This is a genomic window from Formosa algae, assembly GCF_001439665.1.
Taxonomy (GTDB): domain Bacteria; phylum Bacteroidota; class Bacteroidia; order Flavobacteriales; family Flavobacteriaceae; genus Formosa; species Formosa algae.
Map to the genome: position 1 here is coordinate 1 of NZ_LMAK01000073.1, position 57,671 is coordinate 57,671.

General features: G+C 33.1%; 53 protein-coding genes and 1 other RNA gene (1 of these 54 running past the window's edge). 20 read left to right on the forward strand and 34 right to left on the reverse strand.

Annotation, left to right across the window (positions count from 1 at the left end):
- The coding region (locus AST99_RS15250) for a histidine--tRNA ligase (RefSeq protein ID WP_057783181.1) at positions 1 to 965 on the reverse strand (965 nt) is incomplete at its 3' end.
- Positions 966 to 1,094: 129 nt separating this feature from the next.
- On the opposite strand from AST99_RS15250, the gene AST99_RS15255 reads away from it, so the two are divergent.
- Positions 1,095 to 2,333, forward strand: a complete 1,239-nt coding sequence (locus AST99_RS15255) for an ABC transporter permease (protein WP_057783184.1) — start codon at positions 1,095 to 1,097, stop codon at positions 2,331 to 2,333.
- Between the two features lie 8 nt (positions 2,334 to 2,341).
- Here AST99_RS15255 and AST99_RS15260 read toward each other — a convergent pair whose 3' ends face one another.
- From AST99_RS15260 to rpsF, 5 genes are all read right to left on the reverse strand, one after another.
- Positions 2,342 to 2,815, reverse strand: coding sequence for a DUF6495 family protein (locus tag AST99_RS15260; RefSeq protein WP_057783187.1), 474 nt, complete (start codon positions 2,813 to 2,815; stop codon positions 2,342 to 2,344).
- A gap of 6 nt (positions 2,816 to 2,821) precedes the next feature.
- Positions 2,822 to 3,670 carry a glycerophosphodiester phosphodiesterase family protein gene (locus AST99_RS15265; RefSeq protein WP_057783189.1) on the reverse strand — a complete coding sequence of 283 codons (849 nt, stop codon included), beginning with the start codon at positions 3,668 to 3,670 and terminating at the stop codon, positions 2,822 to 2,824.
- A 68-nt stretch (positions 3,671 to 3,738) separates the two neighbouring features.
- The gene (rplI, locus tag AST99_RS15270) at positions 3,739 to 4,191 is read right to left on the reverse strand and encodes a 50S ribosomal protein L9 (RefSeq protein WP_057783190.1); all 453 of its coding nucleotides are present in this window, start codon (positions 4,189 to 4,191) and stop codon (positions 3,739 to 3,741) included.
- Between the two features lie 13 nt (positions 4,192 to 4,204).
- Positions 4,205 to 4,501 carry a 30S ribosomal protein S18 gene (gene rpsR, locus AST99_RS15275; RefSeq protein WP_038528424.1) on the reverse strand — a complete coding sequence of 99 codons (297 nt, stop codon included), beginning with the start codon at positions 4,499 to 4,501 and terminating at the stop codon, positions 4,205 to 4,207.
- Between the two features lie 2 nt (positions 4,502 to 4,503).
- Positions 4,504 to 4,842 (reverse strand): 30S ribosomal protein S6, encoded by a 339-nt coding sequence (gene rpsF, locus AST99_RS15280; protein WP_057783192.1) that lies wholly within the window; start codon positions 4,840 to 4,842, stop codon positions 4,504 to 4,506.
- Positions 4,843 to 5,049: 207 nt separating this feature from the next.
- On the opposite strand from rpsF, the gene AST99_RS15285 reads away from it, so the two are divergent.
- Positions 5,050 to 5,745 carry a LytR/AlgR family response regulator transcription factor gene (locus tag AST99_RS15285; protein ID WP_057783379.1) on the forward strand — a complete coding sequence of 232 codons (696 nt, stop codon included), beginning with the start codon at positions 5,050 to 5,052 and terminating at the stop codon, positions 5,743 to 5,745.
- On the opposite strand, the gene priA is transcribed toward AST99_RS15285, so the two are convergent.
- The 4 genes from priA to AST99_RS15305 are packed head-to-tail and all read right to left on the reverse strand — an operon-like array spanning position 5,742 to position 10,678.
- On the reverse strand, positions 5,742 to 8,195 hold the full coding sequence (priA, locus tag AST99_RS15290; RefSeq protein ID WP_057783193.1) for a replication restart helicase PriA: 2,454 nt from the start codon (positions 8,193 to 8,195) through the stop codon (positions 5,742 to 5,744). The genes AST99_RS15285 and priA overlap by 4 nt on opposite strands.
- Before the next feature lie 3 nt (positions 8,196 to 8,198).
- Positions 8,199 to 9,140 (reverse strand): YihY/virulence factor BrkB family protein, encoded by a 942-nt coding sequence (locus AST99_RS15295; RefSeq protein WP_057783195.1) that lies wholly within the window; start codon positions 9,138 to 9,140, stop codon positions 8,199 to 8,201.
- A gap of 2 nt (positions 9,141 to 9,142) precedes the next feature.
- Positions 9,143 to 10,000, reverse strand: a complete 858-nt coding sequence (gene nadC, locus AST99_RS15300) for a carboxylating nicotinate-nucleotide diphosphorylase (protein WP_057783198.1) — start codon at positions 9,998 to 10,000, stop codon at positions 9,143 to 9,145.
- Positions 10,001 to 10,057: 57 nt separating this feature from the next.
- A complete protein-coding gene (locus tag AST99_RS15305) occupies positions 10,058 to 10,678 on the reverse strand; it encodes an L-threonylcarbamoyladenylate synthase (protein WP_057783200.1) in 621 nt (206 codons plus the stop codon).
- 46 nt (positions 10,679 to 10,724) lie between these two features.
- On the opposite strand from AST99_RS15305, the gene AST99_RS15310 reads away from it, so the two are divergent.
- Positions 10,725 to 11,588 carry an alpha/beta hydrolase gene (locus AST99_RS15310; protein ID WP_057783201.1) on the forward strand — a complete coding sequence of 288 codons (864 nt, stop codon included), beginning with the start codon at positions 10,725 to 10,727 and terminating at the stop codon, positions 11,586 to 11,588.
- Positions 11,589 to 11,720: 132 nt separating this feature from the next.
- Here the strand turns inward: AST99_RS15310 and AST99_RS15315 are convergent, their stop codons facing one another.
- Together AST99_RS15315 and AST99_RS15320 are read right to left on the reverse strand one after the other, a co-directional pair.
- Positions 11,721 to 14,069: an ATP-dependent helicase gene (locus tag AST99_RS15315; protein ID WP_057783203.1), complete on the reverse strand. Its 2,349-nt coding sequence runs from the start codon at positions 14,067 to 14,069 to the stop codon at positions 11,721 to 11,723.
- A 112-nt stretch (positions 14,070 to 14,181) separates the two neighbouring features.
- The gene (locus tag AST99_RS15320) at positions 14,182 to 15,768 is read right to left on the reverse strand and encodes a hypothetical protein (RefSeq protein ID WP_057783205.1); all 1,587 of its coding nucleotides are present in this window, start codon (positions 15,766 to 15,768) and stop codon (positions 14,182 to 14,184) included.
- Positions 15,769 to 15,888: 120 nt separating this feature from the next.
- Between AST99_RS15320 and AST99_RS15325 the strand changes: the two genes are divergently transcribed.
- From AST99_RS15325 to AST99_RS15335, 3 genes are all read left to right on the forward strand, one after another.
- Positions 15,889 to 17,439 carry an FMN-binding glutamate synthase family protein gene (locus tag AST99_RS15325; protein ID WP_057783207.1) on the forward strand — a complete coding sequence of 517 codons (1,551 nt, stop codon included), beginning with the start codon at positions 15,889 to 15,891 and terminating at the stop codon, positions 17,437 to 17,439.
- A gap of 84 nt (positions 17,440 to 17,523) precedes the next feature.
- Positions 17,524 to 18,045: a DUF7935 family protein gene (locus AST99_RS15330; protein ID WP_057783210.1), complete on the forward strand. Its 522-nt coding sequence runs from the start codon at positions 17,524 to 17,526 to the stop codon at positions 18,043 to 18,045.
- A gap of 332 nt (positions 18,046 to 18,377) precedes the next feature.
- The gene (locus tag AST99_RS15335) at positions 18,378 to 18,836 is read left to right on the forward strand and encodes a lipocalin-like domain-containing protein (protein ID WP_057783212.1); all 459 of its coding nucleotides are present in this window, start codon (positions 18,378 to 18,380) and stop codon (positions 18,834 to 18,836) included.
- Positions 18,837 to 18,856: 20 nt separating this feature from the next.
- On the opposite strand, the gene AST99_RS15340 is transcribed toward AST99_RS15335, so the two are convergent.
- On the reverse strand, positions 18,857 to 19,774 hold the full coding sequence (locus tag AST99_RS15340) for a patatin-like phospholipase family protein (protein ID WP_057783214.1): 918 nt from the start codon (positions 19,772 to 19,774) through the stop codon (positions 18,857 to 18,859).
- Positions 19,775 to 19,778: 4 nt separating this feature from the next.
- The gene (locus AST99_RS15345; protein ID WP_057783216.1) at positions 19,779 to 21,788 is read right to left on the reverse strand and encodes a M1 family metallopeptidase; all 2,010 of its coding nucleotides are present in this window, start codon (positions 21,786 to 21,788) and stop codon (positions 19,779 to 19,781) included.
- An 82-nt stretch (positions 21,789 to 21,870) separates the two neighbouring features.
- Between AST99_RS15345 and recG the strand changes: the two genes are divergently transcribed.
- A complete protein-coding gene (gene recG, locus AST99_RS15350) occupies positions 21,871 to 23,973 on the forward strand; it encodes an ATP-dependent DNA helicase RecG (protein ID WP_057783218.1) in 2,103 nt (700 codons plus the stop codon).
- 1 nt (position 23,974) lies between these two features.
- Here recG and AST99_RS15355 read toward each other — a convergent pair whose 3' ends face one another.
- The gene (locus AST99_RS15355; RefSeq protein WP_057783220.1) at positions 23,975 to 25,189 is read right to left on the reverse strand and encodes a TlpA family protein disulfide reductase; all 1,215 of its coding nucleotides are present in this window, start codon (positions 25,187 to 25,189) and stop codon (positions 23,975 to 23,977) included.
- 235 nt (positions 25,190 to 25,424) lie between these two features.
- On the opposite strand from AST99_RS15355, the gene AST99_RS15360 reads away from it, so the two are divergent.
- Both AST99_RS15360 and pheT read left to right on the forward strand, forming a co-directional pair.
- A complete protein-coding gene (locus tag AST99_RS15360; protein ID WP_057783381.1) occupies positions 25,425 to 27,806 on the forward strand; it encodes an alpha/beta fold hydrolase in 2,382 nt (793 codons plus the stop codon).
- A 179-nt stretch (positions 27,807 to 27,985) separates the two neighbouring features.
- Positions 27,986 to 30,412, forward strand: coding sequence for a phenylalanine--tRNA ligase subunit beta (gene pheT, locus AST99_RS15365; RefSeq protein ID WP_057783222.1), 2,427 nt, complete (start codon positions 27,986 to 27,988; stop codon positions 30,410 to 30,412).
- Between the two features lie 73 nt (positions 30,413 to 30,485).
- Here pheT and AST99_RS15370 read toward each other — a convergent pair whose 3' ends face one another.
- Together AST99_RS15370 and AST99_RS15375 are read right to left on the reverse strand one after the other, a co-directional pair.
- Positions 30,486 to 30,677 (reverse strand): cold-shock protein, encoded by a 192-nt coding sequence (locus AST99_RS15370; protein ID WP_057783224.1) that lies wholly within the window; start codon positions 30,675 to 30,677, stop codon positions 30,486 to 30,488.
- 192 nt (positions 30,678 to 30,869) lie between these two features.
- Positions 30,870 to 31,061 carry a cold-shock protein gene (locus AST99_RS15375; RefSeq protein WP_038528380.1) on the reverse strand — a complete coding sequence of 64 codons (192 nt, stop codon included), beginning with the start codon at positions 31,059 to 31,061 and terminating at the stop codon, positions 30,870 to 30,872.
- A 177-nt stretch (positions 31,062 to 31,238) separates the two neighbouring features.
- Between AST99_RS15375 and AST99_RS15380 the strand changes: the two genes are divergently transcribed.
- Complete coding sequence (locus AST99_RS15380; protein WP_057783226.1) at positions 31,239 to 31,475, forward strand: putative signal transducing protein; 237 nt, start codon at positions 31,239 to 31,241, stop codon at positions 31,473 to 31,475.
- Between the two features lie 49 nt (positions 31,476 to 31,524).
- Here AST99_RS15380 and AST99_RS15385 read toward each other — a convergent pair whose 3' ends face one another.
- Positions 31,525 to 33,144: an ABC-F family ATP-binding cassette domain-containing protein gene (locus AST99_RS15385; protein ID WP_057783228.1), complete on the reverse strand. Its 1,620-nt coding sequence runs from the start codon at positions 33,142 to 33,144 to the stop codon at positions 31,525 to 31,527.
- 164 nt (positions 33,145 to 33,308) lie between these two features.
- On the opposite strand from AST99_RS15385, the gene AST99_RS15390 reads away from it, so the two are divergent.
- Positions 33,309 to 34,727: a TlpA family protein disulfide reductase gene (locus AST99_RS15390; protein WP_057783229.1), complete on the forward strand. Its 1,419-nt coding sequence runs from the start codon at positions 33,309 to 33,311 to the stop codon at positions 34,725 to 34,727.
- A gap of 81 nt (positions 34,728 to 34,808) precedes the next feature.
- Here AST99_RS15390 and AST99_RS15395 read toward each other — a convergent pair whose 3' ends face one another.
- The 9 genes from AST99_RS15395 to ffs form a co-directional block, all read right to left on the reverse strand.
- Positions 34,809 to 36,116: an alginate export family protein gene (locus AST99_RS15395; RefSeq protein ID WP_057783231.1), complete on the reverse strand. Its 1,308-nt coding sequence runs from the start codon at positions 36,114 to 36,116 to the stop codon at positions 34,809 to 34,811.
- A gap of 46 nt (positions 36,117 to 36,162) precedes the next feature.
- The gene (locus AST99_RS15400; protein ID WP_057783233.1) at positions 36,163 to 36,999 is read right to left on the reverse strand and encodes an ABC transporter ATP-binding protein; all 837 of its coding nucleotides are present in this window, start codon (positions 36,997 to 36,999) and stop codon (positions 36,163 to 36,165) included.
- A 10-nt stretch (positions 37,000 to 37,009) separates the two neighbouring features.
- Positions 37,010 to 37,855, reverse strand: a complete 846-nt coding sequence (locus AST99_RS15405; RefSeq protein WP_057783235.1) for an ABC transporter ATP-binding protein — start codon at positions 37,853 to 37,855, stop codon at positions 37,010 to 37,012.
- 18 nt (positions 37,856 to 37,873) lie between these two features.
- Entirely contained in the window at positions 37,874 to 38,980 is a 1,107-nt protein-coding gene (locus AST99_RS15410; protein WP_057783237.1) for an ABC transporter permease, read from the reverse strand.
- Between the two features lie 25 nt (positions 38,981 to 39,005).
- The gene (locus tag AST99_RS15415; protein ID WP_057783239.1) at positions 39,006 to 40,400 is read right to left on the reverse strand and encodes a CmpA/NrtA family ABC transporter substrate-binding protein; all 1,395 of its coding nucleotides are present in this window, start codon (positions 40,398 to 40,400) and stop codon (positions 39,006 to 39,008) included.
- Between the two features lie 322 nt (positions 40,401 to 40,722).
- Entirely contained in the window at positions 40,723 to 41,472 is a 750-nt protein-coding gene (locus AST99_RS15420; RefSeq protein ID WP_057783241.1) for a Crp/Fnr family transcriptional regulator, read from the reverse strand.
- A 274-nt stretch (positions 41,473 to 41,746) separates the two neighbouring features.
- Positions 41,747 to 42,400 (reverse strand): fructose-6-phosphate aldolase, encoded by a 654-nt coding sequence (fsa, locus tag AST99_RS15425; protein ID WP_057783243.1) that lies wholly within the window; start codon positions 42,398 to 42,400, stop codon positions 41,747 to 41,749.
- Between the two features lie 115 nt (positions 42,401 to 42,515).
- Positions 42,516 to 43,319, reverse strand: coding sequence for an SDR family oxidoreductase (locus AST99_RS15430; protein WP_057783245.1), 804 nt, complete (start codon positions 43,317 to 43,319; stop codon positions 42,516 to 42,518).
- Positions 43,320 to 43,405: 86 nt separating this feature from the next.
- Positions 43,406 to 43,504, reverse strand: an RNA gene (gene ffs, locus AST99_RS18375) — signal recognition particle sRNA small type.
- A gap of 87 nt (positions 43,505 to 43,591) precedes the next feature.
- Here ffs and AST99_RS15435 point away from each other — a divergent pair.
- From AST99_RS15435 to AST99_RS15445, 3 genes are all read left to right on the forward strand, one after another.
- Positions 43,592 to 44,629 (forward strand): glutaminyl-peptide cyclotransferase, encoded by a 1,038-nt coding sequence (locus AST99_RS15435; RefSeq protein ID WP_057783247.1) that lies wholly within the window; start codon positions 43,592 to 43,594, stop codon positions 44,627 to 44,629.
- A 3-nt stretch (positions 44,630 to 44,632) separates the two neighbouring features.
- Positions 44,633 to 45,022 carry an acyl-CoA thioesterase gene (locus tag AST99_RS15440; RefSeq protein WP_057783249.1) on the forward strand — a complete coding sequence of 130 codons (390 nt, stop codon included), beginning with the start codon at positions 44,633 to 44,635 and terminating at the stop codon, positions 45,020 to 45,022.
- 95 nt (positions 45,023 to 45,117) lie between these two features.
- A complete protein-coding gene (locus AST99_RS15445) occupies positions 45,118 to 46,674 on the forward strand; it encodes a hypothetical protein (protein ID WP_057783251.1) in 1,557 nt (518 codons plus the stop codon).
- A gap of 7 nt (positions 46,675 to 46,681) precedes the next feature.
- Here the strand turns inward: AST99_RS15445 and AST99_RS15450 are convergent, their stop codons facing one another.
- Entirely contained in the window at positions 46,682 to 47,380 is a 699-nt protein-coding gene (locus AST99_RS15450) for a Dph6-related ATP pyrophosphatase (RefSeq protein ID WP_057783253.1), read from the reverse strand.
- Positions 47,381 to 47,389: 9 nt separating this feature from the next.
- Positions 47,390 to 48,871: a S41 family peptidase gene (locus tag AST99_RS15455; protein ID WP_057783255.1), complete on the reverse strand. Its 1,482-nt coding sequence runs from the start codon at positions 48,869 to 48,871 to the stop codon at positions 47,390 to 47,392.
- A 128-nt stretch (positions 48,872 to 48,999) separates the two neighbouring features.
- On the opposite strand from AST99_RS15455, the gene AST99_RS15460 reads away from it, so the two are divergent.
- The 4 genes from AST99_RS15460 to AST99_RS15475 are packed head-to-tail and all read left to right on the forward strand — an operon-like array spanning position 49,000 to position 51,188.
- Entirely contained in the window at positions 49,000 to 49,509 is a 510-nt protein-coding gene (locus AST99_RS15460) for an RNA polymerase sigma factor (protein ID WP_057783257.1), read from the forward strand.
- Positions 49,496 to 49,987, forward strand: coding sequence for a hypothetical protein (locus AST99_RS15465; RefSeq protein ID WP_057783258.1), 492 nt, complete (start codon positions 49,496 to 49,498; stop codon positions 49,985 to 49,987). Before AST99_RS15460 ends, AST99_RS15465 begins: the two co-directional genes overlap by 14 nt.
- Positions 49,988 to 49,993: 6 nt before the next feature.
- Positions 49,994 to 50,584 (forward strand): DUF4252 domain-containing protein, encoded by a 591-nt coding sequence (locus AST99_RS15470; protein ID WP_232301634.1) that lies wholly within the window; start codon positions 49,994 to 49,996, stop codon positions 50,582 to 50,584.
- Between the two features lie 58 nt (positions 50,585 to 50,642).
- Positions 50,643 to 51,188: a DUF4252 domain-containing protein gene (locus AST99_RS15475; RefSeq protein ID WP_057783260.1), complete on the forward strand. Its 546-nt coding sequence runs from the start codon at positions 50,643 to 50,645 to the stop codon at positions 51,186 to 51,188.
- 91 nt (positions 51,189 to 51,279) lie between these two features.
- Here AST99_RS15475 and yajC read toward each other — a convergent pair whose 3' ends face one another.
- The 4 genes from yajC to AST99_RS15495 form a co-directional block, all read right to left on the reverse strand.
- A complete protein-coding gene (gene yajC, locus AST99_RS15480) occupies positions 51,280 to 51,573 on the reverse strand; it encodes a preprotein translocase subunit YajC (RefSeq protein WP_057783262.1) in 294 nt (97 codons plus the stop codon).
- A 4-nt stretch (positions 51,574 to 51,577) separates the two neighbouring features.
- Positions 51,578 to 52,072: a DUF1573 domain-containing protein gene (locus AST99_RS15485; protein WP_057783264.1), complete on the reverse strand. Its 495-nt coding sequence runs from the start codon at positions 52,070 to 52,072 to the stop codon at positions 51,578 to 51,580.
- A 46-nt stretch (positions 52,073 to 52,118) separates the two neighbouring features.
- Positions 52,119 to 53,063 carry a transcription antitermination factor NusB gene (gene nusB, locus AST99_RS15490; protein WP_232301635.1) on the reverse strand — a complete coding sequence of 315 codons (945 nt, stop codon included), beginning with the start codon at positions 53,061 to 53,063 and terminating at the stop codon, positions 52,119 to 52,121.
- Positions 53,064 to 53,190: 127 nt separating this feature from the next.
- The gene (locus AST99_RS15495; protein ID WP_057783265.1) at positions 53,191 to 54,294 is read right to left on the reverse strand and encodes a Glu/Leu/Phe/Val family dehydrogenase; all 1,104 of its coding nucleotides are present in this window, start codon (positions 54,292 to 54,294) and stop codon (positions 53,191 to 53,193) included.
- A gap of 140 nt (positions 54,295 to 54,434) precedes the next feature.
- Between AST99_RS15495 and AST99_RS15500 the strand changes: the two genes are divergently transcribed.
- Together AST99_RS15500 and AST99_RS15505 are read left to right on the forward strand one after the other, a co-directional pair.
- Positions 54,435 to 56,195: an ABC transporter ATP-binding protein gene (locus tag AST99_RS15500; RefSeq protein WP_057783267.1), complete on the forward strand. Its 1,761-nt coding sequence runs from the start codon at positions 54,435 to 54,437 to the stop codon at positions 56,193 to 56,195.
- 264 nt (positions 56,196 to 56,459) lie between these two features.
- Positions 56,460 to 56,846 carry a PUR family DNA/RNA-binding protein gene (locus tag AST99_RS15505; RefSeq protein ID WP_057783269.1) on the forward strand — a complete coding sequence of 129 codons (387 nt, stop codon included), beginning with the start codon at positions 56,460 to 56,462 and terminating at the stop codon, positions 56,844 to 56,846.
- A gap of 65 nt (positions 56,847 to 56,911) precedes the next feature.
- Here AST99_RS15505 and AST99_RS15510 read toward each other — a convergent pair whose 3' ends face one another.
- Positions 56,912 to 57,671 carry the 3' portion of a 1-acyl-sn-glycerol-3-phosphate acyltransferase gene (locus AST99_RS15510; protein ID WP_057783271.1) on the reverse strand. Its footprint extends 278 nt past the window's final position, so 760 of the gene's 1,038 nt are visible here — the last part of the coding sequence; its start codon lies off the right edge, out of view; the stop codon is at positions 56,912 to 56,914.

Sequence of the window (57,671 nt, forward strand, 5' to 3'; positions counted from 1 at the left end):
CCACCGCCAATAGATCCCATTTGAACGGTTTTTGGTGCAGCCACTTCAAAAATAGCACCTGTATAATAATTCAATCCACGAGCTAAAGTCACATCTAATTGCAATGCAGCCGTTTTTAAACCTAAGGTTTCAATACCTGTATTTATAAACTCTAATTCTTCAACACCTTTTAAACCTTCTTCAGAAGTACTTAAAATAGTTTTTAAACTGTGTATTTGTTCCTCAAAAGTTCCAGACAATGTAAAAAGTGGTTGTAATTTATCTATGCCGGCTTGCGGAATACCTTTGCCTAACATTTCTTCTTTTACCTTCTCCTCACCTATTTTATCTAACTTATCTAAAGCTACTGTAAAATCGATAAGCTTGTCTTGGGCTCCGATAACTTCAGCAATTCCAGCTAATATTTTACGGTTATTAATTTTAATAGTAACACCTTCTAATTGTAAAGCGGTAAACACAGCATCATATAACTGTATAAATTCTACTTCTTGCCAAAGTGATTTAGACCCTACAACATCTGCGTCGCATTGATTAAATTCTCTAAAACGCCCTTTTTGCGGACGGTCTGCACGCCATACAGGTTGCATTTGATAACGCTTAAACGGAAATTCAATGTCATTTTGGTGTTGTACTACATATCTAGCAAACGGCACAGTTAAATCGTAACGCAATGCTTTTTCAGAAATCTTAGAGGTCATTTTGGTTGCATCCTTTTCAGCATACAATTCATCATTTACCTTATTTAGATAATCACCTGAATTCAAAATTTTAAAAATCAATCGATCGCCTTCATCACCATATTTTCCCATTAAAGTTTCAGAATTCTCAAAACTTGGGGTTTCTATAGGTTGAAAACCATACGTTTCAAAAACATGCTGAATGGTTTTAAATATATATTGACGTTTTGCAACTTGTTCCGGATTAAAATCGCGTGTTCCTTTTGGAATGCTTGGTTTTTGTGCCATTGATATTTTTAATTTGAGCACAAATATCTAAATTTTTGATGTGACTTAATAAGATAATTCAATTTTATAGTAACTTTATTCCGTTTTGATAGTCTTATATTAAAACACCCAACCAATAACTATATATTCATGTTTTCACTTGTTCGAGAAAATATTAGAATTGCTTTCGATTCTATTAAAGGTCAGTTACTGCGAACCATATTAACAGTGCTTATTATTGCCATAGGAATTACGGCTTTAGTGGGGATTTTAAGTGCAGTATCTGCACTTGAAACTACTATTTCTAGTGACTTCTCTTCTATGGGAGCAAATACCTTTAATATTCAACGTTATGAGTTTACAGCTAGACGTCAAGCTGGAGAGCGCCAAAAAGTAAATCCGATTATTAGTTATCAAAACATTCGCGATTTCGAAGATCAATACAATTTTCCATTTACAAAAACATCGGTATCATTTACTGGAACGTCTATCGCCGAGGTGAAATTTGAAAACGAAAAAACAGATCCTGAAGTTAAAGTGGTTGGTGCGAATGAAAACTTTATACAGAACTCAGGCTTAAAAGTAGATCAGGGACGAGAATTTAATGCTTTAGAAGTCGACAATAATTCTAACGTTTGTATTATAGGAAGCGATTTGGTAAAAGCATTATTTAAAGATGAGAGTCCGGTTGATAAAACCATATCTATAAGAGGTTTTAAATTTAAAGTCATTGGTGCTTTAGAATCTAAAGGCTCTACCTTTGGAAATAATCAAGATTTGCGAGTAATTATGCCTTTGCAGAAAGCACGTTCTATTTTTACAAACTCAAATATAAATTATGCGTTAAGCGTAATGGTTGAAAAGAAAGAATTACTTGAACAAGCTCAAGATGATGCTATAGTCACTTTTAGAAATATTAGAGGATTAAATCCGGTTGAAGATAATAACTTTGGTATGGAACGTAGCGACGATTTAATTAACCGAATTGGCGCCATTACAGGTGTATTATCTACCGCTGCTTGGATTATTAGTATCATTACCATTTTAGGATCGTCTATCGCGCTTATGAACATTATGTTGGTTTCTGTGAGCGAACGCACACGTGAAATTGGTGTGAGAAAAGCATTAGGTGCAAAACAAGGCACCATAGCTTTTCAGTTCTTTATAGAAACCATAATAATCGGTCAGTTAGGCGGATTATTAGGCATGATACTAGGTATTCTAATAGGTATCGTATTTGCTTCTGCTGTCGATTTTGAATTTAGCATGCCGTGGTCTGCTATGATTTGGGCTAGCGTAATAACCTTTATTGTAGCTATTATTTCAGGATCTTATCCTGCATCTAAAGCTTCTAAATTAGATCCAATAGAATCGTTACGCTACGAATAAATAACGTATTAATCAGCGTTTACTAAATCGTTAAAATAAGTATACAATTCACCTTTGGTAATATTTGCACCTTGTTGTATCAATTTAAAAATGTCAAGATTTTTATCTTCAGAATACGTTTTATTGGCTTGAAGAAACTCAACATCGTCGTGTAGTAAGTTTTTTCTTAACCACTCAAAACCTTCTTTTGTCGCTAAGTCTTTATCGTTTTTAAGTTTAATGGCAACCAAGTGCATATTTGTGTCGGCCAATGCAAATAAGTGCATATGCTGTCCAGAAATATGTTCTAAGTACTTAACTTTACTTAACACACCTTCCCAAACCAAATCGCTAAACACATCTAATTCTTGTTCGGCAACTTCAGGTTTAGTCTCTTTAATGGTTTTCCATTCTTTAGCATCAATAGATTGTGTCGCTAAAAAATTAATAAATTCTTGATGTAATTCTTCGAATTGTTCTTTTGTAAGTCTAGCGTATTTCATTATTTTTTATTTTATGGCATTATAAACTGCGAAAGGTCTGTCTGTAGCAAAGATATCTACCCCCAAAGCCTTCCAGCGAACATAACTCTGTTCTCCTTTTACTGTTGCTTGTTTATCTAAGTTTCCTAATGTACCTAGCATACACACAATATCTTCTGCATGTAATTTATCAAAAAGAGAGGCATTAGATAATCGTGTACCTGTAAAAGCAAGCATATTTTTAGTTGGAATTTTAGCATCTAATAACCGATTAAATTCATCTTCATTTCTAGCAGATACAGACAATAATAATTCTGGAGCCAAGGCGTATGCAGTGGTGGCTTGCTCGACATCGTATGTAATAATTACACTTACATCTTCGGCTTTCATGTCTCTTATGGCATCAATTACTACCTTTTGACTCACACTTCGTTTTATATCTATGGTAAGTATTACGTTATTTGTTTTAGCCCATTTTAAAACATCTTTAAATAAGGGGATTTTAAAATTGGTAACATTTCCATAATCATCTTCCAAATTAAAAGCGGTCAATTCTTTATAGGTTAAATTTTTAATTACCCCAGTACCAGTAGACGTTCTATCTATTGCGTTGTCGTGCATTAAAACAAGCTTACCATCTTTTGTTTGTGCCACATCAATCTCGTATATCGCAAAAATGCTATCGTTTACATATTGTAATGTTTCTAAGCAATTTTCGGGATAGTGAAGTAAATTTTTTCCACCGCGATGCACACTTATTCGTGGTAATTCTGTATTTGAAGCTTTAAAGGTTTCAATTAATTTAGAATTTTTACTTGTAGTCTCACTACAGCTAATAAAACAAAATATAGTAACTGCAAAAATAAAATATTTCATGCTTTTTTTAATTAAAAAAACCGTTTAGAACAAGTCTAAACGGTTTTAATATTATAATCGCTTTTAAATTAGTTTGCTTGTGCAACTACTTCAAAAGGGAAATCAACTGTTACTTCACGGTGTAAACGTATTACGGCTTCGTATTTACCTAAACGTTTAACACTACCACCAATTACAGTGATGTATTTTTTGTCGATAGACTGACCTTCTTTAGCGATAGCTTCAGCAAGATCAATGTTATTTACAGATCCGAATAATTTATCTCCAGATCCTACTTTAGATGAAATTTTAATATCTAAAGCTTTTAAAGCTTCAGCTATTACGTTAGCATCATCAACAATTTTCTTTTCTTTAAAAGCTCTTTGCTTTAAGTTTTCAGCTAATACTTTCTTAGAAGAAGGTGTAGCTAAAATAGCACTTCCTTGAGGAATTAAAAAGTTTCTACCATAACCGTTCTTAACTGTTACAACATCGTCTTTAAATCCTAAATTTTCAACGTCTTGTTTTAATATAAGTTCCATTGTTATCGGTATTTTATTTTAATAAATCAGCTACATAAGGCATTAAAGCTAAGTGACGTGCTCTTTTTACAGCTACAGACACTTTTCTTTGATACTTTAAAGACGTTCCAGTTAAACGACGAGGTAAAATTTTACCTTGCTCGTTTACAAATCTTAATAACCAATCTGCGTCTTTGTAGTCCACATATTTGATACCTGATTTTTTGAAACGACAGTATTTCTTTTGCTTATTAGTTTCAATGTTTAAAGGCGTTAAGTATCTAATCTCACCGTCTTTTTTTCCTTTTGCTTGTTGTTCTATAGATGACATAATTACGCTTTTTGTTTAAGTTTAACTCTTCTTCTTTCTGCCCAAGCCACAGCGTGCTTGTCTAATTTCACAGTTAAGTAACGCATAAAACGCTCGTCACGTCTAAATTCTAATTCTAATGGAGTGATAACTTCTCCTGGCACTTGGAATTCAAATAAATGGTAAAAACCACTTTTTTTGTTTTGAATTGGGTAAGCTAATTTTTTTAGTCCCCAATCTTCTTTTGATATCATCTTAGCACCGTTAGAAACAAGAAAATCTTCGTATTTCTGTACTGTCTCCTTTATCTGAGTTTCAGATAAAACGGGATTTAAGATGAAAACAGCTTCATAATGATTCATATTCAAATCTATTTTATTGTTAAAAATGGCTGCAAAAGTACTGATAATTATTAGATATAACAAACTAGTTTCTAATTAATTTAATAATACCATATATATAGGTCTCTCGACGAAATGCCAAAAGATTCACTTTATCGATATTTTTTTGTTTTTTATCCGATTTATTTGTACTATTGTCGATAACTTAACCTCAAACAATTAATGTTTATGACTTTAAACTGTGTAGTAGTAGACGACTCGGCAATCCAAAGGCTGTCCATAGTAAAGTTGATAGAAAATCATCCTGCTTTAAATTTAATAGCAGAGTATAGTAGTGCGCTTGAAACCAAAAATGGATTAAACACGCACAAAGTCGACCTTATCTTTCTAGACATAGAAATGCCTGTACTTAATGGTTTTGAACTTCTTGATGTTTTAAACAACAAACCCCAAATTATATTTGTTACGGGTAAAACAGAATATGCTTTTAAAGCATTTAATTACGATGCTACTGATTATCTTAAAAAGCCTATTACCAGAGAGCGTTTTATGCTTGCAGTAGATAAAGCTATTGAACAGCACAAATTAAAATTAGATTTTAATGAAGCTGAAGGTGAACATATTTTTGTAAAAAGTAACCTAAAAAAACGTAAAGTATATATTAACGACATAAAATGGATTGAAGCACTTGGTGATTACGTAAAATTAGTGACCGAAGAAACAAGCCTAGTTGTATTATCTACAATGAAAGCTTTTGAACACGAACTTCCTGAAGGTAAGTTTTTAAGAATTCATAAATCTTACATTGTTAATCTAGATAAAATAGACCGATTTAATAGTAAAAATGTTGAAGTTGGATCTTTCGAAATTCCTTTAAGTAGAAATAAGAAAACACAACTAATAGATGCTTTAAATAGCATTTAATACGCGTCTACATTTACTACAAGTCTCACAGACCTAAAATCTTTTACACTATTAAAGCTATTGTTTATTCTAACAATGGCTTTTTTTGTACCTCCTAACGATTGTTTTTGAGGCACCTTAATTAGAATGTTTTTATGAAACAAATTTCGAATACGAGAGACTGGCGGATCTTCTGGTCCTAGCACATAATCGCCAAACACTTGCCTTAACGCTTTTCCTAACCATTGAGATGCAATATTAACACGATTAAAATCTTTATGTTTTAAAGTAATCTTAATTAATCGATATACCGGCGGGTATTTAAAATTATAACGATCGTCCATCTGTTCCTTATACATAGCGGCATAATTATTTGTAGACACCTGCTGTAGTATATTGTGATACGGATTATAAGTCTGAATTAAAACCTGACCCTGTTTCTCTGTTCGTCCTGCACGTCCTGAAACCTGAGATAATAATTGATAACTACGCTCATGCGCTCTAAAATCGGGAAAATTCAATAAATTATCGGCATTCATAATCCCTACCAAAGCCACATTTCTAAAATCTAAACCTTTAGTTAGCATTTGGGTCCCAACAAGAATATCCATTTCCTGCTGCTCGAAAGCGGTAATAATTTTTTCGTAACCATATTTTCCACGGGTAGTATCTAAATCCATACGCCCAGACTTGTAATTAGGAAATAAGGTTTTTACCTCCTCCTCTATTTGCTCAGTTCCAAAACCTTTACTATCTAAAGCCGTGTCTCCGCAAGCCTGACATTTTAATTGCATAGCCATATTGTAACCACAATAGTGACAACGCAGCTGGTTTCGATAACTGTGATACGTTAAACTTACATCGCAATTAGGACATTGTGGTGAATGCCCGCAGGTTTTACACTCGACGATAGGTGAGAACCCACGACGATTTTGAAACAGTATAATTTGATGCCCTTCTTCTAAAGTTTCAGTCATCACTTCAATCATTCTATCACTAAAATGACCTTTCATTAACTTCCGCTTTTGCTTATCCTTAATATCTACCAATTCTATTTTAGGCATCAAGACATCGTTATAGCGTTTCGTAATTTCTACCAAACCATATTTACCTTGCTGCACATTAAAATAACTTTCTAAACTAGGCGTTGCAGAACCCAACACGGTCTTTGTACCATGTAAATGTGCTAAAACAACAGCAGTATCTCTAGCGTGATATCTAGGGGCCGGATCGAATTGCTTAAAAGATTGTTCGTGTTCCTCATCTACAATAATTAATCCTAAAGATTTAAATGGCAAAAACACTGATGAACGTGCACCTAAAATAACTTGCGCTTTTTCTGAATTAGACAAAACATTATTCCAAACCTCTACCCGCTCGTGAGCAGAATATTTAGAGTGAAATACAGCGACTTGATCGCCAAAGTAATTTTGTAACCTTGTAACCAATTGCGTTGTTAAGGCTATTTCAGGTAATAAATACAGGACTTGCTTACCTGTTTTAAGCACGGCTTCAATTAACTTCACATACACTTCTGTTTTTCCTGAAGATGTTACGCCATGAAGTAATGTGACTTGATGAGATTCAAAACTATGCTGTATTTGAGCTAAAGCTTCTGTTTGTGCTACATTTAAAGATTTTGAAGCTTCAACGGCTTCTCCATCATAAGAAACACGATCTGTTTGAATAAAATATTCATCTAAAACAGACTTATCAATAAGCGATTTTATAATACTACTTGAAGCACCGCTTGCTTCTGCTAATTCCGAAACTTTAATTGGCTTTTTAGTCTTTGCAGTTAACTGAAACAAACTCATCACCACATCCCGTTGTTTTGGAGCGCGACTTAATTCTTCCATTAATATTTTTAAACCCTCTGACGTTGTATGTTGCTCTTTAAGCTTTACATATTTAACTAACTTGGGTTTATACTTTTCAAACACTTCTTCCTCTACAATTATGGCGCCTTTTTCTAGAAGACGTTTTATAATAGGAAAGACTTGTTTTTTATCAACAATATCCACAATGTCTTGAATACGCAAAGACGATTGGTGATGCAAAGCTTCATAAATTAAAAACTCATCATCTTTTAAATCTGAATCATTTATAATCTGCTTTGTATTCTTACTAATTAAAGTTTCACTCTCTAAAATAAAAGCATTGGGCAAAGCTGCTCGCATAACATCGCCAACAGTGCATAAATAGTAATTCGCCATCCAATCCCATAGTTTTAATTGTATGTCTGTTACAATGGGATATTCATCTAAAATTTGATGTATCTGTTTGGCCTCGTAAACAGTTGGCGGATTATGATGCGTATTTTTTACGATTGCAGTATACACTTTTGTTTTTCCGAAAGGAACAGCCACTCGCATACCTGGTTTTAAAAACCCAGATTCAGCCTCTGTAATTTCGTAAGTAAACAAATTCTCTACAGGAATAGGAAGTATAACATCTATAAAATGAAGCATAAATTAGCGGCTTTTATGTAATTGACGCAAGGACACATTTAACTCGTAACCTAACAAAATAATATTGGCATTTAACCACAAATAAAACATTAAAATAAGTAACGCTCCAATAGAACCATAAAGCTCATTGTATTGTGAAAATTGCTCTATATAGATACCAAATAAATACGACACCGAGGCAATTAAAAATGTGGTTAGCAGAGCTCCTACAGAGAAAAACCGACTGTGTTTTCCTTCTCGTGTTCCAAAATAATAAATAGTTGCCGTAGAGAGATAAATCATAATTATTCCGAAAACATATTTAGAGATATTCACCCAAATAATACTGCTATCTCCTATTTCTACACCTTGATGCTCTAAAGTAGTAAACAAACCACCAAGTACATAAATCTCTACAAAACCAAGTCCAGCAACAAAAACAACAACCAAAAAGGCTAAAATTAGCGCCACTCCTAACGCATATAAATATTGTCTTATTATGTTTCTAGACAATTCTGCATGATAGGAATTTTCGAAAGCAGAAAACACAGCACTAACCCCATTGGCCATTAAAAAAATAGACAATAGAAATACAGTAGATAACAATCCGCCACGTTCTGAACGGTCTATATTTTCAAAAATATTTTTGAAGAAAAAATCGGATGTTGTTGGAGGCAAAAAGGATTCTAAAAAATCTAAAAATTCAAGTTTAAAGCCATCAATTGGGATATGCGGAATTAAGATTAATATGAATAACAAAAACGGAAAAATTGCCATAAAAAAATTAAACGCAATCGCACTCGCTCTAGACGTTAATGCCCCTTTTAAAATCCCTATAGTGTATAATTCTAATAAATCGTAAATCGATAGGCCTTCAAGACCAGGCAACTTAATAGTTTTAAAAAATTTAACTACTAAATTAACTATTGGAATTTTATCGAGTTTATCCTCTATAGGTTTTGTCATAGTTAAACCGCTTTCAGGCTTAAATCCATGTTATAAACAGAATGGGTTAAAGCTCCAGAAGAAATGTAATTTACACCACATTCTGCATATTTTCTCAATGTGTTCTCATTAATTCCTCCAGAAGATTCTGTTTGGCAAGTATCGCCTATTAACTTCACAGCTGTCTTGGTATCTTCGTAATTAAAGTTATCGATTAGAATACGGTGTATCCCATCATTCTGAAGAATCTCTTGAATTTCTTTAAGATCCCTTGCTTCAACAATAATTTTTAGATCTTTATTATTTTCTTTTAAATAAGCCTGAGTTTTAGTAATTGCCGATGTAATGCCACCTGCAAAATCTATATGATTATCTTTTAACATAATCATATCATATAAAGCAAATCTGTGATTTTCTCCACCACCAATTTTCACGGCCCATTTTTCTAAGGCACGAATTCCTGGTGTTGTTTTTCTGGTATCTAGAATTTTTGTCCCTGTACCCTCTAACAAATCCACATAGGATTTTGTTTTAGTAGCAATCGCACTCATACGTTGCATGGCATTTAAAACCAAACGCTCTGCTTTTAAAATAGATTGCGAAGCACCTTCTACATAAAACACAACATCGCCGTATTTTACTTTAGCACCATCTTCTATTAGGGTTTCAATTTTTAAATCGCTATCAATATAGGCAAAGACCTTTTTAGCGAAACCTACACCAGCAATTACGCCCTGATCTTTAACCAATAATTTCGCTTTGCCTTGTGCTGTTTCTGGAATACACGCTAAAGAACTATGATCTCCATCACCAACATCTTCTCGCACAGCATTACGAATAATACCTTCTATTTCTTTATCGAATTGCTCCTTACTTATCATAAAAATTGTTTGTGGCTAAATTACTAATTGCGGATTTAAAATTTGAATAAAACCTGATTAAAAAATCTCTAAACTTCCTTTTCCCTCTCTAACAATTACAGGTTGGTCTTCAGAAAAATCGATAACTGTAGACGCTAGATTATCGCCATAACCGCCATCGACAACCAGATCGACTAAATTATCCCACTTTTCATGAATTAATTCGGGATCTGTAGTATATTCTAAAACCTCATCCTCATCGCGAATAGATGTCGACACTATGGGGTTCCCTAAGGCTTTTACAATTTCTAAAGCAATTCTATTATCCGGCACACGAATCCCCACTGTTTTCTTTTTCTTAAATGCAGAAGGCAATGTTTTGGCTCCTGGAAGTATAAAAGTATATGGTCCAGGTAATGCGCGCTTTAAAATTTTAAAGGTAGACGTATCTATTTGTTTCACATAATCACTTAAATTGCTTAAATCGTAACAAATAAAAGAGAAGTTAGCTTTTTCTAATTTCACGTTTTTTATCCTCGCGATACGCTCCAAAGCCTTATTATTAGTGATATCACAACCTAAACCATAAACCGTATCTGTTGGGTAAATAATTAAACCGCCACGCTTTAAAACGTCCACAATTTTTTTTATTTCTTTAGGATTAGGATTTTCTTCATAAATTTTTATAAACTCGGCCATAATAAGTATATTGTAGAATCGTTTACAAAGTAATTAATATTTTATAATGAAACCAATTAAATCCTTAATCATCCTACTATTAATTGTAGTTACGAATTACTCTTGTACTTCGGACTCCAATTCTGATGGGAACGATTTTGTAGATTTAGAAGCTTATGTTGCATTAGATGTTCCTTATGGAGATGATGAATCTCAGACTTACGACATCTATTTACCTGCACATCGCGATGAAGATACCAAAACATTAATTTTGGTTCATGGTGGCGGATGGACCTCTGGAGATAAAAATGATATGAATGGTTTTATTCAATTAATTCAAGCAGACTTAACAGATGTTGCTATTTTAAATATGAATTACCGTTTGGTAGATGAAGCTACACAAGCGTATCCCACACAAATTAACGACATCACTGCTGTGGTCAATCAATTAAATGCTAACCTTGATACTTATCAAATTTCTAGCGATTTTGGATTTATAGGAACTAGTGCGGGTGCACATTTAGCCATGTTGTGGAGTTATGCTTTTAACAACTCCGATCAAGCCAAAATGGTTTGCAGCATTGTTGGCCCTACAAATTTTACAGATCCGGAATATCTAGAAAACACCAGTTCAGATACTTTACTTTTACTAACACAATTATACGGGTTGGACTTAACGACCGAATTTTTAGAGACCGTAAGTCCTTATCATCAAGTCACCGAAGATGCTCCTCCAACCATTTTATTTTATGGCGGAAAAGATCCATTGGTTCCAGTAACACAAGGTAGCGCGCTACAAACTAAACTTCAGGAATTGGGCGTTATGCACGAATACACTTTATATCCGGAAGAAGGCCACGGTTGGGCAGGTTTAGAGCTATTAGATACTTGGTCTAAACTAAAAGGATTCATTAACGAAAACTTACTATAAACATCCGTAATAGAGTACATTCCAAAACAATAAATCCGATTATATTTAAATCAAAAAAATTCAGAATGACACTTTTAATATCAATTCTGAACTTTTTTATATCCGTAACTTAATAGAATACTTACAGCTATACTAGCCTATAACTTCTAATTTTGCAAAACGAAGTAATAACTTTTTGTTCCCTCCGTTTTCAAATTTAATCTCAGCTTTCGTGTCGGCACCTACACCTTCAATTTTCAGAACTTCTCCTTTACCAAAACGCAAATGCTTCACAATATTTCCGGCCGTTAATTTATTATCGAATAAATTAGCACCTTCTGAAGTTGCACTTGTTTTGCTAACAGGTTTTAAATTTTTAGGATTACTGATTTGTACTTTCTCTGGTCCTTTTAATTTTGTAGTACCTTTTTTCTGAATAGGTAGTTGTTTTGCCGGTTTAAAACGAATGTTTCTATTAGGCACATCATCACCAAAGATATTAGCATCTAACATCGGGTTCATTCTACGCTCCTCAATTGGTGTTAGAATGTCTAAATATTGTTCATCAATCTCTTGAATAAATCGGCTTGGATCCGAATCTACTAATTTTCCCCATCGGTATCTAGATACGGCGTATGTTAAATATGCTTGTTTTTCTGCACGTGTTAACGCCACATAAAATAAACGCCGTTCTTCTTCTAATTCACTTCGCGTATTCATACTCATTGCACTCGGGAACAAATCTTCTTCAAGCCCTACAATAAACACATACGGAAACTCTAATCCTTTTGCCAAGTGAATGGTCATTAATGCCACACGATCGTCTTCACCTGTATCGTTATCCAGATCGGTTGCTAAAGCCACATCTTCTAGAAACTCGGTTAAAGACCCTGTAGTATCAGCAATTTCTTTTTGCTCTTCAACGAAATCTTTAATACCGTTTAAAAGTTCTTCAATATTTTCAACTTTTGCCACACCCTCTGGCGTAGTATCTTTATTAAATTCTTTAATTAATCCTGTAGTTTTTGCTACATGGTCTGCAAGTTCGAAAGCATTCACATTCTGATTCATAACTTGGAAACTTTCTACCATAGTTACAAAATCCATCAATTTATTCTTGGTTCCTGAATTGATTTTCACTTCGGTCTTATCAATGTGCTTCATCACTTCAAAAATAGAACGCTTATACCCATTAGCAGCAATTAGCAACTTATCTATAGTGGTTTGACCAATTCCTCTTGGCGGAAAATTGATGACACGTTTTAAAGCTTCTTCATCTGACGGATTAATAATGATTCGTAAATACGATAAAACATCTTTAATCTCTTTACGCTGATAGAAAGACAACCCTCCATAAATTCTGTACGGAATATCGCGTTTACGTAAAGCGTCTTCCATAGAACGAGACTGCGCATTGGTACGATATAGAATAGCAAAATCTGAATGGTTAAGTTGCTCGTTCATTTTAGTTTCAAAAATGGTACTTGCTACATATCGTCCCTCTTCCCCATCGGTCATGGAACGGTTTACCTTAATTTTATTTCCTTCATCATTGGCCGTCCAAACCACCTTATCTAATTTGGTTTCATTTTTATCTATAATAGAATTGGCTGCATTTACAATGGTTTTGGTCGATCTGTAGTTTTGTTCTAATCGGAATAGCTTTACATCGTCGTAATCCTTCTGGAAATTCAGAATATTATTAATATTTGCACCACGGAAAGCGTAAATACTCTGCGCATCATCTCCTACTACGCAAATGTTCTGAAAACGATCAGACAACGCTCTTACTATTAAATATTGTGAATGGTTTGTATCTTGATACTCATCGACCAAAATATATCTAAATCGATCTTGATATTTTGCTAACACTTCTGGAAAACGTGTTAGAAGTTCATTGGTTTTCAATAATAAATCATCGAAATCCATCGCTCCAGATTTAAAACAACGCTCTACATATTCTTTATAAATATCGCCTAAACGCGGACGTCTCGCCATAGTATCGGCTTCAATTAATTCTGGATTCTGAAAATAAGCACGAACGGTAATTAAACTGTTTTTGTATGAAGAAATTCTAGAAAACACCGATTTGTACTTATACAACTCTTTATCTAATCCCATCTCTTTTATAATAGATGAAATTAAACGCTGAGAATCTTGCGCATCATAAATGGTAAAATTAGCAGGATATCCTAATCGGTCGGCTTCAATTCTAAGAATCTTTGCAAATACCGAGTGAAATGTTCCCATCCACAAATTTTTAGCCTCACTTTGTCCAACTATGGATGCAATACGCTCTTTCATTTCGCGTGCAGCCTTATTGGTAAAGGTTAATGACAAGATATTAAAAGGGTCTACTCCCTTATGCATTAAATAGGCTATTCTGTAGGTTAACACACGTGTTTTACCAGATCCAGCACCTGCGATCACAATCATAGGGCCGTTTACTTGAATGGTTGGTGCTAACTGCGCTTCATTTAACTGACTTAAATACTTCTCCAATGTTCATACAATTTAGATTGTAAAATTAACCTTTGTAACCCGTTTAAGTAAATAGATTTATAAATAATTATAAACATTGGTGTATTTGCACTTTGAATAAAGATGAAATTCATTAAATAATACCGTCTCCGATAAACACTAATTTTAATCCTTCCTTAATATTTAACCAGAAAAAATTAAAAACAGATTTGGTTTTATCCCGAGTAACTGCTCCTTTTTTTTCTATAAATCCATCTTTATTTTTATCAGAATCATTTCTTATAAACAGATTCGCTATAGACGACAGAAACCGATTTCTCTTTTTCTTTTTATTAAGGATATTCACTTTCATGTCTTCGTACTTCACATTAAAATTGACGGTTGAGCGGTCTACATTACCATCTATTCTCGCATAAATCTTATCAAACTGACCTTCTAATTTTATATTTAAATTATGCTCTGTAAACCTATTTAATCGAGATGCTGGTAAAACGCCTATTTGAGTTTTAAATGTAAAATCGTCATTGTTATTATTTACATCAAATGCCCAATTCGCATGCAATGGAGCTTGTCCAAAAAAACGTGTAGTAATATCTAATTCTGTTTTTGTTGGCGAAGTATACGTATTACTTACATGCTTAATTGTTGCATTAAAATCTTTAAAAGCTATACTTCCTGCTTGCACATTTGCTTTCACTTTTTCTTCGTACACAATGCTTCCAGAATTTAATTGCAAGACAGGTATAGTCAAATCGAAATTTAAATCGCGTAGCATTTTACTATACATGGGTTTAATTGTATAATCGTCTGCCACCAATTTATTTCTATAAATAATTGCATCTGGTTTCTGAATTGTAATGGTATCCGATTTAAAATAAAAGCGCTTATCTAGAAAACCGAATCTTGGGTTTTCAATGTATATAGAGTCCATTTCTATATTAAAATGATCCCGTTCTTTTTTAAGTCGTCTAGTTAATTCTTGTTTTGAATATTTTGTTTTTAAAGCAAAATCTCTGACCACCCAATGAGATTTAGTAAATTCTAAAGTTTGCAAACTTAAAGTCTCGTAAACACCAACATTAAATTTTAAAGAATCACTTGAAATATGATAATTAGAATATTCAAATGGAATATTTTTTTTTGATGAAGCTTCGTCTACAAGAATATCCTGAAACATAATATTCAGGTTTTCAGATTTTAAAAACACCGAATCTGATGCCGCTTTATACATTGTAAATTTGGCATGATTAAATTCTACCTGATCAATCTTAATTGTTTTATTAAATAATTGTATGGATTTGTTTTTAGATTTTGATGAAGAATCCATGTTAGTAGAATCCGACTCTTTAGTAGAATTTGATTTAACATAAAAAATATCTGCATCTTGAAACAAAACGCGATCTAAATGTATGGCACCATAAAAAATATAGCGCCAATAACTCACCTCCTCCAACTTAAACTTGTTTAGGCTAATTTTTAAGTTCATCTCTGTATTATCCAATTCCGACACCTCTAACTCTGGATTTTCTACAAAAAGCTCACCTTGAAACACATTAACAGCTAAACCTGAATATGTAAACTGAACCGTTTCTGGTAAATCTTTTAAGGCCGTTTTAAGCTTCTGCTCTACAAAAGTATTAGCAAAAAACACCACTATAAGACCTAACACACATACAATTACAAGTAATATAGTAATACTTTTCTTAAGAAGTTTAGGCATAGTTGGCGCTGATTTTATAAGATAAATTATTAGACACTATAATGTTAAGGAAATCTTCCATCAAGTTTTTGCTTTATTTATAATATATTTACCTCTTTAACATTTTAAACAAGGTACATTATGACTTTAAGCGACGTAAGTTGGTGGGTTTGGCTTATTCTTTTCCTAATTATTATCGCAATTCGAGACGTTTTCATTCAGAAAAAACATACTATTAGTCATAATTTTCCCATTGTTGGCCATCTGCGTTACCTTTTAGAAAGTATTGGTCCAGAAATGCGCCAGTATTTTGTAGCGAATAACCGCGAAGAACTTCCGTTTAATCGTATAGAACGTGGTTGGATTTATGCTTCTTCAAAAAAAGAAAATAATTACGAAGGTTTTGGAACAGATCGCGATATTTATGCCAATCAGCATATGTTTGTAAACAATGCAATGTTACCGTTTAAACCTGGAGTAAATCACCCAAATACTATAGACAAAACATTTTTACCATGTGCCAAAGTCATGGGCGAGTTTAATAAAAGAAGACGTCCTTTCAGACCGGCTTCTGTTATAAACATCTCGGCCATGAGTTTTGGGTCATTATCTGCCAAGGCTATGGATTCCTTAAATAAAGGTGTGCAAATCGCGGGTGCTTACCATAATACTGGTGAAGGAGGATTATCTCCATACCATAGTAATGGAGGAGATATAATATTTCAGGTTGGTACAGGCTATTTTGGAATTCGTGATGCCGACGGAAATTTTTCCATGGAAAAGCTAGTTGCTTTAGTAGAAGCCAATCCATTTATTAAAGCTATTGAAATTAAATTATCTCAAGGTGCAAAACCTGGAAAAGGAGGCGTTTTACCAGCAGCTAAAATAACAGAAGAAATTTCAAAAATTAGACACGTCCCTCTAGGTAAAGATGTTATTTCTCCTCCAAGTCACTCCGCATTTAAAGATATTCCAGGTCTTATAGAATTTATTGAAAACATAGCAGAACTCACCGGTTTACCTGTAGGCGTAAAAGCCGCTATAGGAAAAACAGAACAATGGGAAGAACTTGCCGATCTTATGATTGCAACTGGAAAAGGTCCAGATTTTATCACTGTAGATGGTGGTGAAGGTGGAACTGGAGCAGCGCCTCCTAGTTTTGCAGACCACGTGTCTTTACCATGGGTTTACGGATTTAGCGAATTATATAAAGTCTTTTTAAAACGCAAATTAACAGATCGCATTGTATTTATCGGAAGCGGACGTTTAGGATTCCCTGCTAAAGCAGCTATGGCTTTTGCTATGGGAGCAGATTGTATAAATGTTGCCAGAGAAGCCATGTTAAGTATAGGATGTATTCAAGCACAAGTATGCCACACCAACCGTTGTCCTAGTGGTGTTGCCACCCAAAGTAAATGGTTACAAAATGGTATAGATCCAACATTAAAATCGGAGCGTTTATCGCAATACTTTAAAACGTTTAGCAAAGAATTTATAGAAGTAACTCACGCTGCTGGTTACGAGCATCCTTGCGAATTTACTATGCAAGATATTAATATAAATGTAGACGATAAAAACTTAACTAGTAAACTAGACAAGACTTACAAATACAAAAAAGCTCCCGTCCCTTTTATAAGCATGCAAGATTTAAAAGATTGCCCACACTTAGGAGGACAACACCATAAAACCTAAACACTAATTTTATAATAGTCTAAAGTATTTTTTTGTTTTGTTGAAACAGAAAAACCTATTAAGTTTGCCGTAAATTTTATACTTATGAATCCCGATTCTTTAATTAATTTGTTTTTATACACTATTCCTGCTCTAGTGACAGGTTTAATCGCATTTTATTTCTTTAAGGAACATACTAAAAACGAAGATGGCCGAAGACGTTTTTTATTAAAAAAAGAAATGCAAGTGAATGCCATGCCGTTACGTTTACAAGCTTACGAGCGTATGGCTTTGTTTTTAGAACGTATCACCCCTTCTAAATTATTAATTCGTGTACAGCCCATGTCTACAGACAAAGGGGACTACGAAATGTTATTAATAAGCAATATTGAACAAGAATTTGATCACAATTTATCGCAACAAATTTACATCACAGACGAATGTTGGAACATTATTATAGCCGCTAAAAATTCAACAATACAATTAGTAAGAAAAGCTGGAATGTCAGATAAAACAGACTCTGCAAATAAATTGCGTGAAGTTATACTTTCAGAGATGATGGAAAAACGCGCTCCTAGCGATGCCGCCCTGTCTTATATAAAAGAAGAAGTAAGCGACATGTGGTAATTTAAAATATTATACGTTTTACTCAATTAGTTTTTACTAGTATTCGGTAGAAAACAAAAAGCTTCGTGTTATTCACGAAGCTTTTTGTTTTTTATAATCCTATGAGCAGAATTTAACTCTTCATATTTCTATAAAAAAGCGCTTTAACATACTTTAAAGGTTCATCTTAAATTACTCTTAAAGTCCAATCAATATAGTTTTAGCCAGTTTTAAATTTATAATTTTAATGTTCTAGTACTAATTAAAAGTAAAATTTACACAAGAGATACTCAGTAAACATTGCTGCAATTACATCCATAGTAAGTGGAATTTTACATAGAAAAAAAAGCATTATGAAAGATATAAATTTAAGAAACCAATTAGTAGGCGCTTGGGCCCTTAAAGATTTTACTCAAGAAAACGAAAACGGAGACATCACTTATCCCTTAGATAAAAAACCATCTGGTTTTATAATCTATACACCAGACGGCTATATGTCTGCACAAATGCAAAAAAAAGATCGCGCTATGTTTGACTCCGATGATATGTTTGGCGGAAAGCCAGAAGAGTACAAGCAAGCAGCAAGTGGTTATTTAGCCTATTCTGGACGTTTTTTTGTAGATGAACAAAAACAGACTGTTACACATGAATTAACAGCAAGTCTATTCCCTAACTGGTTAGGTAAAGAACAAGTCCGCTTAATAAAATTAGATAATGAAACTCTCATCTTAACTACCGAGCAACCTGTAATGTTTAATGGCGAATTACAAACAGCTAAAGTTGTGTGGGAACGCGCTCCTGAAAATTATTAATTATTGGGTTTATAAAACTATTATCGTGTTTCATATTCTGAAACAGACGAGGATCCATTAAACTGTTTCATTTTAGCATAATCAAAACCTTGTTTCCACCATTTTTCCATTAAAGGTTTACTAAAAATTAAAGAGTTTTCGGTTAATTGTGTAGGTGTGTAATACAAATTAAGCTTTACATTTTTCTGGATGGCTGCAAGCTTACCAATTACAATATCGTGATATTCTAATTGATCTATAACATGTCCGAATAAATTCATCATTAAAGAAAACGGATTTTGCCCCAAAACCTTATTGTCTTGTATCTGTTCAGACTCTAAAATTACAGCATCAACCTCTGTGGCTCCTCTTAAAATTGCTTCTTGAATTGGCACTACACACGAATAACCGCCATCTGCATATTCGTGTCCATTTACTATGGCAATAGACATAAACGGAATATAATTACATGATATCCAAATCCACTCACAAAACTCTTCATAAGTACATTCTTGAATAGATTTATATTCTACTCTACCTTTAGACAGATTAGTGACCGTAACTACAACGTCCGATTTTGTACGTCTAATCTGATTGAATTCTTCAAACGTCAGATTCTTTTTTATATTCCGCTTAAGCGATTTACTTTCTCCAAACGTATGTTTACGTTTCATAAACTGAAGTACAGAATTAAAATAGTTGATTGATACATACTCCCGATCTCCTTTTTTGTGCTGTACAAACGGACTCACACTAAAAATATCACTTTGAGATACATTGGTATAGATATTATACAATTTATCTAAATCGCCAGTTGCCAAATGCGGAATCAATAAACTTCCTGTAGACGTTCCTAAATAAATGTCGTAATTACGTTTTTTTTGTTCTATTAAATATTGTGCAACGCCACCTGCAAAAGCGCCTTTACTACCGCCTCCAGAAATTACTAATGCTCTCATGAAATTATTTTTTGTCTTGCTGAAGTTGATTTAATATACTTGTGTATTTTGGATTTTGCACTAATCCAGATAACAGCTGTTTAGCCATTTTGCTTAATCTCCAATTATGATGATGCGTAGCTTGTAAGATATTAGATATAGTTTCTTTGTTATATAACTGAAGCGCTTCTATATAACTAAAGGCTAATTCTCGCACTTCAAAATCATATTCAGGACTTGTGTAACGCATTAACTCTTCTAGATAATTCTGGTTGTTTTCTGGTTTAAATTCGGGTGTAGACAAAGCTAAAACCAACCATAATTGCCTAATATTTTTAGAGTTAAAACCGATATAATCTTTAGTTTGTTCTAAATATATAAAACGTTGCTCTGGAAAATTTACCCATAAATTATAGAGTGCCATTTCTTGCGTTTGGTAAGACTTATCATTTAGAAGCATTTCGTAAGTCTCCTGTAATTCTGATGGTATTTTAGTTAAAACTTGTGCTATGGTTTGCCTAACTTCTACGCCATTTTTAAGCATTACTGCTTCTGTAATTAATTCGGGATGCTTTAATAAAAGCTGCTGTTTTTCAAAATAAAATTTAGACGGATTTAATAAAAACTGATCATCATGTTCTGCCATACAATTTAAATCCTCGAATTGTTTCATGTAGAAACTCATATCATCTTTAGTGTGACTTAGAACATAATCCATTGGGAATGTTTCAGAATTCAGCCACAAATCAAAAAAAGCATCTAAGTTTTTTCCGCTAGCCAGCTTAACTTGCTTAATGAAATCGTCTGTGTCTACGTTCTCAAACTGATGTGCTTCCAAATAACGCTTAACAGCCAATTTAAATGCATTATCCCCTACTTCTTCACGTAAAGCATGCAATAACCAAGCGCCCTTTTTATAAAACGTTGTACTGCTCGATTTCGGATTCAACAATGCCGTACTTTGCCCATTTGCATCCTGAGCCTGTAATTCTTTAGCATATTCGTACAAACGCATTTTATAATAATCGTTACCAAACACATCCCGTTCGGCCAACAAAGCATAATAAGTTGCAAAACCTTCCTGCAACCAATGGTGTGTTCCTGAGGTTTCTGTAACCAAATCGCCAAACCATTGATGTGCCAATTCGTGAGCATTTACATTTACATAATTTCGATCTACAAAACCAATAGCATCTACCACGTAAGCATCAGAAAATATAGTAGCACTCGTGTTTTCCATACCTGCATATAAAAAATCGGCTACAGGAATTTGTTTATAATTTTCCCACGGATAAGGCACTCCAATTTCAGACTCTAATAGATTAAAAATTTGCTCTGTATAGCGGTAAGTGGGTTCAACTTTTAGTGAATCTTCAGGATAATAATACAATTCTAAAGTCACCCCACTATTAGAACACAATAAGGTTTTATCGTAAATCCCGGCAGCAATTGCAAATAAATAATTACTCATCGGGTTTTTAGTTACATAATGCCACGCTAATAATGTATCTGCTTTCTTAGTCTCTATTAATTCACCATTTGCAATAACTTGATAATCTTTAGGAAAACTAACAGTAAGATCTAAAGTTGTTTTCTCGTTCATATCGTCAAAACTAGGCAACCAATTACTTGTATACTTACCTTGACCTTGAGTCCAAACTTGATGCTTACCTTCGTATTCCCATCCCACAAAATACATGGCTTTTTTAGGATTTGCTATATAATACAACTCAAGTTTATTGTTATCACTTCTTTTAAAAGGAGACAGTAACCAAAGCTTATTCCCATCGTTTTTAAATGCTACATCTTGTTTGTTTAGGGTGACTTTGGAAATTTCCATGAGTTGGGCATCGATAAACAAAGAATCTGTAGGTGCTAAGACATCAAAAACATAAGTAACATCTCCAAAAATTTCTTTTTGAATGGGCTGAATTGTAACATTAGCGGTAATCGACTTAAAATCAACCAGCTTTGTTTGTTGCCCCCATAAAAAGCTACTAAAAACAGCTAAAAAAACATATAAAAAAGACTTCATATATTAAATATAGCAAAGGTTTTAGTAAAATTGATAAAATTTAAGGTTTTATGTTTGACGGAATAGAATTATCTTCGTTTTTATGAATTCCAAGCTTCAAACTCCAATTGATTATTTAAAAGGTGTCGGTCCAAATCGTGCAGATTTACTCCGAAAAGAACTTGGTATACACACCTATCAAGATTTAATAAATCTGTTTCCAAACCGATATTTAGATCGTACACAATATTATAAAATCACCCAATTGCAACGCAATAATGCCGATGTACAAATTGTTGGCCGTGTGGTGGGTTTAAAAGAAGTGGCACAAGGCAAAGGTAAACGTTTGGTCGCAACTTTTAAAGATGATACTGGTGCTATGGAACTGGTTTGGTTTCGTGGTTTTAAGTGGTTAAAAGAAAGTATAAAACTAAACACAGATTATGTTGTTTTTGGAAAAACAAATGCGTTTGGAAATACTTTTAGTATGCCACACCCAGAAATGGAATTGTTAGTAGAACACGAAAAAAATCTACGCTCTGCCATGCAACCTGTATATCCGTCTACCGAAAAACTATCTAATAAAGGCATAACAAATCGCGTGATGAGCAAGATCATGCAGCAGTTATTTATAGAAACTAACGGTAAATTTGAAGAAACTTTATCTCAAGGTTTGTTATCTGAATTAAAATTAGTCACTAAATCTGAAGCGCTATTTAATGTCCATTTTCCGAAAAATCAGGAGCTTTTAGCCAGGTCACAATTCCGTTTAAAATTTGAAGAATTGTTCTATATTCAGTTGCAATTAATTCTGAAAAATTTAATTCATAAATCTAAAATAAAAGGGTTTCCTTTCAATCAAGTTGGAACCTATTTCAATACATTTTTTAAAAACCATTTACCGTTCAATTTAACCAATGCACAAAAGCGGGTTATTAAAGAAATTCGAGCAGATTTAGGAAGCAATGCGCAAATGAATCGGCTCTTACAAGGCGATGTAGGTTCTGGGAAGACTATAGTTGCTCTCATGTCAATGTTAATCGCACTTGACAACGGTTTTCAAGCCTGTTTAATGGCGCCTACTGAAATTTTGTCAGTCCAACATTACAACGGATTAGTTGACTTGTGTAAAGATTTAAATATCAGCATAAAACTCCTTACTGGATCAACTAAAACTTCAGATAGAAAAATAATCCATAACGCTTTAGAAAATGGTGAATTAGACATCCTTATTGGTACACATGCGCTCCTTGAAGACAAGGTGAAATTTAATAATTTAGGGCTTGCAATTATAGACGAACAACATCGTTTTGGAGTGGCACAAAGAAGTAAATTGTGGAAAAAGAATCATATACCTCCACACATTTTAGTGATGACAGCGACACCCATTCCAAGAACATTAGCCATGTCCGTTTATGGTGATTTAGACATCTCTATAATTGATGAATTACCACCAGGAAGACAACCTATAAAAACAGTACATCGCTTTGATTCTAATCGCTTAAAAGTCTTAAGATTTATTCGTGATGAAATTAATAAAGGACGTCAGATTTATATTGTTTATCCATTAATCCAAGAAAATGAACATATGGATTATAAAGACTTGATGGATGGCTACGAAAGTATTGCTCGCGACTTCCCTTCTCCTAAATATCAGATTTCAATAGTACATGGTAAAATGAAAGCTGCCGACAAAGAATTTGAAATGCAACGTTTTATTAAAGGTGAAACTCAAATAATGGTAGCCACAACAGTAATTGAAGTTGGCGTAAATGTACCTAATGCTTCGGTTATGATTATTGAAAGCGCCGAACGTTTTGGTTTGTCTCAATTACATCAATTACGTGGTCGTGTAGGACGTGGAGCAGAACAGAGTTTCTGTATATTAATGACGAGTCATAAATTAAGTGCCGACAGCAAAACACGTTTAGAAACGATGGTTAAAACGAGCGACGGATTTGAAATTGCAGAGGTCGATTTAAAATTACGTGGTCCAGGAGACATCATGGGCACCCAACAAAGTGGCATATTAAATCTAAAAATAGCCGATATTATTAAAGATAACGACATTTTAAAATTAGCTCGTTTTCATGCTAAAAACATTTTAAAAGACGACCCTAGACTTATTAAAGAACAGCATCGTCCGATACTTTTTACCTACCAACAATTAGCTAAATACAAGAATATTTGGAATTACATTAGCTAAATTATTCATTTAACAACTTTGAAATAAACGATTCAAATTCAGCTTTATAATCCTCATACAAATCTCCTGTAGCTGGTCCGTTAAACCCTGTATGTATCTTTCTCACCTTTCCATTTTTATCTACATAAATAGCCGTTGGGTAAGATAAAACATGATTTAGCATTGGTAATTTTTCTTGTGCAGCTGCTTTATCTGTAGAACCATATTGCGCTAATAACACAGGATAAGGAATGCCTAATCGTGTTTTTAATCGTTCAATATTTTGGAACGCTTTTGCTTCAGTTTTAGCATACTCAAAAGCCAAACCTACAAATGCAATATCTTGAGAGGTATGCGTTTTTAAATACTCTACAAAATATTTACTTTCATCTAAACAATTCGGACACCAACTTCCCATAAGTTGTACTACAACCACTTTATCTTTAAATTGCTCGTCCGACAAAGACACCATCTTCCCCGTGTGATCTGGAAATGAAAAAGCTAAGGCATCATAACCTGGTTTTAAAAAGGTTAAGGAATCGGCATCTGCTAATTCAAACTCAGCATTACGTTTTGCAGTGAATGGCTCTTTGTAATGGTTTCCCGAATAAAATGTTCCCGTCATAATACTATCTCCTACCTCGGCAGTAAATAAAAATGCATGAGCACCATCAAAAGCAGAAAGTTTCATCGTTTTACCTTCTATAGCGCCTTCTAAAAAACGATAATCACCAGTGGTTGTTCTAAACGTTCCTGTAACCTTATTTCCTTCTTGCTTAAATATACCTTTTCCCAAATACATATCTTCAGGACTATCTGGACTAAATACAGTCTCCCAAACACCTTCAGCATTTACAACTGCATCTTGACTTGTTTCAAATCGATTTGCATGACCATATTCTGCTTTAAAAAACATGGTACGGTCTAGTCCTTCAATAATAAATTCCCCTTGAATGGTATTGGCATCCATTCGTTTTGCTTTAATATATCCTTCAAAAACTGGAGGTTTAATGGTTATGCTATCCTTAGTATAAGTAATTTCATCAACATTAATATGTTCTTCTGCATTAAAAATGGTTAACACAGTATCATTAATCACTTCAAAATTAAAAGGTAACATCTCGTTATCTTGAGTTTCTAAAGTCGCTCTCCACATCCCTTTTTTTAATTTTTCAGGTTGAGATTCTTTACAATTACACAAACACAAAGCCAGACATAGCAATAAGAAATAACGCATAAATTAAAAATTTTATTAGTAATCGAAGAAACATAAAAATACTTACAATAAAAAACATTTTACCAGTTTAAAGGCGTTCAATTATTACCATATACGCTTTATAAACATTCATTTTTTACCTACATCATAAAAAACAGATTAAACACGAACCAAAAAGCATCTTTTTAATTAGAAATACTAAATTAGTTGTCTAATTAATTTTTTAAACATGCAAAACAGCTACTCTTTTCAAAACATGCCTAAATTTTTTACCACCCTTGCCCTACTCTTTTTTTCAATTTATAGTTCGGCTCAAGAGCAAAATAAATCAAAACTAAGCATTAAAGAAATTATGCAAGGTGATGCTTTTGTAGGTCATTTACCCTCTGATGTACAATGGGATGAAAATGGAGATGCCATCTATTTTAAATGGAATCCTGAGTCTGCCTTTTCAGATTCTTTATATACTTACAACCTGAAAAACAACAAAATAGATCAAGTTTCTTTTGAAGACACTTACAATCTACCTCCCCAACGCGTAGTATATAATGCTGATCAATCTAAAAAAGCATATACCAATCATGGTGATTTATACCTTATAGATGAAGGTTCGAAAAAGATAACACAAATAACGAATACGATAGAACGTGAAAGCAATCCGCATTTTACCAATAACAACACCGCTATTGCTTATACTAAAAACAACAATTTATATGTTTGGGACATTACTTCTGGTATAACCACTCAGATCACAAACTTTACAGACAAAAAAGAAAAAGACAAAAAAAAAGATAGCAAAGACGAATGGCTATACAACGATCAGATCGCTCTTTTTGATGTTTTAAAAACACGTAAAGCTAAAAATGATGAAGCAGAACTTTTAACTAAAAGAACTGAAAACAAAAGGCCATTAGAAATTTTTACAGATAAGAAACAAATTACAAATCTTAACCTGAGTCCTGATGGAAAATTTGTGACTTATCTTACCGTAGATCGCAAAAAAAACAAAAATACTATAGTACCGCATTATGTAACCGAATCTGGTTATACAGAAGACCAAAAAACACGTTCTAAAGTGGGAGATGCACCTTCTGAATACAAATTATATATTTACGACATTAAAGGTAGACACACATATCCTGTGGTTTTAGATAATCTTGAAGGTTTAGATTACATACCTGAATACACTAAGGATTACCCAGATAAACCTTATGAAAATGAAGATAGAATTTCATACATCTCAGAACCAAAATGGAGTTCTGATGGTAAACATGCCGTTTTAGATATAAATGCTAACGATTATAAAGACCGATGGATTGTATTATTGAATCTTGAAAAAGGTACAATTACAAATTTAAACCATCAGCATGACGAGGCTTGGATTGCTGGTCCCGGAATTAGCAGTTACGGCAGAAGTAATTTAGGTTGGATGCCCGACAACAAAAACATTTGGTATATGTCAGAAAAAACAGGTTATGCTCATATTTACAAAACCAATATCTCTACTAAAAAAACTAAAGCCTTAACTAGTGGTACTTTTGAAATTTACAATCCCTTTATTTCTAAAGATCAAAGCCTATGGTATTTTGGTGCGAATAAAAATCATCCTGGCGATCGTCAATTTTACAGCATGCCAATACAAGGAGGAAAACTAAAACAGCTTACAGAAAAAACAGGTAGAAATGATGTTACCCTTTCTCCGGACGAGCAATTCATGGCTATTTTATATTCTAATTCTAATACTCCAACAGAGTTATATCTAAAACCAAATCCGCAGTTTAATAAATCATCAGAGTCGGCGAAACAAATTACACATTCTACCACCAAAGCTTTTAACTCTTATTCTTGGAGAACTCCAGAAAATATTACCTATACAGCATCAGATGGAGCTACAGTTTACGCTCATGTTTTTCAGCCAAAAACTGAAGTTAAAAATAATGCAGCTATAGTTTTTGTTCATGGTGCCGGATATTTGCAAAATGTGCACCAGTGGTGGAGTTCTTATTTTAGAGAATATATGTTTCATAATTTATTAGTAGATAATGGCTACACCGTTATCAATATAGATTATCGTGGTAGCGCCGGTTACGGAAGAGATTGGAGAACGGGAATTTATCGCCATATGGGCGGAAAAGATTTATCTGATCAGGTTGATGGCGTTAATTATTTAGTAGAAAATTACGGTATCGACAAAAACAAAGTTGGAATCTACGGCGGGTCTTACGGCGGATTTATCACCTTAATGGGTATGTTTAATGAAGCAGACACTTTTAAAGCTGGAGCAGCTATACGATCTGTTGGAGATTGGGCAGCATATAACCATGGCTATACTGCTAGAATTTTAAACACACCAACGACAGATAGCTTAGCCTATCGCAAAAGCTCCCCAATTTACTTTGCAGACGGCCTTAAAGGCGATTTATTAATCTTACACGGTATGGTTGATGATAATGTGCATTTTCAAGATATGGTTCGCCTATCTCAACGTCTTATAGAATTAGAAAAACACAATTGGGAAATGGCTATATATCCTGTAGAAAGACATGGTTTTGTAGAGCCTAGCAGTTGGACAGACGAGTATACACGAATTTACAATCTTTTTCAAAAGAGCTTACTTGGCATTTTACCAACAGATTAGCAAACAACAAGGCATTTTAGTAATTAGATATAAAAATTGACACCCTCAGGGTATCTCGAATTAATTATTAAATATTTATCTTTGCCACAGCATGTATTAAATGCAAAATCGATTTGTTTTCTTCCTTTTGAAAACATCGAAAACAAAAAAATATATTTACACTTGGCAAAACACAAACAATGAAGATTTCATATAATTGGTTAAAACAATTTATTAAAACTGACTGGTCTGCAGAGCAAACCGGAGAACTCTTAACAGACCTTGGTTTAGAGGTTGAGGGTATAGATGCTTTTCAATCTGTAAAAGGCGGTTTAGAAGGTATTGTTGTAGGAGAAGTATTAACCTGCATACAACACCCTAATGCAGACAGATTAAAAATTACCACTGTAAATATAGGCGAAGAACAACCTTTACAAATTGTGTGTGGTGCACCAAATGTTGACGCGGGACAAAAAGTACCTGTAGCAACTATAGGAACCACTTTGTACACTGAAACCGGTGAAGCTTGGACCATTAAAAAAGGTAAAATTAGAGGCGAAGAAAGCTTTGGAATGATTTGCGCAGAAGACGAGCTTGGCTTAGGACAATCTCACGATGGGATCATGGTTTTAGATGCCAATTTAAAAGTAGGTACACCTGTTGCAGATATTTTTGATGTAGAAAATGATTTGGTTTTCGAAATTGGTTTAACACCAAACAGAGCAGATGCCATGAGCCATTTTGGTACTGCCCGCGATTTGAGAGCAGGTTTACTACAAAAAGATATACATGCCGAATTAATTACACCTTCTGTGAGTGCATTTCATGTAAACAACAGATCATTTCGTGTAGATGTCGATGTGCAAAATAAAGATTTAGCACCTCGTTATTGTGGTGTGAGTATCTCTGGGGTTAAAGTAGAAGAATCTCCAAAATGGTTACAAAACAGACTTAAAGCAATAGGTTTAACTCCTAAAAATAATATTGTCGATGCTACGAATTACGTCCTTCACGATTTAGGGCAACCCCTACATGCCTTCGACTTTAATAAAATAACAGGACAGAAAGTCATTGTAAAAACTGCTGAAGCAGGATCAAAATTCACCACTTTAGATGGTATTGAACGCACATTACACGAAGATGATCTAATGATTTGTGATGCCGAAAAACCAATGTGTATAGCAGGTGTGTTTGGAGGTGAACAATCTGGAGTTACAGAAAACACTACTAACATATTTTTAGAAAGTGCTTACTTTAATCCTGTAAGCGTTAGAAAAACAGCTAAACGTTATGGACTAAATACCGATGCCTCTTTTAGATTTGAACGTGGTATAGATCCTAATTTATGTGAATACGCATTAAAACGTGCAGCCTTATTGATTATTGAATTGGCTGGAGGAGAAATCTCTAGTGATATTATTGATTCTTACAGCAATAAAATTGAAGATTTTCAAGTCCGTTTAAGTTTTGATAATGCAAAACGCCTTATTGGAGAAGAAATTCCTAAAGATATTATTAAACGCATCTTAATGTCTCTAGATATCAAGATTAACAACGTTACAGAAACTGGTTTAGGTTTAACTATTCCTGCTTATAGAAACGATGTTCAGCGTGAAGCAGATGTTATTGAAGAAATTTTACGTGTGTATGGTTACAATAATGTAAAGACTTCAGAAAAGCTACATGCCTCTATTTCTAACTCATCGCGATTTGAAGACCATAAACTTCAAAACCTTATTGGAACACAATTGGCGGCACAAGGATTTTTCGAAATTATGGCCAACTCTTTAACCTCTCCAGATTACGTTGCCTTAAGCGAGCAATTAAAAGCCGAGCACAATATTAGCATGCTTAATCCTTTAAGTAACGATTTATCGGCTTTAAGACAATCGTTATTATTTTCAGGTTTAGAAGCATTGTCACATAACATAAACAGAAGACGTCCACATTTAAAGTTTTTTGAATTCGGAAAAACCTACCATCAGTTTAACGAAAACCGTGAAGAATTTAAGCATTTATCACTATTTGTAACTGGAAATAAAGCATCTGAAACGTGGAACTCTGCTGCTCAAAAAAGCGATTTCTTTTATATGAAAGGAATTATTAATACTGTGTTAGAACGTTTGGGTTTATCTAAATACAGAACTTCTCCTATTTCTAACGATATTTTTAGTGAAGGTTTACAATTTGGATTAGGAAAAACCAAATTAGTAGAATTTGGTATAATTAAATCTAGCATCTTAAAACATTTTGATATTTCTCAAGAAGTCTTATTTGCTGATTTTAATTGGGATGCCATTATAAATTTTGCAAAACACAATAAAACAAAATACACTGAAATTGCTAAACATCCAGAAGTACGTCGTGATTTTGCTTTACTATTAGACGAGCAGGTAACTTTTGAAGAAATTTTTACGATTGCAAAACAATCTGAAAAGCAATTACTAAAAGATGTGAATCTGTTTGACGTATACCAAGGTAATAACTTACCACAAGGCAAAAAGAGTTATGCTGTAAGCTTTATTTTACAAGACGAACAAAAGACACTTACCGAAAAGCAAATCGATAAAATTATGTCTAAATTACAATCTAATTTCGAGAACAAATTAGGTGCAGAATTGAGATAATAAACCTCAACATATACCCATTAAAAAAGCCTGCAAGATGCAGGCTTTTTTGTGTCAAAAATTAAAGAATAAATTAAATTACTTTTACGTTTATTGCGTTTAATCCTTTTTTTCCTTCTTTTAATTCAAATTCAACGGTATCTCCTTCTTCAATTCTGTCAATTAAGCCAGAAACGTGAACGAAATATTCGTTGCTTGAACCTTCTTCTGTAATAAATCCAAATCCTTTAGATTCATTGAAGAATTTTACTGTTCCGTTTTTCACTGTGTATAAATATTGTTAATAGTTTTAACAAAATTAAGATTATCTACAACTTGACAAAATAATTTGTCATTTTTATTTTACGCTATAACAGAATACTTTAGATCCCATAATATTTAAATTTAGGGCATAAAAAAACCCATCAATAAATTGACAGGTTTAAGATCATAAAAAGTATATATACTTAAGAAAGTATTAGATTACTTTTACATTTACTGCGTTTAATCCTTTTTTACCTTCTTGTAAATCGAATTCTACTGCATCACCTTCACGAATTTCATCGATTAATCCAGAGATGTGTACAAAATGTTCTTTGTTTGTGTCGTCTTCAATAATGAATCCAAATCCTTTTGAGTCGTTAAAGAATTTTACTGTTCCTTTGTTCATTGTAATAAATTAAATAATTATAATTACTACAAATGTAAGGTTATAAATGTGATAACCACCTATAAAATCATATTTATTTTTAATTAATAATTTTTATTCCATTTTTACATTAGCATAAATTGTTTTAAAACAATTTAAAAGTTCGTATCTTTAATTAAATACTAAATTGACAATACTATGAAAGATTCTAACTATACAAAAGTATTTACAGGTAACTTTATAATTGTACAGCGTCTTGTTAGCGAACTAGAAGCAGAAAATATAAACGCAATCATTAAAGACGAAAGTGAGTCTGGTAGATTAGCTGGTTTCGGGTCTTCTATTCAGGGGCAACAAGATTTATTTGTAAACAAAGAAGAAGCAGTTGCAGCACTTAAAATTATTGAAGGCGTAACGGCAGAATTAGACGCATAAAAAAACCCTGACGCATCAGGGTTTTAAAAGCAATATTTTAACTTATAACTTAGACAGCGTACATTTTGTTACGCTGTTCTTTTATTTTAGAATCCGACATATATTCATCGAACGTGGTGTAACGATCAATAATTCCACTAGGCGTTAATTCGATTACGCGATTTGCAACTGTTTGAGCAAACTCGTGATCATGTGTAGAAAACAACACCGTTCCTTTAAAATTCTTAAGTGAATTGTTAAACGCTGTAATACTTTCTAAATCTAAATGGTTTGTTGGTTCGTCTAACATTAACACGTTAGCTCTCACCATCATCATTCGACTTAACATACAACGTACTTTTTCACCTCCAGATAATACATTCGATGTTTTTAAAGCTTCTTCTCCACTAAAAATCATCTTACCTAAGAATCCACGAACGTAAACTTCTTCACGTTCTTCTTCTGTAGTAGCCCATTGGCGTAACCAATCTACTAAGGTTAAGTTATTATTAAAAAAAGCACTGTTATCTAAAGGTAAATACGATTGTGACGTTGTAACCCCCCAATCGAACGAACCAGAATCTGCTTGTTCCTTATTATTTAAAATTTGATAAAATGCTGTTGTTGCTCTAGAATCTTTAGAGTACACTACAACTTTATCACCTTTATTTAGGTTTAAATTGATGTCTTTAAATAAAACTTCGCCATCTAAAGTTGCAGACAATCCTTCTACATTTAAAATTTGATCTCCTGCTTCTCTATCGCGTTCGAAAATAATGGCAGGATAACGACGACTAGTACGTCTAATATCCTCTATATTCAATTTATCAATCATTTTCTTTCTACTGGTTGCTTGTTTACTTTTTGCAACGTTGGCAGAAAAACGACGAATAAACTCTTCTAATTCTTTCTTCTTTTCTTCAGCTTTTTTGTTTTGCTGTGCATGTTGTCTTGCCGCTAATTGAGATGACTCGTACCAGAACGTATAATTACCTGAGTAATGATTAATTTTTGCAAAATCGATATCAGAAATATGTGTACACACTGCATCTAAAAAGTGTCTATCGTGAGATACAACGATAACACAGTTATCAAAATTAGCGATAAAATGTTCTAACCACGTAATGGTTTCATAATCCAAGTCGTTGGTAGGCTCATCCATAATTAAGACATCTGGATTTCCAAAAAGGGCTTGCGCCAAGAGCACACGTACTTTTTGTTTCCCATCTAAATCTTTCATTAAGGTATAATGGTAATCTTCATTAATCCCTAAATTAGATAGTAAAGCTGCTGCATCACTATCTGCATTCCAACCATTCATCTCTTCAAACTGCACTTGAAGCTCACCAATTTTTTCAGCATTTTCATCTGTATAATCGGCATATAAAGCGTCAATTTCTGTTTTAATTTTAAACAACGGTTTATTTCCTATAATAACGGTTTCCAAAACGGTATGCTCGTCGTATAAATTGTGGTTTTGTTCTAAAACCGACATACGTTTTCCTGGCTCTAAATGAACATGACCAGAGGTTGGTTCTTGTTTGCCAGCAATAATATTAAGAAAAGTAGATTTTCCAGCGCCATTAGCACCAATTATTCCGTAGCAATTCCCTTGATTAAAAACTGTACTTACTTCATCAAAAAGGACACGCTTTCCAAATTGTACGGAAAGATTTGAAACTGATAACATATATGTATTTTTAATTTGCTGCAAAAGTAGAAAATTTAGAGGTATAACACGAAAGAAATTAGATCTTAATAATATTTAACAGCCTATTAACAGCACAAGTTGACTACAACTCATATTTTTGTTATTAAGCTATCTTATTTTCAAAATTAAGAGCGTACCTATTTATGAAGCACCTTTACCTCATTTTTTTACTTTCGATTTGTTTTACCGCCTGCAAAAAAGAATCTGAACACGACAGGATGTCTTGTGCATTTTTGGGAGGCGAAATTATAAACCCCAGCAATAACTACGTTGTTATCTCTAAAGAAAACAATGTTTTAGACACTATAAATTTAGACCAAAACAATAGGTTTTTATATAAAATAAATCCTATAGATCCTGGTTTATATACCTTCTCTCATGGTGGGGAAATACAAATGGTTTTCTTAGAACAAAGCGATAGTATTGTATTGAGATTAAATAATTTGGACTTTGATGAATCTTTAGTCTTTACTGGACATGGTGCAAAAGAAAACAATTATTTAATTAATATGTTTTTGCAAAACGAAGTTGTTAATAATAAAATTCTAAGAATGAGTCAGGCGTCTCCTGAAAAATTCGAGAACGATTTAGACTCTATTAAAGCTATATTTCAAAAGAATTTTGATGAATTTAAAACCAAATACAAAACGTCTGACCTATTTAACGAAATAGCACAAGCTAATATAGATTACAATTTTTACGCTCAAAAAGAATTATATCCGTTTACATGTTACGGAAATACAGAACGTAAGAACTTAGATGAATTGCCTGATGGGTTTTACGATTACAGATCCAACATAGATTACAACAACGAGAAGTTAAAAAACTATTTCCCATATTATAATTTCTTAAAATATCATTTTAATAATATTGCCTTACAAAGTCACTTTAAGCATTCTAAGGACAGTATTTTCAATAACAAATCTTTAGATTACAACTTAGATAAAATTAAATTTATAGATAGTTTAGTAAGTAATGATTCTATTAAGAATTCACTACTAAAATTTGCTGCTTATAGATATGTAAATTCATCGAATCAAATAGATGATTATACACCTTATCTTAATTCATTTCTAGAAAAAAGCACCTCTAAGAAAAATAACGAACAGATTACAAGTTTAATTGAATCATTAATAAATCTTAAACCTGGAAATACATTACCGAACACGCTAGTGTCTAACAATGCGGGAGAAGAATTGCATTTAACAGATTTTATAAAAGGGCCAACGGCTATTTATTTTTGGTCTTACAACATGAAGAATCATTTTATTGAAAGCCATAAAAAGATTCAAGAATTAAGGAAGAAATATCCAGAAATTGATTTTGTAGCTATTAATATTGATAATAACGAAGACAGCTGGGTAACTTACTTAAAGCAACATCAATATCCGCTTAAAAACGAATATCACTTTATGCATCCAGAAATTTCTAAACAAATTCTAGCTCTAAATACTATAAATAGAGTGATGCTTATAAAAAAGGATAGAACCATAGTGAATGGTAATACCAATATGTTTTCTAAGCATTTTGAAGTTGAGTTATTGGGATTGATTAATCAATAATAATAAACATAAAAAACCCTCAACTTTTACATTGAGGATTTTTTCCCTATTAACAAATTAACACTCTAATTATTCATTTATTTATTTTGTTCCGTTTAAAAACTTAGGTTTCATAACTAACATAGCCCATGCCCAATTTTGAGCATCTGCTGCATCTGCTTTTGTTACACCTTTTAACTCATACATCCCGTCTGATGCAAACATTTGAGAATACCCTAATACCAAACTAAAGCCGTCAAACTTCTTAGCATAGACTAAATCTAGTTCTGTACCTAAAGCTTTGTCTCCGCTAGCTAATTCTTGTTCGCCACTAAAGTTTAACACTTTAACTAACAAACTAGATGTCTCATTTAAAGTGAAATTAGCACTTACATGTACATCAACTAAACCAATTGAGTTTGCATGATTTCCAACATAGAAATAATCCATAAATCCGTTAAATTTATGATTTGTACCATATAAAGGAAAGAACGCACCAGTTTCCCCAGCATCTGCATCATTCCCACTAATAACCTCTACTCCCGCTCCAAGACCTATACCACTAGATATTTTATACGTAGCTTCTAAACCTAAAAGATAAGCCCCTTTAACAGACAAATCGTTTACACGTTCTCCTGTTTGTAAATACGCGTTTCCGTCTAATCCAAACGCACCAGATTTATATTTTAAATGTGTACCAATAGTTTGTAAACTACTCACGCCATACCCATCGTAAGTACGTGAACCATCTACCAATTCAAAATTTTGAAACGTATTATTTAAAAGCAATAGACTTGCAGAAAACGCACTCCAGTCTTTCTTTAAATATCCATATTGCATAGCTTTATACGTAAAGAAGTTTGGATCTTCAGTATATTCATTTCCTGTAGACACATAACCGCTAATATTACTTGTATAGTCGTCAAAATCTTGATTAAAGGCTAAACCAACATCAAACATAAAACCTTCTTTTTTGTACTGAATTAAAGCAGCATCGTGATTACGTCCCATTTGAGCCCAATCTAAACCACCCATAATACGCTGATCGTCGTAAGACAATACTTGGCGACCAATTTTAGTTGAAAATCCTGAACCCAGTTTTATATCTGCCCAAGCTTGAAAAATAGCGAACGAATTATTGGTATCTACAGTATTAATCTGTCTGTTTTCACCCCAGGTTAAAACATCTTGCATACTTAAATAAAAGGTATAAGCTTCGGTTTTGTAATTGGCGTTTAAGCGCGCACGCGTACTAATTGAAAATGCAGGTTCTGCACTTTCTGAAATAATACTTCCAAAACCATGACGATATTCTGCACGCGGTCTAAATTCTCCATCCAACGTAAATTGTGCCTGCATGGCTTGAAAACTCCCTAACAAAAGGACTAATACTATTAATTGCTTTTTCATTATTATTTTTTTTGGTTGATTATTTTTATTTGATTTATTTGTGTTTTTAATGCTCTAAAAAGTCGATTAAATGTTTACGATACTTATAATAGTCATCATGTTCTAAAACAGATTTTCGAGTACGAGGACGTTCAAATTCTATATTTAAAACATCCCCTATTTTTGCTTTTGGTCCACTTGTCATCATCACTACACGATCTGCTAAAAAGATAGCTTCATCCACATCATGTGTAATCATAACTGCAGTAATTTTTTCCTTATTCCAAATTTCTATAAGTATATCTTGTAATTCTCCTCGTGTTAAAGAATCTAGCATCCCAAAAGGTTCGTCTAACAATAACACTTTTGGTTTAATAGCAAAAGCTCTTGCAATACCAACGCGTTGCTGCATTCCTTGCGATAAATCTGCCGCTTTTTTATGAAACGCATCTTCTAAGCCAACTTTCTGTAAATAATATTTAGCAATATCGTTACGCTGTGCTTTTGTTGCATCCGGAAAGACTTGATTAACACCTAACAATACATTTTGAAGAGCCGTCATCCAAGGCATTAAACTTGGCGATTGAAAAATAACACCACGATCTGGTCCTGGGCCTTTTATACGGTTACCTAAAACAGAAATACTGCCTCCAGAAATTTCATTTAAACCTGCAATCATAGACAACATTGTGGTTTTACCACAACCAGAATGCCCTATTATAGTTACAAATTCTTCTTTCATGATTTTAAGATTTAAATCCTCCAGCACCACATAATCTCCTTTAGGCGTTGGATATACTTTTTTAAGCTGATTTAAATCTAACATGACATTAGCCGAAGGATAAATGATACCATTTTCACCAGGTACAGTAGGCTGTTTTATTATAGTTGATTTTAAATTCATAAATTAAATTTTAAAAATGTCCGACAAAACTTTTAGGTTGTAAATCTGGTAACACATACTCTTTTTGAACATCAGATTTTCTTTGATTCCCTATATCCATAAGGTATTCGATAATTGCATTACGTGTAGATTTAAAATTAGGATCATCATTCAACGCCGTTTTATCTCTCGGACGATCTATATTAATTTTAAACTCTGGTCCTAAGGTTGCATTAGGCCCTGGACGTAACGGAATAATACGGTCTGCCATATAAATGCCTTCATCTACATCATTAGTAATTAATAAGGCCGTACGTTTTTCTTTTCCCCAAATATTTAATATTTCATCTTGAAGATTTCCGCGAGTCAATGCATCTAAAGCGCCTAAAGGCTCGTCCATAATAATCATTTCAGGTTTCATTGCTAAAGCTCTAGCAACAGCGACACGTTGGCGCATTCCTCCAGACAATTCATTTGGGCGCTTATTCATAGCAGGTGTTAAGTTTACCATCTCTATATAATCTGCAACTAATGCATGCAATTCGGATTTACTTTTCTTAGGAAACACTACTTTTACCGCCATATAAATATTCTGAGCTACCGTTAACCAAGGCAACAACGAATAATTCTGAAAAATCACGCCTCGCTCATGGCTGGTACCAGAAACTTGTTGTCCTTTAAACAACACCTCACCACTTGTAGCAGTAATAAGTCCATTTATTAAATTGACTAATGTTGTTTTTCCGCTACCTGTAAATCCTACAATAGCAACAAATTCGCCTTCTTCTATAGATAAATTAATGTTGGAAAGTACTTCGGGAGCATCGTCTGCATGTCCGTACGTTTTACATATATTATTTAATTCTAAATACGCCATATCTTATTTTTTTTCAGATTAAATACCTTCGTTTTTATTAAAAGACACTGCATTTTGAATGGTTAACATGATTCTATCTAATAAGAATCCGATAATACCAATGACAAACATGGCTACAATAATTTTTGAATTTGAATCGTTCGCACCATTCTGAAACTCTTCCCAAACAAACAATCCTAAACCTGGACTTTGCGCCAATAATTCAATTGCAATTAACACCATCCATGCTACGGATAACGTAATTTTTAATCCTGTAAAAATTAATGGTAAAGACGATGGTAAAATAACTTTAAACACTTTTTGTATAGGGCCTAATTTTAAAACCTTTGCAACGTTTATATAATCTTTATCTACTGAAGACACCCCCATAGCTGTATTTACTAAAGTGGCCCACATAGAACATAACCCTACACTTATAAAAGAGATAATAAAAGAACTATCGTCTGTAGAATCTATTAAAATGGTTTTCACAATCATGAATACTAATAAGTACCAAACTACTGGAGATACAGGTTTAAAAATTTGAATAAACCAATTAAACGCACTTCGCAATGTTGGACTTAAACCAATAAGTATTCCTAACGGTACAGCAATAATTAAGGCCAATAAAAAGCCTGCAAACACTGTTTTTAAACTCATTATTATCTGATCGATAAACGATGGTCTCCCTGTATAGGTTATCGGATCTAAACCAGAAGCAATACGTTCTGTGTTTAACACTTCTGTTTTTTCTTTAAACGCTGCTTTATCTGCACTAATCGCATTATGATCTTTTAATAACGACTTATAAGAATCCCAAACCTGACTTGGCGCAGGCAAGGTGTTAGGCTGACAGCTTACATCTCCAGAAGCAATACATGCTTTCATCTCATCGGCAGCAGCTGGACCTTGGTCGGTTAGTGCTTTTTCTACTTTAAAATTAGCTTCTCTTTGATAAAGTGCTTTTGCGCCTAAATGCCACATTCCGATAAATAATAGAATAGACGCCAGGGGCACAATCACTTTTCTTAAAAAGCTTATAAAATCTTCTCTTTCTAAATTTCCTGTGAATAGGTCTTTTAAAGTACTTAAAAATCCTAATCCCATAAATTTGCTAACGCGTCCTAAGGTTATGCTCTGCTTCATGATTATGTACTTAAATGATTTGAAATTATTGTATTGGTTGATCTTTATTACCTATAGAAAAACTATTTATATACTCAATAGGTTTTTTTGCATCGAAAACAGTACCGTCTATAAAATCTGTAGTAGCTGGCTTATAACCGTCTGTTGCTGGAATATCTTCTGCAGGAATCTGTCCTTCTTCAACTAAAAGTGTTGCCGCTTTTTTCCAAATATCTGGTCTGTAAATATCTTTTATTGTTTCTCCATACCAATCTGCCGACTTAGCTTCATGAATTTGTCCCCAACGACGCATCTGTGTTAAGAACCAAACACCATCTGAATAGAACGGATATGTCGCATTGTATTTGTAAAACACATTAAAGTCTGGCATATCACGTTTATCGCCTTTTTCAAATTCAAATGTTCCCGTCATAGAGTTAGCAATAACCGCTTCGTCTGCTCCAACATATTGAGACATCGATAAAATTTTCACAGCTTCAGCTCTGTTAGACGGTTCGTCTAACCATTTTCCTGCTCTAATTAATGCTTTAGTCACTGCAATGGCTGTATTAGGATTATCTTCCACAAACTTTTTAGTCATTACAAAAACCTTCTCTGGATTATTCTTCCAAATATCATAGTTTGTCACTACCGGCACTCCAATACCTTTAAATACAGCTTGCTGATTCCAAGGCTCTCCCACACAATATCCATAAATTGTTCCTGCTTCTAAAGTCGCTGGCATTTGTGGCGGAGGTGTAACAGACAATAACACTTCTGCATCTATTTGTCCCTGAACATTTTCTTCTGTATACATTCCTGGGTGAATTCCTGCTGCCGCTAACCAATATCTGATTTCATAATTATGTGTAGATACCGGAAACACCATTCCCATTTTAAATGGTTTTCCAGAATTTCTGTATTCTTGAATTACTGGTTTTAAAGCTTCTGCTTTTATAGGGTGAACTGGTTTTCCTTCAGAATCTTTTGGTACATTAGGTTTCATTTTAGACCAAACATCGTTAGATACTGTAATTCCGTTTCCGTTTAAATCCATTGAAAAAGGAGTCACTAATTCTGCTTGTCTTCCAAAACCAGCACCAGCAGCAATTGGTTGCCCTGCTAACATATGAGAACCATCTAATTGACCATCAATAACACGGTCTAAAACATTTTTCCAATTAGATTGTGCTTCTACAGAAACATACAATCCTTCATCTTCAAAAAATCCTTTTTCTTTTGCAATAGCTAAAGGCGCCATATCTGTTAACTTTATAAAACCAAAAGTTAATTGAGGCTTTTCAATGTTTAATGTTTTCGTTTTAGATGTGCTTTCAACAACGTGTTCTGCAACTGCTTTTTCTTTTTCTTTACCACCGCAAGACCCTAGCATGATCGCCAAAGGCACAATAAGTATTGATTTTTTAATTAGTGCTTTCATATTATATTGGTTTCAATTATTAAGTATTAATACTTAGTTTTAAACAAATATATAAGTAGTATTGAATATACAAGATGATTTACACCATAAACCAAACGCTTTTTACACCATATAAAAACCTGACAAAACACATGTTTTAAGTTTATACAATTGAAATACAGTGTTTTAAACATGAAAATCAAATAAATAAAAATTGGAAAAATATAGATATTACTACGTAAAAAAACTTCTAAAATTAGAACTACGTAGAAAATTTGACTTTTTAATAAAAAAAAGAAATGCTGAAGAGGTTATATAAAAATGAGAGAAGGATAAAATGAAATTAACTATCCAGAAAGAAATTATGAGCACTAATCTCATTTTTCAGACCGTCGATATCATAAATACCAATTTTTTTACCACTGGCAATGATGAGTTTTTCCTTTTTTAAAGCTGAAAAAATTCTAATAATTTGCTCATCGGAAGTTCCTGTATAATCTGCGTATTCTTTACGACTTAGCGGAAGGTTTAGAAATCCGTTAGTAGACCCGAATTTTCTATTAATATAAAGTAACATGTCCGCCACACGTTCTCGAACAGTCATTTGAGATAAAGACTTTACTTTGGCTTCACTCCTATTTAGCTCGTTAGCGTAAAACAGCATCATATCATAAGAAAAACGTGGATTTTCATACAAAACCTCCTGTAACATTTGCTTAGAGAAACAACATAAAACGGTATGTTCTAAAGCAATTGCACCAATAGAATAACTATCAGCCGTACCAAAACCACGATGCCCTATAATTTCACCATCATTAGCGAAACGTACAATATGTTCTTTACCATTTATGCCCGTTCTAAACACTTTTACTTTACCCGATTTTACAAAATACAAGCCATTTACGGGAGCACCTTCAATAATAAACTGCTGCCCTTTTTTAATTTGCAGTGTACTTTTATGGTTTACAAATTTAGATTCGGAAAGAGTCTGGTAATTTCGCTTTATTAAACAAGAAGAGTTCATACAGGCTCCGCAGGACACACTAGAAGGTGTCAGTTTTTGAAAGGATCGCTGTGAACTATTTAAAGGCATAAAATTAAGTACTTAATACAATATTAAGTAATAATACTTAGTTTATTAGCGATAGCAATCATTTTTATGATTTTCTCAAAAATCTAAAAGCAATACACACAATTCTTTACAGTAAAAAAGAAATACTATTAATTTACTAACTAGAAACGCTTCTTTATTTATCTATTAAGAGTTGCAAAATTTAATCTGTAGCATATTTCATTAAAAATTAGCACAAAAAAATCCCCAACATATACATGTTGAGGAGTTTTAAAAATTATATTAAAATCAGGAATTAGTTTCCTTTTTTATAATCTTCTAAAAATTTAGCTAAACCACTATCTGTAAGTGGGTGCTTTAATAAGCCTTCAATAGAACTTAATGGTCCAGTCATAACATCTGCTCCTAATTTAGCACAGTCAATAACGTGCATGGTGTGACGTACTGAAGCTGCTAAGATTTGAGTTTCGAATGCATAGTTATCATAGATATGGCGAATTTCAGCAATAAGGTTTAAACCATCTGTAGAAATATCATCTAAACGCCCAATAAATGGAGACACATATGTTGCACCTGCTTTAGCTGCTAATAAGGCTTGTCCTGGAGAAAATACTAAAGTTACGTTTGTTCTAATTCCTTTTTCAGAAAAATATTTACACGCTTTAATACCATCTTTAATCATTGGTAATTTTACAACGATTTGCTCGTGTAATTCAGCTAAGGCTTCACCTTCTTTAATCATCCCTTCAAAATCTGTAGAGATCACTTCGGCACTAACATCACCTTCAACAATATTACAAATATCTACGTAATGTTTTAAAATATTATCGTGTCCTGTAATACCTTCTTTCGCCATTAAAGACGGGTTAGTTGTAACACCATCAAGAACGCCTAATTCTTGAGCTTCCTTAATTTGAGCTAAATTTGCTGTATCAATAAAAAACTTCATTATTCTATAATTTAATTATAATTGTATATTCTTGGTTGCTAATTTACAACAATATGGACGTTAAATTTATCATTTTAAAGAAATAACATCAAAAATTTACGTAAACGTTTACTGACTATAATTTATAGTGATTCAGTAACATTTTCTCGTATACCTTGTCTGGTAAAATTCGTTTTAACACAATAGAAACCTTTTGTATAAATTCGCCTACCTTATAATGTATTTTAGGGTCTGGCGTATTAATGACTTTAAAAATAGCTTCTGCCATAATTTTAGGATCTTTCCCAAAATCGACATGACTATCCATAAGTTTTAACGTATTCCCATACGGTACTTTATACGGCGAATCTTCTTGAATTGGAGCATGAAAACGTCCTGCTGCAATATTCGTTGCAAAATCGCCAGGCGCTACATTTGTCATTTTAATATTGAAACTTTTAAGTTCCATTCTATAAGCTTCTGTCACTAATTCTAAAGCACCTTTACTTGCACTATAAATACCGCGATATGGCAAGCCCATGTATCCGGCAATTGACGTTACATTTATAATTAATCCGTTTTGCTGCTTACGCATTTGTGGTAAAACCGCTTTTATAACTTGTAATGGTCCAAAAAAATTAGTGTCGAAATGACTTTTCATTTCATCTAGAGGAATTTCTTCAATTGGCCCTGTTATTCCAACTCCTGCATTATTAATTAACACATCTAAACGGTCTTCTAATTCTAAAAGCGATTGCACACAACTAGAAATTGTAGAAGCATCTTTTACATCTAATTTTAATATGGGAAATTTACTTGAAGTATAATGTTCTGGAGATCGGCTTGTGCCATACACTTTAAATCCTTTTTCTGATAAAAATTCTCCTATAGATTTTCCTATTCCTGAAGAACCACCTGTAATTAATACTACTTTAGACATAAAACTATTACTCTATTTATGTGGGCAAAAATACAATTTAAATAAGGGAAAAATGAAGAGAAATTTAGGAAACTATAAGGCATAAAAAAAGGCAAGCTACCTACATCACACCGCTACGACCATTTACCTTTGCTGCGTTCCCGCCCTGGAGGATTCAACAGGAGCTGGTTGTGTAGGACTTGCCGGTGCAAATATACATTCTTTTTATTTTTACACAATGATTTTTTTAACTGATTTTAAATAAATAAATTGCTTAAAATTAAATATTACAAATGAAACCTAGCAACATACTCTCTATCATATTTTTAAGTGCTGCATTAATTTCTTGCGGTAGTAGCTCGAATGATAAAAAAAGTGATTTTTCTTTAAAAACTAATGCTCCTGGCAATGGCATTTCGCTTCATGAAGACCTAAATCTGTCTATTAAAAATCCGAAAAACCTTCAAATCGATTCGATAGCTTACTATATTAATGACGCTAGAATTTCAGAAAACACAAATCTTAGTCAACAAAAACTAGGAAAACAAAACATTAAAGCCATCGTTTATACCGGCGGAGAAGCACAAACGATAACGTCGCCTTTACTTATTTTAAACGACGAACATCCAAAAGTATATACTTTCGAATTACTTAACACCTATCCGCACGACATTACATCATACACCCAAGGTTTAGAATTTTATAACGATACCATGTATGAGAGTACAGGACAATACAAAGAATCTAAATTGAGAAAAGTAGATTATAAATCAGGAGATATTATAAAAAACGTAAACTTATCCGACGAATATTTTGGAGAAGGTTTAACTGTATTACATAATAAACTATACCAACTAACCTGGCAAAAAGGTACTGGTTTTGTTTACGATGCAAATACTTTAGAAAAACAATCTAGTTTTAAATACAACAACAGTAAAGAAGGCTGGGGACTTTGTAACGATGGGAATGTACTTTATAAAAGTGATGGTACAGAAAAAATATGGATACTAGATCCAGAAACTTTAGAAGAGAAAAGCTTTATCCAAGTGTATACCAACAAAGGAAAAATTGGGCGTGTGAATGAACTAGAGTGGATTAACGGAAAAATATATGCTAACATTTACCAGAAAGATGGTGTTGCAATTATTAATCCGAAAAACGGGGCTGTAGAAGGTGTTATCGATTTTACACCATTAAAAAAGAAAGTGACACAACACCAAGGTTTGGATGTGTTAAACGGAATGGCCTTTAATACAACAACTAAAAGCTTATTTGTTACAGGAAAACGATGGGACAAATTGTTTGAAGTAACTGTAAAGCCTAAGAAGTAATTCATGAAAACATTTGAACTTAAGGTTACTGTTACCGAAGATGATTTAGACGAATTAAACCATGTAAATAACGTGCGCTATGTACAATGGCTTCAAGATGTAGCCAAAGGGCATTGGCAACATTCTGCTACTCCAGACATGCAAGCACAATATGTTTGGGTGGTTTTAGAGCATCATATTTATTATAAAGGTGAAGCGTTTTTAGGCGATCAGTTACAACTTAAGACATACATAAAAAAATCTGTTGGAGTTAAATCTATTCGTGTGGTAGAGATTTATAATCTAGATACAGATAAACTCTTATTAACATCAGAAACACATTGGTGTTTAATCCATGTCGATACCAAACGTCCAACACGTATCCCTGAAGCTGTCAAGAATATATTCATATAATTTAAATTGACACAAAACCAAAATCAATTAAATCTCAATTATCGTCTAAAAGTTATATTTTTACCTAAAACCTATAAGAGGTCCTGTTTATTATTATGAAACGTATTTTCTATTTTATTTCTTGTTGTCTTTTTCTAACACTTTGGAGCTCATGCCGAAAGGATTTTGACTTTTCACCAAGTAATGGTACACTTACTTTTTCTAAAGACACCGTATATTTAGATACCGTTTTCTCTAATATTGGATCGAGCACCTACAATTTAAAAGTATACAACAACAGTGATAACGATATTGTAATTCCCTCTCTTAAATTAGCACTTGGCGAAGATTCTGAATACCGTTTAAATGTAGATGGTATGGCAGGAAAAGTTTTTGAAGACGTCGAAATACTGGCCAAAGACAGCATGTATATTTTTATTGAAACAACTATAGATTATAATGATTTCTCTAACTTAGAAAACACCTATTTATATACAGATAAAATTGAATTTGATTCTGGTACTAATGCACAAGAAGTAGATTTAGTGACTTTGGTAAAAGATGCTGTTTTTATTTATCCAAGTAAAGATGATGAAGGCATTGTAGAAACCCTAACCTTAGATATTAATGGCGAACAGGTTGAAACCACAATTCAAGGCCGATTTTTAACTGAAGACGAATTACATTTTACCAACACAAAACCTTATGTTATTTATGGGTATGCAGCTGTACCTAACGACAAAATTATGACTGTAGATGCAGGAGCACGATTACATTTTCATTCAGATTCTGGTTTATTTGTAAGCCAAGGAGCTTCGTTACAAGTGAATGGTGCTTACAGTAGTGATCGGGAAAATCTAGAAAATGAAGTCGTTTTTGAAGGCAATCGTTTAGAACCAAGTTTTTCAGACATTCCTGGACAATGGGGTACCATTTGGCTTTACGATGGTAGCATAAATAACAGTTTAAATTATGCCACTATAAAAAATGCAACCGTTGCACTTTTAAGCGAAGGTAATCCTAACGATAATAAACTTACACTTAAAAACACTCAAATTTATAACAGTAGTAATTATGGGGTTTTAGGACGAAACACCTCTATAACAGCAGAAAATATTGTAATTAATAATAGCGGACAATCGTCTTTTGCAGGAACTCTGGGTGGCCGTTATAATGTAACACATGCCACAATCGCAAATTATTGGAGCAGCAGTTTTAGACAATATCCTGCCTTATTAATAAACAACTACTTGATAGACGATGATGATACTGCATATTTAGCCGATTTATCTGAAGCTAATTTTAACAACTGTATTATTTACGGTAATGATAATCCTGAATTTGTTTTAGATGAAATTGAAGATGATGCTGTCGGTTTCAACTTTAAATTCACCAACTGTTTAGCTCGTTTTCAGGTATCATCTAGCAATAGTTATACTGGCGTTAATTATGATTTTGATGATACAACGCATTACGAAAACATGATTTTTAATGAAGATCCCGATTTTAAAGACAGTGCGAATAACGAATTAATTATTGGTGAAGATTCTAATGCAATTAACCAAGGTAATTCAATATATGCCAACCAAGTACCTGTAGATTTATTAAATACTAACAGAACTAATGCTCCTGATTTAGGCGCTTACCAACATACAATTTTCGAAGAAGAATAAAACGCTTTTAGTTTTCATTAATTAAATCACAATACCAAAATCCGGCTGCTTTAGTTTTATTATCTGGTGCAGGATATTCACGGTACGTCTTCTCTCCTATTGTAAACGGAATTGGTGCTTTAAACAATGGCCCATCGAAACAAAAGGTATGAAATTCTCCATTTTCTCCACAAGGATCTACAGCTTCAGGTAAAGCGTTAATAGCATCTTGATCTAATATAGTACCCACAAAATCTGCATCAAAAAACTTAGCATCAGCACAAACAACTATCGCTTTAAACCCTAAATCCAGAAACTCTGCCATAAGTTGTTTGGTATTGCGTTTCCATAAAGGAAACACACCTTTTATACCTACTTCTAGCAATTGCATTTCTCTATAAAACTTTAAGTCTTCTAAAAAAATATCTCCAAAAGCTGCATGTGTAAAATTTGCTGCTTTTAGTTTATTTGTAGCATCAGTCATAATCGCATTATAATCGTCCATGTCCGGCTGCTCTGGTAATTCGACATACTGAATCGGAAGTCCGATAGCTTCCGTTTGTGCTTCTAATAATTCTACACGTAAACCGTGCATAGATACGCGCTTATAATGTGAATTTACAGTAGTTACTAATTGTTCTATCTTATAGTTGTTATCTTGCATAAGCTCATACAACGCTAGAGCAGAATCTTTTCCCGTACTCCAGTTAAAATATGTTTTATTCATTCTTAAAGTTTAATCTACATACATGCTATTTGGAAATGGCTGAAGCATTTTACTATGGCTTACTTCTTTTAGATTAGACGTTTCTGAAGTCGTCATGATGCGTCCGGTTCCGGTAATATCACTAATAGCTGCAGCTAACAAAGGCTCGGAAACATCTCCCAGTTCGCCTAAGTTTCCGTAATCTTCTTTTAAATAAATATCCGGATCTAAACCATCAAAATAGTCTGTATTGCCATTAGCGTTAGACGATTTATAGATTAGAGGCTGCATAGCATAAGTATGTGTTGCATTTACTTCTGTTTTACTAAATGTTGGAGAATCGTATAACGTTCTTGAAGCTTGATATTTTCCAACAGTAACATCTCCAACCTGAACTACATCTATATAAGGCGTAAGTCCGTTTATAATAAGCTCACTCGCAGAAGCCGTACTTTGAGACGTAATGACGTAAACTTTACTAAAATTTAAATGATTTATAGACTCACTAAACGTAACAGAATTTGTAGTAGTTGTTTTTTCCATGATATCTACAAACGGATTTAATAAATCTTCTGGACTATTGGTTTCAAAATACGTTTGCCAATCACTATTCCATTCTTCCTTTACAAATACATCTCCAGTAAATTGACCTGTTATCATAGAAGCTAACCACGTTGCTGTACTTACAGAACCACCTGGATTGTAACGTAAATCCAAAACCAAATCTGTTATTCCTTCACTTTTAAATGTTCCAAAAGCCGCATTTAATTCTGAATCGAATGTATCTGTACCGGTAAAGCCGTTATACATTAGGTATCCAATTTTCTTTCCGTTGTTTTCAATAACACGCTGATCTAAAATGGGATTTTCAGTATACGTAGATTTTACTAAAGCTATTTCTTCTGTATTACTTTCAATCACATCATCTGTTGTTGTTACGGTTCCTTGATTATTATAAGTAGCCATACCTATAGTATAAGCGTCTGCTTCTAGAAGATCTATATTAGTATCTGATGACGAATTGTAATACAAACTTACACCGTCTACCCTATTAAAAATATCGCCACGTTTTACGCCTTTTAATTCGGCATCTGTACCTGGCAACACATAGCGCACATAACCAAAAACAACATCGGCTGTACCTAATTTTACCAATCCATATTCCATACCGTGTGTTGTAGATTCTCCACTAAAAGCTTGTTCTAAGGCAATATAATCGTCGGTAATCCAACTAAATCGATCTTCGGTATCTGTATTATACAGTAAACTATAAAATAAATCTTCTGGAGATGAATAATTATTTAAATAACTTTCATAAGCTTCATTAGATGCAAATCTATCATCATATAAATCTGGCACATTATCTTTATATAAGTAGTAGGTGTTCATCCCGCGCCAAACAAAATCATTTATATCTGAGACTGTTACAGGGAAATCATCTTCATCTTTAGCACAATTTGTGAAGCAAAACAGCAATACAAACAGGTAGAGATAAGGTTTTAAATCTTGCATATTTAATTAGGTATAATGGTTAAATTTACTTGAATTAACATCAGTTTAAAAATTTTTAGTAACAAATTATAAAATCAGTCGTCGTAATATTAAATAACCACAATTAGATTAACAACCGACCTTTAAACATGACTCAGTCAGAATTTTTAAATACCGTAATGCCTTTTAAAGATAAAGTATATCGTTTAGCAAAACGTTTACTTATCTCTAATGAAGAAGCCGAAGATGCTACGCAAGAGGTATTACTAAAATTATGGTCTAATAAAAAGAAGATGCAGTCGTATAAAAATGTTGAAGCATTTTCTATGACCATGACTAAGAATTTATGTTTTGATAAGTTGAAATCTAAGCAAGCACAAAATTTAAAAATTGTGCACAGTAATTACGAAGACCACAAAACAAGTATTCAAAAACAAGTAGAAGCAGTAGACAGTTTAGATTGGGTAGGAAAAATAATTGAAACGTTACCCGAACAACAACGACTAGTTATACAGTTAAGAGATATAGAACAATACGATTTAGAAGAAATTGCAAAAATGTTAGATATGAAAAATACAGCGGTTAGAGTCGCATTATCTAGAGCAAGAAAAACAATTAGAGAACAATTAACTAATACACATAATTATGGTATTAAATAATATAGAACACTTATTAGAGAAGTACGAAAATGGAGATACAACTTTACAAGAAGAAGCACAACTAAGAGCGTACTTTGAACAAGAAGATATTGCACCACATTTAGAAGTTTACAAACCTTTATTTGCTTATTTTAAAGCCAGTCAAGATGATACGTATACCAAAGACATTCCACTAAAAACTAAGAAAACAAATATGTATTCGTGGTTAACTGTCGCAGCTGTAGCCGTACTAATGCTTGGATTTTATTTTAAATCTTCTCAAAACGTAACCACTATAGACAACGATTTGGGCACTATACAAGATCCGCAATTGGCCTATAATGAAGTAGTAAAATCTTTAGAGCTTATTTCAAAATCTCTAAATAAAGGTGCAGCAACTGTAGGGTATTTAGAATCTTACAATACTGGTATGGCAACTGTAGGCTATATTAATGAATTAGAACAATCTACAAACATTATTTTCAAAAACAAAAATTAAAAAATTATGAATACGACTATAAATAAAAACCCAGAAACTATGACTAAAAAAATAATCTTATTTGCACTTATAATGGTCCTACTTCCTGCAAGCATGATGGCGCAAAGTATTTTTGACAAATACAGTGAAAATCCAGATGTAACCTATGTAAACATTAAACCTAAAATGTTTCAGATGTTGGCGAAGTTAGATATTAGCACAGACGATGCAGAGTCTCAGGCTTACCTAAACATGGTAAATAGCATTACTAGTTTTAAAACCATAATCACAGACGATAAAGCCATTGCTGCAGATATTTCTAAATGGATGACTTCTAAACAAGGTGGTTTAGACGAATTAATGGAAGTAAAAGATGATGGTCGTGAAGTTAAGTTTTATGTAAAAGAAGGACGCGATGCAGACCACGTAAAAGAACTTTTAATTTTTGTAAATGGTATTGGCAATTTAACCAAAGATGCTAACATTGAGATTAACGGCAAGAATCGTGAAATTGAAACCGTAGTTGCGCTTTTAACTGGAGATATAGATTTAAACGAAATCTCTAAACTTACAAGTAAAATGAATATTCCAGGTGGCGAACACTTAAAAAACAAATAATCCATTAACCTATAACCGAGTGCTTACTAAAAGCACTCGGCTAACAACCTTTAAAACAATGAAAACACATAACTATATTATTGCTATTGCTTTTTGCTTCGGACTCTTACTTAGCAGTTGCAGCTCTAAACCTACACTACAAACGTATATAGTAGATCACCAAGAAGCACCAAATTTTACGACTGTAGATTTACCCTTATCGGTATTAAATGTAGATGAATCTAAATTAAACGAAGATCAAAAAACAGCCTACAATTCTATTAAAAGATTAAACTTTTTAGGGTATAAAAAAGAGACTACAGAACCAGACGCTTATTTAACTGAAAAAACTCAAGTAGAAGCTATTCTAAATAATGACGCGTATAACGAACTTATGGTTATAAATAATCACGGCGGAAAATTTACCCTGAAATATTTAGGAGACGATGAAGAATCTATAGACGAACTTATTGTTTATGGAAACGCTAAAGATACTGGTTTTGGAATCCTAAGAGTGTTGGGAGACGATATGAAACCGTCACAAATTATGTCTTTAGCCAAAGCATTAGAGCAAGAAGATGTAGATATGTCTAAAGTAAAAAATGCCATAGACTTCTTTAATTAACGAAAGAAGAAGACTAGTATTTAAAACATACGTATAAAAAAACAGGCTATCCAAAATATGGATAGCCTGTTTTTTATTGTAGTCTAAATTATTATTTAGAAACTTCTGTTTTGTTTAAAGCTGAACTCATTTCCATAGAAATAGAAGAACGTTCAAATTTAATTTTACCTGCAAGGGTTTCAATAACACAAGTATTATCTTTATCGTTTAAATCGACAACTTTTCCGTGCATACCACTTTTAGTGATTACACGATCACCGCGTTTTAATTCGCTGGCGAATTTCTTTTCTTTTTTCTGACGTTTCATTTGTGGTGCAATCATAAAGAAATACACAACCACAAACATTAAAATAAACGGTAAAACAGAACTTATACCTTCTCCCATTATATTAAGACTGAATTTGAGGTGTAGCTAAATGTGATTTTACTTCGGCATTAGGATCTGGCTTAACAAAAGCTTTAATTTTCACCATATCTCTACCTGTTTCTGTGTTAGATGTAACAGTAATTGTTTTTGTTACATTATTAGCGCCAGAACCATTAAACTTTACAGTAAATTTTCCAGTTTCTCCTGGTGCTAAAGGAGCTTTACTCCAATCTTGAGGCACTGTACACCCACAAGAACTTGCAATATTTGTAATTACTAAAGGAGCTTCTCCTGTATTTTTATATTCGAAAACAGTTTCTACTGCAGTTTTAGATTCTATAGTTCCAAAATCATGCTCAGTTTCTGTAAATGTAATCTGAGGAAATTTAGAAGAATTTGCATCACGTTCTGCTGCTACAGCTACGTTTTCTTCATTTACTTTTTTAGAAGCATCCTCTTTACATGCTGTAAAAGCGATTAGACATAAAGCGCCTAAACCTAATATCATTTTTTTCATAATAAATATATTTTTTTAAAGTTATAAAAGTACTAATAATTTCGAACTACATCAACCCTCGTCCTACTTTATTTAAAGTCCCTTTTTCCTGATATTCCTTAACAATTTTGTCTAAAATACCATTTATAAAGATGCTGCTTTTTGGAGTTGAATATTCTTTAGCAATTTCTAGATATTCATTAATAGTTACTTTAACAGGAATAGACGGGAACTTTTGAAGTTCGCAAACGGCCATTTGCATAAGTATATAATCAATTTGCGCTATACGTTCTGCTTCCCAGTTTTTTGCTTTATTGTCAATTTCGGCATTCAATTTAGTCGTGTTTAAAATTGTTTTCTTAAACAAACTAGTAGCGAATTCTTTATCATCTAAATCTTTATACAATTTAGGCACAAAGTAAGCATCTGAAACGTTTGGTTTAGATTTACGTAACAATTTTAAAATGGCTGTATTTACAGTTGGTAAATCATCTAACCAAGTTAAATTTTTGTCTTCTAAATAATCGTAAAGTTTTTCGTTTGGAGCAATAATCTCTTTAAACACATCTACAATAAAATGTTTGTCTGCTTTAAAGTCGGATGTACGTGTTTCCATATACTCCTTATACAAATCACTTGTTATAATGGCTTTGTAAATAACCTCTACATATTCGTTATCTAATTCCCAGTTATCTACACCATAAGTTCTAATGGTATCTTTAAGAAGATTATTTTGCTTTAATAATTGAAGCACTTCATTATTAGCCAATTTTCTATTAGGATCTTTATCTTCTGAAGTCGCTAAATGTTTTAATTGGGATTTGTCAAGATGATTTTCAACACGTTTTTGAACCTCAATTAACAATGATAATTGTAACAGGTATAGATGATACATATCGTCTAAACTATTAAGTAAAAACTTTTGATCGTTTTTAAAATCACCACTTTCACCACCTTTAAAAGCATAGATGGTTTGCATTACTTTTACGCGAATATGTCTTCTATTAAGCATAGTTACAAAGAACTTTTAACCTCCTTTCCGGAGCATGAATGATAGCCTTAACGGCCTTTAAATTAAAAAAAAGCCGAAAGTTAAATTAACTTTCGGCTGCAAAAATAAGGTTTTTAATCAAATAACATTATTTATTATTCGCTTTTTTTCTAGCATCAATTCTAGCTGTAGCGATGCTTAAAGCAGCCTGATTTGTTGTCATTTTATAAACATCGGCATTATTAAGAATCTCTAACGTTGTGTTGTATATATTTTGAGTTTTACTCATGATTTCGTCTTTTCCGTAATTTGCAATTTCTGCATATACGTTAATAATACCACCGGCATTAATTAAAAAATCGGGTGCATATACAATACCACGATTTTGTAAAATAGCACCGTGCACTTGCTCGTTAGCTAACTGATTGTTCGCTGCACCAGCAATAACTTGTGCTTGTATTTTGTTAACAGTATCGTCATTTATGGTTGCTCCTAAAGCACAAGGCGCATAAATATCTACCGCTTCACTATATAAATCTTTCCCTTTGTAAATTTTAGCACCGTAAGTTTTGCTTACAATTTCTAAACGTTCTTTACTAATATCGCTAATTATAACTTTAGCACCTTCTTTAGTTAAATAATCTACAAGCGTTTCACCAACATGACCAATTCCTTGAACCATTACAGATTTCCCTTCAAGATTATCTGAACCAAATTTAAATTTGGCTGCAGCTTTCATTCCCATATACACACCATAGGCTGTAATTGGAGACGGATTTCCAGCACCACCTTTAGATTCTGAAATTCCAGTAACATAAGGTGTAACCTCTCGCACCAAATCCATATCAGAAGTTTCCATACCAACATCTTCAGCAGTAATATATTTTCCGCTTAAAGAGTTCACGTACTCACCAAATTTTCTCATCAATTCTGGCGATTTTTGTGTTTTAGCATCACCTATAATTACAGCTTTACCACCACCCAAGTCTAAACCGGTAACAGCAGCTTTATAGGTCATTCCGCGAGATAAACGTAACACGTCATTTAACGCTTCCCATTCATTATTGTAATTCCACATTCTAGTCCCTCCCAAAGCAGGTCCTAATACCGTGTTATGAATACCAATAATTGCTTTTAAACCTGTATCTTTGTCATTGCAAAAAACAACTTGCTCATGATTATTGAAAGAATGTTGACCGAAAACTGGGTCGACCTTATACAGTTCATTTACACTTACAACCTCTGAAACCATTTTAATTATGTATTAATTATACTTGATTGATTTGATATTTTAATAAAAACAAAGCGCAAATCTATACCTTTATTATCATATTTTCAAACAAATAGATACAAAATAGCGAATTATTTAAAACACAAAAATCACAAAGGTTAATGAAAGCCCTCAAACACCTCAACAAATACTTTCTTAAATACAAATATCAATTACTTTTCGGAATACTAATTACCATTGTAGCTCGCATTTTTATGTTAGTTACACCTCGTTTTGTAAGAGAAATTTTTAAAGTGGTTGAGAATTATAATAATGGTATTATTACTGAAGTGTCTGAAGTCCGCACAGAACTCTTACAAGACATAGCCTATATTATAGGTGCAGCTATTATTGCTGGTATTTTCACCTTTTTAATGCGTCAGACTATAATTAATATGTCTAGGCATATTGAATTTGATTTAAAAAACGAAATCTACCAACAATACCAACGGTTATCTTTAAACTTCTACAAGAAAAATAGAACCGGAGATTTAATGAATCGCATTAGTGAAGATGTTAGCCGTGTACGTATGTATGCCGGTCCTGCTATTATGTATACTATAAATACCATTACGTTATTTATTATTGCACTCTTATATATGTATAGCGAGGCGCCCACACTTACGCTTTATACCGTTTTACCTCTGCCCTTTTTATCGCTTGCTATTTACCGATTAAGTAAAGAAATACACAAACGCAGTACAATTGTTCAAGTGTATTTATCAAAGCTATCAACATTTACTCAAGAAAGTTTTAGTGGTATTTCTGTGATTAAAGCAAATGGAATTGAGCCACAAACATCAGAAAATTTCGAAATCCTTTCGCAAGGCAGTAAAGACAAACAATTAGCATTAGTCCGAGTGCAAGCCTTATTTTTCCCGATGATGGTTTTATTAATTGGAGCTAGTAACCTGATTGTAATATATATTGGCGGAAAACAATATATAGATGGCGAAATTGATAGTTTGGGTACCATAGCCGAGTTTATTATATATGTAAACATGCTAACTTGGCCTGTGGCTACTGTAGGTTGGGTAACTTCTATAATACAACAAGCCGAAGCCTCTCAGAAACGTATTAACGAATTTTTAAAATTAGAACCTGAAATAAAAAATAATGTAAATGCACCTTCTAAAATTCACGGTAATATAGCATTTAAAAATGTGTCTTTTAAGTATGACGATACCAATATTCAGGCCTTAAAAGATGTTAGTTTCACTGTTAATCATGGAGAAACCTTAGCGATAATAGGCAAAACAGGATCTGGAAAATCTACTATATTAGATCTTATAGGACGCTTATACGATTGTAATAGTGGGGAATTATCTATAGATCACACTCCAATAGACCAGCTTAATTTATATAGCTTAAGAGACAGTATTGGTTATGTTCCTCAAGAAGCATTTCTATTTTCAGACTCTATAAAGAACAACATTAAATTCGGAAAAGAGGATGCTACAGATCACGATGTTATTGAAGCAGCCAAATTAGCACAAGTGCATGGTAATATTTCAAAATTTTCAAAAGGATACGATACGGTTTTAGGAGAACGCGGAATTACACTCTCTGGCGGACAAAAACAAAGGGTTTCTATTGCGCGTGCTATTATTAAAGATCCTAAGATTTTATTATTCGACGATTGCTTATCTGCAGTAGATACAGAAACAGAAGAAAAAATTCTTAAAAATTTATACAAAGTGGCTTCAGGGAAAACGACCGTAATTGTAAGTCACAGAGTCTCTTCTGCAAAAAATGCAGATAAAATTATTGTCTTAGACGATGGCCAAATTATTCAGCAAGGTACTCACGATTCATTAATTAACATTGAAGGTTACTATAAAACCTTATATTTAAAGCAACTTAATGAAAAAGAAATATCGTAATTTGTTGTTTAATATTTCTTTTTTTTAGATTTTTGAAAGGAAATTGCTTTACGTTTACAATAAATTGAATTTCTGTTTTTATCATTTAACAAGGTTTAGAATAGTATAAAATCTATTTTGAATATTCACAGATTAAATGCATACCAATTAAAATCTTGTAACACACTCAGGATTATTAATTTTGATTATAAAACGGACAAATCGAAATAATTATTAGCAACTTAAATAAAACATTTTAAATCTTATTAATAGTAGAATATGAGTATGGATACTAATGGCATGATGGAGAAAGAGGAAATTTTTTCTAAAGTATTAAGAGCAGGGAGACGAACATATTTTTTTGATGTTAGAGCGACTAAAGCAGGTGATTATTATTTAACAATTACTGAAAGTAAAAAATTCACAAATGATGATGGGTCTTATCATTATAAAAAACATAAAATATACCTTTACAAAGAAGATTTTTCTGAGTTCAGAGATATTTTAAATGAAATGACAGATTATATTATTGATGAAAAAGGAGATGAAGTGATTAGTGAACGTCATCAAAAAGATTTCAAAAAAGAATACGAAGATAATCAGGATAACGTGATTGAATCAGCTCACAATTCTGCTGAAAAATTCACAGACATTAGTTTTGATGATATTTAATCAGATTTAACACATCATAAAAAAACCGTTGCTTATGTAACGGTTTTTTTATGCCCTAGAGTCAACTATAATTTAACGGATAACAGTGCTAAAACAGCAATAAAAGCGAATTGCATTACTGCTATAGTCCAACCCAAATTAAATCCTACAACTAGGAATATAATAAGTAGCCAAAGCGGAACCAACGTTAATCCTAATGCAAATCTAAAGGTACCCGTAAATTCCTTCTCTTCTATTTTTGGCTGAAACAGTAATTTCCATAACGCATACACAGGTAATAATACCAATTTAAGAAGCGTATTAAAAATTATTTTTAATGGCTTTAAAAAAGATTTTGATCTCTTAAACCCAGAACGTTTTTCACCCTTTACTAAATAATGATTAATAACATCTGGCTTTAAAAAATCTGCACGCTCTTGTTCTAAATTTTTAACAACGACCTCATAATCGTCTTCTATATGTGTGGTAAGCAACTGGATTTGTTCCTGAACATCTTTTTTTAAAGCCGCAACAGCATCCACTTTTTTTAATGTGGTATACTGTTTTGCAGAAATTGGCTTCCCTATATTTAAAAACATACTATCTGCAAACCCTTTGGGATTTTTATAATTTACACCTACAGGTAAAAGTTGCAAATCTAAATCTGGATATGTCTCTAATGTATCTAAAATAATACGTGTAAACCCTTTACTAAGCGGACGTACTTTTCTGCTTAAATTATGACTCCCTTCTGGAAAAATAACAAGAGCTTCCTTTTGCTTCAATAACCCTTTACAGATTTCGAAAATGGCGTTGTTATTGGTAATATTTTGCCAACCATCGCGA

What these genes read in the sequence shown, in the direction of transcription:
- AST99_RS15255 (WP_057783184.1), top strand. Translation starts at nt 1,095, where the DNA reads ATGTTTTCACTTGTTCGAGAAAATATTAGAATTGCTTTCGATTCTATT.
- AST99_RS15260 (WP_057783187.1), bottom strand. Translation starts at nt 2,815, where the DNA reads ATGAAATACGCTAGACTTACAAAAGAACAATTCGAAGAATTACATCAA.
- AST99_RS15265 (WP_057783189.1), bottom strand. Translation starts at nt 3,670, where the DNA reads ATGAAATATTTTATTTTTGCAGTTACTATATTTTGTTTTATTAGCTGT.
- rplI (WP_057783190.1), bottom strand. Translation starts at nt 4,191, where the DNA reads ATGGAACTTATATTAAAACAAGACGTTGAAAATTTAGGATTTAAAGAC.
- rpsR (WP_038528424.1), bottom strand. Translation starts at nt 4,501, where the DNA reads ATGTCATCTATAGAACAACAAGCAAAAGGAAAAAAAGACGGTGAGATT.
- rpsF (WP_057783192.1), bottom strand. Translation starts at nt 4,842, where the DNA reads ATGAATCATTATGAAGCTGTTTTCATCTTAAATCCCGTTTTATCTGAA.
- AST99_RS15285 (WP_057783379.1), top strand. Translation starts at nt 5,050, where the DNA reads ATGACTTTAAACTGTGTAGTAGTAGACGACTCGGCAATCCAAAGGCTG.
- priA (WP_057783193.1), bottom strand. Translation starts at nt 8,195, where the DNA reads ATGCTTCATTTTATAGATGTTATACTTCCTATTCCTGTAGAGAATTTG.
- AST99_RS15295 (WP_057783195.1), bottom strand. Translation starts at nt 9,140, where the DNA reads ATGACAAAACCTATAGAGGATAAACTCGATAAAATTCCAATAGTTAAT.
- nadC (WP_057783198.1), bottom strand. Translation starts at nt 10,000, where the DNA reads ATGATAAGTAAGGAGCAATTCGATAAAGAAATAGAAGGTATTATTCGT.
- AST99_RS15305 (WP_057783200.1), bottom strand. Translation starts at nt 10,678, where the DNA reads ATGGCCGAGTTTATAAAAATTTATGAAGAAAATCCTAATCCTAAAGAA.
- AST99_RS15310 (WP_057783201.1), top strand. Translation starts at nt 10,725, where the DNA reads ATGAAACCAATTAAATCCTTAATCATCCTACTATTAATTGTAGTTACG.
- AST99_RS15320 (WP_057783205.1), bottom strand. Translation starts at nt 15,768, where the DNA reads ATGCCTAAACTTCTTAAGAAAAGTATTACTATATTACTTGTAATTGTA.
- AST99_RS15325 (WP_057783207.1), top strand. Translation starts at nt 15,889, where the DNA reads ATGACTTTAAGCGACGTAAGTTGGTGGGTTTGGCTTATTCTTTTCCTA.
- AST99_RS15330 (WP_057783210.1), top strand. Translation starts at nt 17,524, where the DNA reads ATGAATCCCGATTCTTTAATTAATTTGTTTTTATACACTATTCCTGCT.
- AST99_RS15335 (WP_057783212.1), top strand. Translation starts at nt 18,378, where the DNA reads ATGAAAGATATAAATTTAAGAAACCAATTAGTAGGCGCTTGGGCCCTT.
- AST99_RS15340 (WP_057783214.1), bottom strand. Translation starts at nt 19,774, where the DNA reads ATGAGAGCATTAGTAATTTCTGGAGGCGGTAGTAAAGGCGCTTTTGCA.
- AST99_RS15345 (WP_057783216.1), bottom strand. Translation starts at nt 21,788, where the DNA reads ATGAAGTCTTTTTTATATGTTTTTTTAGCTGTTTTTAGTAGCTTTTTA.
- recG (WP_057783218.1), top strand. Translation starts at nt 21,871, where the DNA reads ATGAATTCCAAGCTTCAAACTCCAATTGATTATTTAAAAGGTGTCGGT.
- AST99_RS15355 (WP_057783220.1), bottom strand. Translation starts at nt 25,189, where the DNA reads ATGCGTTATTTCTTATTGCTATGTCTGGCTTTGTGTTTGTGTAATTGT.
- AST99_RS15360 (WP_057783381.1), top strand. Translation starts at nt 25,425, where the DNA reads ATGCCTAAATTTTTTACCACCCTTGCCCTACTCTTTTTTTCAATTTAT.
- pheT (WP_057783222.1), top strand. Translation starts at nt 27,986, where the DNA reads ATGAAGATTTCATATAATTGGTTAAAACAATTTATTAAAACTGACTGG.
- AST99_RS15375 (WP_038528380.1), bottom strand. Translation starts at nt 31,061, where the DNA reads ATGAACAAAGGAACAGTAAAATTCTTTAACGACTCAAAAGGATTTGGA.
- AST99_RS15380 (WP_057783226.1), top strand. Translation starts at nt 31,239, where the DNA reads ATGAAAGATTCTAACTATACAAAAGTATTTACAGGTAACTTTATAATT.
- AST99_RS15385 (WP_057783228.1), bottom strand. Translation starts at nt 33,144, where the DNA reads ATGTTATCAGTTTCAAATCTTTCCGTACAATTTGGAAAGCGTGTCCTT.
- AST99_RS15390 (WP_057783229.1), top strand. Translation starts at nt 33,309, where the DNA reads ATGAAGCACCTTTACCTCATTTTTTTACTTTCGATTTGTTTTACCGCC.
- AST99_RS15395 (WP_057783231.1), bottom strand. Translation starts at nt 36,116, where the DNA reads ATGAAAAAGCAATTAATAGTATTAGTCCTTTTGTTAGGGAGTTTTCAA.
- AST99_RS15400 (WP_057783233.1), bottom strand. Translation starts at nt 36,999, where the DNA reads ATGAATTTAAAATCAACTATAATAAAACAGCCTACTGTACCTGGTGAA.
- AST99_RS15405 (WP_057783235.1), bottom strand. Translation starts at nt 37,855, where the DNA reads ATGGCGTATTTAGAATTAAATAATATATGTAAAACGTACGGACATGCA.
- AST99_RS15410 (WP_057783237.1), bottom strand. Translation starts at nt 38,980, where the DNA reads ATGAAGCAGAGCATAACCTTAGGACGCGTTAGCAAATTTATGGGATTA.
- AST99_RS15415 (WP_057783239.1), bottom strand. Translation starts at nt 40,400, where the DNA reads ATGAAAGCACTAATTAAAAAATCAATACTTATTGTGCCTTTGGCGATC.
- AST99_RS15420 (WP_057783241.1), bottom strand. Translation starts at nt 41,472, where the DNA reads ATGCCTTTAAATAGTTCACAGCGATCCTTTCAAAAACTGACACCTTCT.
- fsa (WP_057783243.1), bottom strand. Translation starts at nt 42,400, where the DNA reads ATGAAGTTTTTTATTGATACAGCAAATTTAGCTCAAATTAAGGAAGCT.
- AST99_RS15430 (WP_057783245.1), bottom strand. Translation starts at nt 43,319, where the DNA reads ATGTCTAAAGTAGTATTAATTACAGGTGGTTCTTCAGGAATAGGAAAA.
- AST99_RS15435 (WP_057783247.1), top strand. Translation starts at nt 43,592, where the DNA reads ATGAAACCTAGCAACATACTCTCTATCATATTTTTAAGTGCTGCATTA.
- AST99_RS15440 (WP_057783249.1), top strand. Translation starts at nt 44,633, where the DNA reads ATGAAAACATTTGAACTTAAGGTTACTGTTACCGAAGATGATTTAGAC.
- AST99_RS15445 (WP_057783251.1), top strand. Translation starts at nt 45,118, where the DNA reads ATGAAACGTATTTTCTATTTTATTTCTTGTTGTCTTTTTCTAACACTT.
- AST99_RS15450 (WP_057783253.1), bottom strand. Translation starts at nt 47,380, where the DNA reads ATGAATAAAACATATTTTAACTGGAGTACGGGAAAAGATTCTGCTCTA.
- AST99_RS15455 (WP_057783255.1), bottom strand. Translation starts at nt 48,871, where the DNA reads ATGCAAGATTTAAAACCTTATCTCTACCTGTTTGTATTGCTGTTTTGC.
- AST99_RS15460 (WP_057783257.1), top strand. Translation starts at nt 49,000, where the DNA reads ATGACTCAGTCAGAATTTTTAAATACCGTAATGCCTTTTAAAGATAAA.
- AST99_RS15465 (WP_057783258.1), top strand. Translation starts at nt 49,496, where the DNA reads ATGGTATTAAATAATATAGAACACTTATTAGAGAAGTACGAAAATGGA.
- AST99_RS15470 (WP_232301634.1), top strand. Translation starts at nt 49,994, where the DNA reads ATGAATACGACTATAAATAAAAACCCAGAAACTATGACTAAAAAAATA.
- AST99_RS15475 (WP_057783260.1), top strand. Translation starts at nt 50,643, where the DNA reads ATGAAAACACATAACTATATTATTGCTATTGCTTTTTGCTTCGGACTC.
- yajC (WP_057783262.1), bottom strand. Translation starts at nt 51,573, where the DNA reads ATGGGAGAAGGTATAAGTTCTGTTTTACCGTTTATTTTAATGTTTGTG.
- AST99_RS15485 (WP_057783264.1), bottom strand. Translation starts at nt 52,072, where the DNA reads ATGAAAAAAATGATATTAGGTTTAGGCGCTTTATGTCTAATCGCTTTT.
- nusB (WP_232301635.1), bottom strand. Translation starts at nt 53,063, where the DNA reads ATGCTTAATAGAAGACATATTCGCGTAAAAGTAATGCAAACCATCTAT.
- AST99_RS15495 (WP_057783265.1), bottom strand. Translation starts at nt 54,294, where the DNA reads ATGGTTTCAGAGGTTGTAAGTGTAAATGAACTGTATAAGGTCGACCCA.
- AST99_RS15500 (WP_057783267.1), top strand. Translation starts at nt 54,435, where the DNA reads ATGAAAGCCCTCAAACACCTCAACAAATACTTTCTTAAATACAAATAT.
- AST99_RS15505 (WP_057783269.1), top strand. Translation starts at nt 56,460, where the DNA reads ATGGATACTAATGGCATGATGGAGAAAGAGGAAATTTTTTCTAAAGTA.